Annotated in this window: 50 protein-coding genes, 2 tRNA genes and 1 other RNA gene (2 of these 53 cut by a window edge); 31 read left to right on the forward strand and 22 right to left on the reverse strand. The window is 56.4% G+C overall.

Translation table 11 applies throughout. The features are described 5' to 3' along the window. The 4 genes from HEQ60_RS07150 to HEQ60_RS07165 all read right to left on the reverse strand — a co-directional run. Positions 1 to 2086: the 5' portion of a type I restriction endonuclease subunit R gene (locus HEQ60_RS07150; RefSeq protein WP_168070986.1), read on the reverse strand. It extends 1061 nt beyond the left edge of the window; the window shows 2086 of its 3147 coding nt (coding positions 1-2086); the start codon lies at positions 2084 to 2086; its stop codon lies off the left edge, out of view. Next, positions 2083 to 3411, reverse strand: a complete 1329-nt coding sequence (locus HEQ60_RS07155; RefSeq protein ID WP_168070988.1) for a restriction endonuclease subunit S — start codon at positions 3409 to 3411, stop codon at positions 2083 to 2085. Before HEQ60_RS07155 ends, HEQ60_RS07150 begins: the two co-directional genes overlap by 4 nt. After that, positions 3408 to 4349: a GIY-YIG nuclease family protein gene (locus HEQ60_RS07160; RefSeq protein WP_168070990.1), complete on the reverse strand. Its 942-nt coding sequence runs from the start codon at positions 4347 to 4349 to the stop codon at positions 3408 to 3410. Before HEQ60_RS07160 ends, HEQ60_RS07155 begins: the two co-directional genes overlap by 4 nt. A 73-nt stretch (positions 4350 to 4422) precedes the next feature. Next, a complete protein-coding gene (locus HEQ60_RS07165) occupies positions 4423 to 6171 on the reverse strand; it encodes a type I restriction-modification system subunit M (RefSeq protein WP_245183821.1) in 1749 nt (582 codons plus the stop codon). A gap of 720 nt (positions 6172 to 6891) precedes the next feature. Here HEQ60_RS07165 and HEQ60_RS07170 point away from each other — a divergent pair. Both HEQ60_RS07170 and HEQ60_RS10805 read left to right on the forward strand, forming a co-directional pair. Continuing rightward, entirely contained in the window at positions 6892 to 7311 is a 420-nt protein-coding gene (locus HEQ60_RS07170; protein WP_168070993.1) for a hypothetical protein, read from the forward strand. 313 nt (positions 7312 to 7624) lie between these two features. Then, on the forward strand, positions 7625 to 7750 hold the full coding sequence (locus HEQ60_RS10805) for a hypothetical protein (RefSeq protein WP_280842054.1): 126 nt from the start codon (positions 7625 to 7627) through the stop codon (positions 7748 to 7750). Here HEQ60_RS10805 and HEQ60_RS07175 read toward each other — a convergent pair. Next, positions 7716 to 7789: transfer RNA gene (locus tag HEQ60_RS07175), tRNA-Gly, on the reverse strand. The genes HEQ60_RS10805 and HEQ60_RS07175 overlap by 35 nt on opposite strands. A gap of 295 nt (positions 7790 to 8084) precedes the next feature. Here HEQ60_RS07175 and folE point away from each other — a divergent pair. After that, a complete protein-coding gene (gene folE / locus HEQ60_RS07180; protein WP_168070995.1) occupies positions 8085 to 8747 on the forward strand; it encodes a GTP cyclohydrolase I FolE in 663 nt (220 codons plus the stop codon). 23 nt (positions 8748 to 8770) lie between these two features. On the opposite strand, the gene HEQ60_RS07185 is transcribed toward folE, so the two are convergent. The 3 genes from HEQ60_RS07185 to HEQ60_RS07195 form a co-directional block, all read right to left on the reverse strand. Further along, positions 8771 to 8847 (reverse strand) — tRNA-Arg (locus HEQ60_RS07185). A gap of 79 nt (positions 8848 to 8926) precedes the next feature. After that, positions 8927 to 9937 carry a prolyl aminopeptidase gene (gene pip, locus HEQ60_RS07190; protein WP_168070998.1) on the reverse strand — a complete coding sequence of 337 codons (1011 nt, stop codon included), beginning with the start codon at positions 9935 to 9937 and terminating at the stop codon, positions 8927 to 8929. A gap of 83 nt (positions 9938 to 10020) precedes the next feature. Further along, the gene (locus HEQ60_RS07195; RefSeq protein WP_168071000.1) at positions 10021 to 10749 is read right to left on the reverse strand and encodes a response regulator; all 729 of its coding nucleotides are present in this window, start codon (positions 10747 to 10749) and stop codon (positions 10021 to 10023) included. Positions 10750 to 10934: 185 nt separating this feature from the next. On the opposite strand from HEQ60_RS07195, the gene HEQ60_RS07200 reads away from it, so the two are divergent. The 6 genes from HEQ60_RS07200 (at position 10935) to HEQ60_RS07225 (ending at position 16705) form a co-directional block, all read left to right on the forward strand. Further along, on the forward strand, positions 10935 to 11618 hold the full coding sequence (locus HEQ60_RS07200; RefSeq protein ID WP_168071002.1) for a hypothetical protein: 684 nt from the start codon (positions 10935 to 10937) through the stop codon (positions 11616 to 11618). Between the two features lie 150 nt (positions 11619 to 11768). Continuing rightward, positions 11769 to 14351 carry a protein translocase subunit SecD gene (gene secD / locus HEQ60_RS07205; RefSeq protein WP_168071004.1) on the forward strand — a complete coding sequence of 861 codons (2583 nt, stop codon included), beginning with the start codon at positions 11769 to 11771 and terminating at the stop codon, positions 14349 to 14351. Between the two features lie 76 nt (positions 14352 to 14427). After that, complete coding sequence (locus HEQ60_RS07210) at positions 14428 to 14691, forward strand: Lrp/AsnC ligand binding domain-containing protein (RefSeq protein ID WP_168022731.1); 264 nt, start codon at positions 14428 to 14430, stop codon at positions 14689 to 14691. A gap of 108 nt (positions 14692 to 14799) precedes the next feature. Beyond that, on the forward strand, positions 14800 to 15510 hold the full coding sequence (gene queC, locus HEQ60_RS07215) for a 7-cyano-7-deazaguanine synthase QueC (protein WP_168071006.1): 711 nt from the start codon (positions 14800 to 14802) through the stop codon (positions 15508 to 15510). Beyond that, positions 15507 to 16148, forward strand: a complete 642-nt coding sequence (gene queE / locus HEQ60_RS07220; protein WP_168071008.1) for a 7-carboxy-7-deazaguanine synthase — start codon at positions 15507 to 15509, stop codon at positions 16146 to 16148. The genes queC and queE overlap by 4 nt, the downstream gene beginning before the upstream one ends. Further along, positions 16148 to 16705 carry a 6-carboxytetrahydropterin synthase gene (locus HEQ60_RS07225; RefSeq protein WP_168071010.1) on the forward strand — a complete coding sequence of 186 codons (558 nt, stop codon included), beginning with the start codon at positions 16148 to 16150 and terminating at the stop codon, positions 16703 to 16705. The genes queE and HEQ60_RS07225 overlap by 1 nt, the downstream gene beginning before the upstream one ends. 34 nt (positions 16706 to 16739) lie before the next feature. Here the strand turns inward: HEQ60_RS07225 and upp are convergent, their stop codons facing one another. The 3 genes from upp to HEQ60_RS07240 are packed head-to-tail and all read right to left on the reverse strand — an operon-like array spanning position 16740 to position 19769. After that, positions 16740 to 17390 carry a uracil phosphoribosyltransferase gene (gene upp, locus HEQ60_RS07230; protein ID WP_168071012.1) on the reverse strand — a complete coding sequence of 217 codons (651 nt, stop codon included), beginning with the start codon at positions 17388 to 17390 and terminating at the stop codon, positions 16740 to 16742. A 55-nt stretch (positions 17391 to 17445) separates the two neighbouring features. Continuing rightward, positions 17446 to 18612 (reverse strand): Acg family FMN-binding oxidoreductase, encoded by a 1167-nt coding sequence (locus HEQ60_RS07235; RefSeq protein ID WP_168071014.1) that lies wholly within the window; start codon positions 18610 to 18612, stop codon positions 17446 to 17448. Positions 18613 to 18653: 41 nt separating this feature from the next. After that, positions 18654 to 19769 carry a hypothetical protein gene (locus HEQ60_RS07240; protein WP_168071016.1) on the reverse strand — a complete coding sequence of 372 codons (1116 nt, stop codon included), beginning with the start codon at positions 19767 to 19769 and terminating at the stop codon, positions 18654 to 18656. Between the two features lie 294 nt (positions 19770 to 20063). On the opposite strand from HEQ60_RS07240, the gene HEQ60_RS07245 reads away from it, so the two are divergent. Continuing rightward, complete coding sequence (locus tag HEQ60_RS07245; RefSeq protein ID WP_168071018.1) at positions 20064 to 20894, forward strand: lipid-binding SYLF domain-containing protein; 831 nt, start codon at positions 20064 to 20066, stop codon at positions 20892 to 20894. Positions 20895 to 20919: 25 nt separating this feature from the next. Here the strand turns inward: HEQ60_RS07245 and HEQ60_RS07250 are convergent, their stop codons facing one another. Continuing rightward, positions 20920 to 21702: a substrate-binding periplasmic protein gene (locus HEQ60_RS07250; protein WP_168071020.1), complete on the reverse strand. Its 783-nt coding sequence runs from the start codon at positions 21700 to 21702 to the stop codon at positions 20920 to 20922. Between the two features lie 158 nt (positions 21703 to 21860). Here HEQ60_RS07250 and HEQ60_RS10885 point away from each other — a divergent pair, with 158 nt between their 5' ends. The 8 genes from HEQ60_RS10885 (at position 21861) to HEQ60_RS07290 (ending at position 30033) form a co-directional block, all read left to right on the forward strand. Beyond that, complete coding sequence (locus HEQ60_RS10885) at positions 21861 to 23261, forward strand: PAS domain-containing protein (RefSeq protein WP_168071022.1); 1401 nt, start codon at positions 21861 to 21863, stop codon at positions 23259 to 23261. Between the two features lie 110 nt (positions 23262 to 23371). Next, positions 23372 to 23471: signal recognition particle sRNA small type (gene ffs / locus HEQ60_RS07260), an RNA gene on the forward strand. Between the two features lie 50 nt (positions 23472 to 23521). Further along, positions 23522 to 25309, forward strand: a complete 1788-nt coding sequence (locus HEQ60_RS07265) for a DNA polymerase III subunit gamma/tau (RefSeq protein WP_168071024.1) — start codon at positions 23522 to 23524, stop codon at positions 25307 to 25309. Positions 25310 to 25324: 15 nt separating this feature from the next. Further along, the gene (locus HEQ60_RS07270; RefSeq protein WP_168071026.1) at positions 25325 to 25648 is read left to right on the forward strand and encodes a YbaB/EbfC family nucleoid-associated protein; all 324 of its coding nucleotides are present in this window, start codon (positions 25325 to 25327) and stop codon (positions 25646 to 25648) included. A 21-nt stretch (positions 25649 to 25669) separates the two neighbouring features. Further along, the gene (gene recR, locus HEQ60_RS07275; protein WP_322099310.1) at positions 25670 to 26263 is read left to right on the forward strand and encodes a recombination mediator RecR; all 594 of its coding nucleotides are present in this window, start codon (positions 25670 to 25672) and stop codon (positions 26261 to 26263) included. A 376-nt stretch (positions 26264 to 26639) separates the two neighbouring features. After that, positions 26640 to 27164, forward strand: coding sequence for a cold-shock protein (locus tag HEQ60_RS07280; protein ID WP_168071029.1), 525 nt, complete (start codon positions 26640 to 26642; stop codon positions 27162 to 27164). Between the two features lie 284 nt (positions 27165 to 27448). After that, positions 27449 to 28291, forward strand: coding sequence for an OmpA family protein (locus tag HEQ60_RS07285; RefSeq protein ID WP_168071031.1), 843 nt, complete (start codon positions 27449 to 27451; stop codon positions 28289 to 28291). A gap of 194 nt (positions 28292 to 28485) precedes the next feature. Next, positions 28486 to 30033, forward strand: a complete 1548-nt coding sequence (locus HEQ60_RS07290) for a YifB family Mg chelatase-like AAA ATPase (RefSeq protein ID WP_168071033.1) — start codon at positions 28486 to 28488, stop codon at positions 30031 to 30033. On the opposite strand, the gene HEQ60_RS07295 is transcribed toward HEQ60_RS07290, so the two are convergent. Next, positions 30006 to 30731: an SDR family NAD(P)-dependent oxidoreductase gene (locus tag HEQ60_RS07295; RefSeq protein WP_168071035.1), complete on the reverse strand. Its 726-nt coding sequence runs from the start codon at positions 30729 to 30731 to the stop codon at positions 30006 to 30008. The two genes, HEQ60_RS07290 and HEQ60_RS07295, sit on opposite strands and share 28 nt — an antisense overlap. Positions 30732 to 30775: 44 nt before the next feature. Continuing rightward, a complete protein-coding gene (locus HEQ60_RS07300) occupies positions 30776 to 32467 on the reverse strand; it encodes a BCCT family transporter (protein WP_168071038.1) in 1692 nt (563 codons plus the stop codon). 535 nt (positions 32468 to 33002) lie between these two features. Here HEQ60_RS07300 and thrC point away from each other — a divergent pair. After that, positions 33003 to 34409 (forward strand): threonine synthase, encoded by a 1407-nt coding sequence (thrC, locus tag HEQ60_RS07305; protein WP_168071041.1) that lies wholly within the window; start codon positions 33003 to 33005, stop codon positions 34407 to 34409. 36 nt (positions 34410 to 34445) lie between these two features. Continuing rightward, the gene (locus HEQ60_RS07310) at positions 34446 to 35708 is read left to right on the forward strand and encodes a M16 family metallopeptidase (RefSeq protein WP_168071044.1); all 1263 of its coding nucleotides are present in this window, start codon (positions 34446 to 34448) and stop codon (positions 35706 to 35708) included. 16 nt (positions 35709 to 35724) lie between these two features. On the opposite strand, the gene HEQ60_RS07315 is transcribed toward HEQ60_RS07310, so the two are convergent. The 3 genes from HEQ60_RS07315 to HEQ60_RS07325 form a co-directional block, all read right to left on the reverse strand. Then, positions 35725 to 36438 (reverse strand): response regulator transcription factor, encoded by a 714-nt coding sequence (locus tag HEQ60_RS07315; RefSeq protein ID WP_066132907.1) that lies wholly within the window; start codon positions 36436 to 36438, stop codon positions 35725 to 35727. 223 nt (positions 36439 to 36661) lie between these two features. Beyond that, the gene (locus HEQ60_RS07320; protein WP_066132910.1) at positions 36662 to 37426 is read right to left on the reverse strand and encodes a PhoH family protein; all 765 of its coding nucleotides are present in this window, start codon (positions 37424 to 37426) and stop codon (positions 36662 to 36664) included. 324 nt (positions 37427 to 37750) lie between these two features. Beyond that, entirely contained in the window at positions 37751 to 39349 is a 1599-nt protein-coding gene (locus HEQ60_RS07325) for a beta (1-6) glucans synthase (protein WP_168071046.1), read from the reverse strand. Between the two features lie 201 nt (positions 39350 to 39550). Here HEQ60_RS07325 and bioB point away from each other — a divergent pair, with 201 nt between their 5' ends. Beyond that, positions 39551 to 40585 carry a biotin synthase BioB gene (gene bioB / locus HEQ60_RS07330; RefSeq protein WP_168071049.1) on the forward strand — a complete coding sequence of 345 codons (1035 nt, stop codon included), beginning with the start codon at positions 39551 to 39553 and terminating at the stop codon, positions 40583 to 40585. Between the two features lie 30 nt (positions 40586 to 40615). On the opposite strand, the gene HEQ60_RS07335 is transcribed toward bioB, so the two are convergent. Beyond that, on the reverse strand, positions 40616 to 42403 hold the full coding sequence (locus HEQ60_RS07335) for an SLC13 family permease (RefSeq protein ID WP_168071052.1): 1788 nt from the start codon (positions 42401 to 42403) through the stop codon (positions 40616 to 40618). Positions 42404 to 42480: 77 nt separating this feature from the next. Then, on the reverse strand, positions 42481 to 42951 hold the full coding sequence (locus HEQ60_RS07340) for a hypothetical protein (RefSeq protein ID WP_168071055.1): 471 nt from the start codon (positions 42949 to 42951) through the stop codon (positions 42481 to 42483). Positions 42952 to 43142: 191 nt separating this feature from the next. Here HEQ60_RS07340 and HEQ60_RS07345 point away from each other — a divergent pair, with 191 nt between their 5' ends. The 6 genes from HEQ60_RS07345 (at position 43143) to HEQ60_RS07370 (ending at position 50372) form a co-directional block, all read left to right on the forward strand. Then, positions 43143 to 44321, forward strand: coding sequence for an ExeA family protein (locus HEQ60_RS07345; protein WP_168071058.1), 1179 nt, complete (start codon positions 43143 to 43145; stop codon positions 44319 to 44321). Further along, positions 44321 to 46162 carry an extracellular solute-binding protein gene (locus tag HEQ60_RS07350; RefSeq protein ID WP_168071061.1) on the forward strand — a complete coding sequence of 614 codons (1842 nt, stop codon included), beginning with the start codon at positions 44321 to 44323 and terminating at the stop codon, positions 46160 to 46162. The genes HEQ60_RS07345 and HEQ60_RS07350 overlap by 1 nt, the downstream gene beginning before the upstream one ends. A 14-nt stretch (positions 46163 to 46176) precedes the next feature. Continuing rightward, positions 46177 to 47232, forward strand: a complete 1056-nt coding sequence (gene yejB / locus HEQ60_RS07355; RefSeq protein WP_168071063.1) for a microcin C ABC transporter permease YejB — start codon at positions 46177 to 46179, stop codon at positions 47230 to 47232. Next, the gene (locus HEQ60_RS07360) at positions 47229 to 48272 is read left to right on the forward strand and encodes an ABC transporter permease (RefSeq protein WP_168071065.1); all 1044 of its coding nucleotides are present in this window, start codon (positions 47229 to 47231) and stop codon (positions 48270 to 48272) included. Before yejB ends, HEQ60_RS07360 begins: the two co-directional genes overlap by 4 nt. Further along, positions 48269 to 49954: an ABC transporter ATP-binding protein gene (locus HEQ60_RS07365; RefSeq protein WP_168071068.1), complete on the forward strand. Its 1686-nt coding sequence runs from the start codon at positions 48269 to 48271 to the stop codon at positions 49952 to 49954. Before HEQ60_RS07360 ends, HEQ60_RS07365 begins: the two co-directional genes overlap by 4 nt. 106 nt (positions 49955 to 50060) lie before the next feature. Next, positions 50061 to 50372 (forward strand): FliM/FliN family flagellar motor switch protein, encoded by a 312-nt coding sequence (locus tag HEQ60_RS07370; RefSeq protein WP_066132936.1) that lies wholly within the window; start codon positions 50061 to 50063, stop codon positions 50370 to 50372. 41 nt (positions 50373 to 50413) lie between these two features. Here the strand turns inward: HEQ60_RS07370 and HEQ60_RS07375 are convergent, their stop codons facing one another. The 3 genes from HEQ60_RS07375 to HEQ60_RS07385 all read right to left on the reverse strand — a co-directional run bounded on the left by HEQ60_RS07375 (position 50414) and on the right by HEQ60_RS07385 (position 53431). Next, complete coding sequence (locus HEQ60_RS07375; RefSeq protein ID WP_066132937.1) at positions 50414 to 50773, reverse strand: MarR family winged helix-turn-helix transcriptional regulator; 360 nt, start codon at positions 50771 to 50773, stop codon at positions 50414 to 50416. 172 nt (positions 50774 to 50945) lie between these two features. Beyond that, complete coding sequence (locus tag HEQ60_RS07380; RefSeq protein WP_168071070.1) at positions 50946 to 52319, reverse strand: leucyl aminopeptidase family protein; 1374 nt, start codon at positions 52317 to 52319, stop codon at positions 50946 to 50948. A 47-nt stretch (positions 52320 to 52366) separates the two neighbouring features. Then, on the reverse strand, positions 52367 to 53431 hold the full coding sequence (locus HEQ60_RS07385) for a TAXI family TRAP transporter solute-binding subunit (protein WP_168071072.1): 1065 nt from the start codon (positions 53429 to 53431) through the stop codon (positions 52367 to 52369). 343 nt (positions 53432 to 53774) lie between these two features. Between HEQ60_RS07385 and rpmI the strand changes: the two genes are divergently transcribed. The 4 genes from rpmI to pheT all read left to right on the forward strand — a co-directional run. Continuing rightward, complete coding sequence (gene rpmI / locus HEQ60_RS07390; protein ID WP_082811810.1) at positions 53775 to 53969, forward strand: 50S ribosomal protein L35; 195 nt, start codon at positions 53775 to 53777, stop codon at positions 53967 to 53969. A 37-nt stretch (positions 53970 to 54006) separates the two neighbouring features. Next, positions 54007 to 54363: a 50S ribosomal protein L20 gene (rplT, locus tag HEQ60_RS07395; RefSeq protein WP_066132948.1), complete on the forward strand. Its 357-nt coding sequence runs from the start codon at positions 54007 to 54009 to the stop codon at positions 54361 to 54363. A gap of 223 nt (positions 54364 to 54586) precedes the next feature. Further along, positions 54587 to 55663, forward strand: coding sequence for a phenylalanine--tRNA ligase subunit alpha (pheS, locus tag HEQ60_RS07400; protein ID WP_168071074.1), 1077 nt, complete (start codon positions 54587 to 54589; stop codon positions 55661 to 55663). Next, on the forward strand, positions 55660 to 57671 hold the 5' portion of the coding sequence (pheT, locus tag HEQ60_RS07405) for a phenylalanine--tRNA ligase subunit beta (protein ID WP_168071076.1). 391 nt of this gene lie beyond the right edge of the window; the window shows 2012 of its 2403 coding nt (coding positions 1-2012); it begins with the start codon at positions 55660 to 55662; its stop codon lies off the right edge, out of view. Before pheS ends, pheT begins: the two co-directional genes overlap by 4 nt.

A 57671-nucleotide genomic window follows, 5' to 3' on the forward strand; every position in this document is an offset into this window, starting at 1 on the left:
CTAGCTTCTTGTCCACATACATGCCGCACAGCAAGGGCTGGTCGAAGCCGGTCTGGAACTTGTTGGCCACCAGCAGGATCTGGAATTCGTCCGTCGCAAACGCTTTGCGTATGTCGCGCCCGGCCAGGGTGGGGTTCAGCGCCTTGCTGTTTTCGGTAAAGCCCTCCGGCCCCAGTTCCGAATCCTGCACCTCGCCCGAGAAGGCCACCAGAGTACCGATCTTATAGCCCTGTTCCTTGATGTACTTGTTGATGGCCAGTTGCCAGCGAACCACTTCCTGGCGGCTGGCGGTCACCACCATGGCCTTGGCCTTGCCACCCAGAAGCGGGGCAACGGTGGAACGGAAATGTTCCACCACCACCTTGACCTTCTGGCTGATGTTATAGGGATGCAGCCGCACCCAGCGCATGATGCCTTTCAGCGCCTCGGCCTTGTCCACCTGGGTTTCGTCCCATTCCTGGCCGCTGCTGGCCAGTTTGAAGGCCAACTTGTAGGAGGTGTAGTTCTTCAGCACATCCAGGATGAAACCTTCCTCGATGGCCTGGCGCATGGAATAGACATGGAACGGCACGGGCACGTTGTTCGGCCCGGCGGGCTGGAACGGATCGGGACGGCGCCCGAACAGCTCCACAGTCTTGGCCTTGGGGGTGGCGGTGAAGGCCACATAGGTGATCCCGGCTTGGTTGGCGCGCGCGGCCATCTGCGCGGCCAGAACATCCTCGGCGCTGATTTCGCCGCCGTCTTCCAGTTCCTGCAGGTCCTCGACCGACAGCACCTGCTTCAGGGTGGCGGCGGCGGTGCCGGTCTGGGATGAATGGGCCTCGTCGGCGATGACGGCGAAGCGTTTGCCCTGGGTTGCCGCCAGTTCCTGAACCTCGGCCAAGGCGAAGGGGAAGGTCTGGATGGTGCAGACCACGATCTTCTTGCCGTTGGCCAGAGCCTCGGCCAATTGGCCGCTTTTGCTGCCCTTTTCGCTGGTGATGGTGGCGACCACCCCCTTGGTGCGCTGGAACGAGAAGATGGCATCCTGCAACTGGTCGTCCAGCACCGTGCGATCACTGACCACCAGCACGGAATCAAACAGTTTGGCCTGGTCGGCATCGTGTAGATCGGCCAGGAAATGGGCGGTCCAGGCGATGGAGTTTGTCTTCCCCGACCCGGCGGAATGCTGGATCAGGTATTTCTGCCCCGGCCCCTCGGCCAGCACGGCGGCCACCAGGGCGCGGGTGGCATCCAACTGCTGATAGCGGGGAAAGATGATCTTGGTGATCTGCTTCTTCGCATCCCGCACCGCCACCACATAGCGGCCCAGGATTTCCAGCCAGGACTCCGGCGCCCACACCTGTTCCCACAAGTACGCGGTGGCGTGGCCCAAGGGATTGGGCGGATTGCCCGCCGCGCCCCCGTCGCCTTTATCAAAAGGCAGGAAGGTTGTTGTCGCCCCCTCCAACTTGGTGGTCATCCTGACCAAAGAGTTGCTGACGGCGAAATGCACCAGGGCGCCACGGGGAAAATCCAACAACGGCTCCGCCGATCCTTGGCCCTTGGGCTTGGGGTTGCGGTCGAAACGATACTGATCGACGGCGTCATCGACGTTTTGGGTGAAGTCGCTTTTCAGCTCCACCGTCGCCACCGGAATGCCATTCAGGAACAGCACCAGATCGATGCAGTTTTCATTATGCAGCGAGTACCGCACCTGCCGCACCACCCGCAGCCGGTTGGCGGCGTACTTGGCCATCAGTTCGGGATTCAGGCCCAAGGCGGGCTTGAACTGGGCCAGGGCCAGAGGCTGCTGCAGGCCCAGCAGTTCGACGCCAAAGCGGATTACGTCCAGGGTGCCCCGGTCATCCAACTGCTTGCGGATGCGGTCGAGCAGAATGGCCTCCGCTGCCGCGCCATGGCTTTTGGTCAGGGCCTCCCACGCCCGGGGCTGGGTCTGCTTCACCCAGTCCAGCACATCGGTGGGGAACAGGGCGCGGGCACGATCGTACCCGCCCGCATCGGCGGGATCATACAGCCAGCCTGCCGAGGCCAAGGCGGCGCAGATGTCATTCTCGAACTCGATTTCCTTATGCAGGGCGCTCATGCAACCTCCTGCAGCGCGACGCAATTGCGCACATCGATCTTGCCGGTCACAGCGGCAGAAATCAGGGCGGAGCGGTGTTCTTTCAGCAGCGCGATGGCGCGTTGGGCTTCGGCGATGAGAGTGTCGAACTTGGCGGTCTGCTCGTCGAGGAAAGCGGCAATGGCAGATTGTTCAGAGACAGACGGAAAACCTGTAGAGAAGTCACGGACGAAATCGTCTGGAACACGCTTCTGCCCACCCGATCCGTACATTGTGGCTTCTCCTCTTTTCCTAAATAGTACAGAGGCAAAAAGCCAATACAGGAAGTCGCTCGTTGCCTCTGCTTCCCCGGGGCGGGCAACAATCAGCTCGGTCGTGCCAAAGCCGATACCCCCAATAAGGTTACGCATCACAGCGCCCTTGCCGTTCTCGAAACAGGGCGTGATCTTAGCGATAGTGACGTCGCCTTCACGAAAGTAAGTGTAACCCGTCTCGACATCGCCAATTGTGCGGGTTCGCTCAAGATCAAGGGAACCATCGTATCCAATCGCCTCCATGGGCAAGAATGAGACCTCTTCTTCTCTATCTCTTCCCGCAACTTCAGACTTTGGTGGATTGATGGTCGCAACGAACCGCAGCCGTTTCACATCCCAATGAGCGGGCACCTTGCCCAGCCATTTGATGCCGCTGTCTTTCATGGGCGCGGAGGGATCAAGCCCCTTGGTGACGGCGTGGGAGATAACGGCCTGACGCTTTTCCTTCAGCAAGCCTATCAGCTTTTCCTGCTCGGCCACCAGCGCATCAATCTTCCCCGTCTCACGGTCAAGAAAGGCCGCAATAACGGATTGTTCTGCTTTCGGCGGAAGGAGGACCGGCAAGCGGGAATGATACTGCGGGTCCAAATCCCACTGGTTCACGCGGATTCCCTTGGAGACCATCCTGTAGGCCGCCGTATACTCCAACGACCGGAGAAGGTAATGCAGATACTCGGACGAACAGTCATGAAGTGGTTCGTAAATGAAGTACGCCGGGCTTACGATCCCGCGATATCTGGAAATGCCTACCGATCCCTGCCACGCCTTCATCTTGTTGATGGCCAAACATCTAGGCTCAACCAACTGATATGACGTCAGGTCTTCCGATGCATTGTTGAAATTGTCGTCCCTACTGGCTTTGGGCACCACGCCATAGTCCCGATAGACAGACAGCAATTCTTCGTCCGGGAAGCCCGTGCGCTTGGTTCTGCGGAACAAGGTCCACAGAGGGACTGCTTCCCAATGCTCCGGTACCTCGCCCAGCCATTTGATGCCGCTGTTTTTGTACGCGGGGTAACGGGGAAAACTCATGGCTCACCTCCCTGGTTGGTGGCAACAGCAACGATCCGGGCGTCCTGCCAGTCGGCATAGGTCTTTCGTGTGCCTGCCACACACCATTCCTTGCGCCCGTTGGAAGACCGGCCCAGAACGACGGCAGCCGCAGCACTGGGTTTGGTGAAGGCATAATCCCGGACAAAGCGCAGATGGCCAACATCATCGGGGACCAGAACGCCTTCGTCGTTCAAACGCTGATGCATGGACTGATACCCGGCCAGAGAAACACCGATCCAGGATGCTTGGGCCTGCGATCCGGCCAGGATCACAAACTCACCATCAATCTCGCGGGCCTCGGCCCTCAGGGTGTGCTTCTTGCTGATCAGCTCGAAGACAGGGGACACAGGCGGCTGGTCCGAACCGGACGACGGCATAGCGTTCTCTCCGGGCCGGGACGTGGCTGCCTCCTTCAACACATCCAGCCCCAGCACCGGCAAGACGACGCGAAGCTGTTCGATGAAGACTTCCATATCCGATCGATCCGCTTCGGGCAACAGAGGCAGGTCCGGGGCGGTGTTGTTGACCAGCCTGACCCGCCCGGATTCCGCCGCAATAGCGATCAAGCGGCTTTCCAGATAACGCACATGGGCCTTGGTCAGGTTTTGGTCCTTGCTGGTGACAACGCAGGTCCGGTCCCAGAATTCCTTGGCTTCGTCCTTGTTGTGCTGGGCCAGACGCTTGCCGACGCTGTCAGTCTCGCCCACATAGACCAGCGGCCTGTAACCGCCATCCGGGTCGGTGCCGGACAGGATGTAGATGCCGGTACGCCCGGCTTCAAGCCTCTGGATCAGATCGGCAAGGCGCGAACGTGGCGCGGTCATCACATGGCCGGTCCAGTTCATGATCTCGGCGGTAATGATGCCGCCCGGCGTCCCGTCAGCCAGGAACAGGCGGATGGATCGGCCCTTGGTCATGGCATCGCGCCCTGAGTATCCAGATGCAGCCGGATACAGACATCCACGGGGTCACAGAAAATGACCACGCCACTCATCCCGCGATCTCTTCCAGCATGGCCTGGATGCGGCCCACCACCTGTTTCAGGTCGGCGTCGATGGCTTCCAGCGGGCGTGGGGGCTGGAAGACGTAGAAGTGGCGGTTGAAGGGGATTTCATACCCCACCTTGGTCTTGTCGGGGTCGATCCAGGCGTCGGGCACATGGGGCAGCACCTCGCGCTTGAAGTACGCCTCGACATCCTCGGACAACGGCACGTTCTCGGTATCGCGCAGCTTGGGATCGGGCATCTTCTTGCCCTTGGCCTTGCCCTTCTGGCCGATCACCGGCTTGCCATCCTCCATCAGCGGGCGCTCTACGGTGATGGTGCGATATCCGAAATCGGCATTCTTGAAGATGCGGCTGATGGGCTTGTCGTCCGCCTCGGACTCCTTGAACTCGCCGAACAGGCGGGTGATCTCGGCGATGTGGTCGTCGGACAGTTCCTTGCGCTTGCTTCCTAAAGATTTGCGCATCTTCTGCCACATGCCCGAGGCGTCGATCAGCTGGACCTTGCCCTTGCGGTGTTCGGGCTTACGGTTGCTGACAATCCACACATAGGTGCTGATGCCGGTGTTGTAGAACATATCGGTGGGCAGGCCGATGATGGCTTCCAACAGGTCGTTCTCCAGCACATGGCGACGGATTTCGCTTTCGCCGCTTCCCGCACCGCCGGTGAACAGGGGCGAACCGTTCAGGACGATACCAAAGCGCGACCCTCCATCGGCAACAGGCCGCATCTTGCTGATCAGATGCAACAGGAACAGCATCGAGCCATCGGACACGCGGGGCAGGCCGGGACCGAAGCGCCCGTTATAGCCCAGAGTTTCGTGTTCCTTGCGGACCTCCTTCTCCACCTTCTTCCATTCGACGCCGAAAGGTGGATTGGACAGCATGTAGTCGAAGGTGGTAGCGGGATGGCCGTCCTCGGACAAGGTATTACCAAAGGCAATCTTGGACACGTCCTGGCCCTTGATCAGCATGTCGGCCTTACAGATGGCGTAGGATTCCGGGTTCAGCTCTTGCCCGAACACAGTCAGGCGGGCCTTGGGGTTGTGTTCCTCCAGATATTCACCGGCAATGGACAACATGCCGCCGGTTCCCGCTGTAGGGTCATAGATGGTCCGCACCACACCCGGCTTGGACAGAACGTCGTCATCCTCGATGAAGATCAAATTGACCATCAGGCGGATGACTTCGCGCGGCGTGAAATGCTCACCGGCGGTCTCGTTGGACAGTTCGGCGAACTTGCGGATCAGTTCCTCGAAGACCAAGCCCATCTGATGGTTGCTGACCCGATCGGGGTGCAAATCCACCTGAGTGAACCGCTCGGTCACTTGATAAAGCAACCCGGACTTGGCCAGACGCTCGATCTGGGCGTGGAACTCGAACCGCTCGAACACGTCGCGCACAGCGGGCGAAAAGCCGTTGATGTAACTGTAGAGATTCTGGCTGATGTGATCCTGATCGCCCATCAGCTTCTTCATGTCCAAGGGCGAGACGTTGAAGAAGCTTTGACCCGCTACCCGCAACACAAAGGGATCGGGGGTGATGCCCTGGGCCTGTTTGGCCTGATACTCGGCCAAGACGGCGGGCTTGGTGGCCTCCAGGACGCAATCCAGACGGCGGAACACGGTGAAAGGCAGGATCACACGCCCGTATTCAGATTGCTTGTAATCACCGCGAAGCAGATCGGCGACAGACCAGATGAAGGCCGACAGGGATTGCTGATTCATGGTGATCATGGCCTCGTGACATTGCGTGGTTGCGAATGAGGGGGACGTTAAGGCCAGCTACCATTACACGCAAGTCGTTCGAGTAAGAAAACCGTGTGACTTGCAAGCAATGTTGAAAGGCGCATGATTTTAGGCCCCGATGTTCGGGGCAAAATCTCGTCGGGTATCAAGGAGATGGATGGGAGCGAACGTCCCCCGGCAAGGGTGGTATCTCTGCTCTGCTGAGCTCCGCTCTCTTTCCGCCTTCCTCTTGGCTCTGGGCGGGGCTTACTGCCCCCTGAGAGGATGGACCCCCGATACATTACATTCCTGTCAACAATCATCTGGGGATGTAATACACTAGGGCAGAGACAAGCAAAGGAAATCGGGCCTTGGCCTAGAAGCCCAACAGCAAGCCGTCAGGGCATACCTGAAGGACGGGATTGGGAACTGGTGGGGAAGTTCAACAGGGTGGAGAACGGCAAGAATAATGATAGGCCCCAGCTTGCCATCCGCCTGTTGCGCCTAACTCCCACACCCTAATTCGTCGCGGTGGAGAGGGCGCACGCCCAAGAAGGTCTATGACCGGATCACCCGCCCGATCCGTTACTTTCTGTCTACCCGTATCAACACCACCCTTGGCCCCTCATTCTTCGCATGGAGCAAGAGGTGTCCATTGATGCCAAGTCGCGACCGCAAGAATGGCTGGCAGGCATTGATTACCCCTTTCAATCCCAAAGGAACCTATCCATGAGCGATTTTGCCGCCCCGTCGATCCAGACCCAGAGCAACAGCCCCACCTCCCCCGAACGTGCCTGCGTCAACCGGGTGGGCGGGGTGCAGATAACCGCTCAAGAAGACCACAATGCAGGCATGGAGCGGCTGGATGATGATACCCTGGAAACCAGCATCACCGAGGTTGCAACCAAGGCTTCCGCTTCGGACGTGGTCAGCATCATCAACGCCATTTCCAAGAACGAAGGCATCCCGGAAGCGGCCATCGGTCTCATTGCCTCTCAGATGGAGATGGAGCTGGAGCCTGGGGAAGCGATCGCACGGGCCAATATCGAGCTGGCCAAGCATGTGGAAGAGAAGGAGGCACGGTATCACGCCCTCCGCTTCATCAAACAGGGTAGAAAGCCCTTCAAACACAAGAAGACCCGCAGGTGAAGTAATCCCGTTCCGGTCACGTAACCAAGCTAAAGCTTGCGGTCTGGAGAAACCGCAACCCGGATTATCTTCATACCCCCGCACCCCGCGCCAAGACTGGCAGGCACCACCGAAATAGGGAAGGGATCCCATTTACAAGTTCCCCATCGAGCGCAGGAACTCCTGCCCCAGAGGCAGGGGGTTCCTGCTGTACCAGCTTCCGCCCGGTGTGACAGCACACAGGCCGGATTTCAAAACGGTGCTCCCCGGGGAAGGGCTTGTCAACCGCGTTTGCTTGGTGCCACCACTCGCATAGACATGATCGAGGAAGACAATGAGCAAACCTGAAACCATCATCACGGGGGATGATCGTCACGGCACTTTGCGGCTCGTCATCAAATTTTCTATTTTTAATGAAGAATTGCTGGAGCGGGTGAAGGGAATCGAACCCTCGTCGTAAGCTTGGGAAGCTTCTGCTCTACCATTGAGCTACACCCGCATGCCAAGGTACAGTGCCTGTTTGAGGACAGGATCTATACGGTCAGCCAACGTTCTTGGCAAGGCCATAAATAGAAAGATACGGTGAACAGACATCATTCAATATGGCACGAAGATCAATCGGCCCTGATTGGGACAAGAAAGCAGGGAATTCTCCAAGACACAGACTTAACGTGCAAGGCCGCTCTGACCATCAGACAAAAGCCTGCTTTTTGCTTGACACAACAAGCATGAACATGGTCCGACAGTCAGGAAAACAATGCCCCCTGACGCCCGCGCACAGCCCAGGTGAAACAATGACTGATCCCCGGAGAGAAACATTGCGCCCTACATCAACCAGCACACTATCCACGGTTCAATCATCCATCACACAGGGCGAAGCCATCGAACGCCCCTCTCGACAGGATGCCGAGGAAGCTGTGCGCACCCTGCTGCGGTGGGCCGGGGATGATCCCACGCGGGAAGGACTGCTTGAAACGCCCGCTCGCGTGGCCCGTGCGTGGGAAGAATGGTGCTCCGGTTATGGCAATGATCCCGAGGAATACCTGCGCCGCACCTTTGAAGAGGTCGAGGGGTATGACGAGATGGTTGTCCTGAAAGATATTACCTTCGAAAGCCATTGCGAACACCATCTTGCAGCCATTATTGGTCGGGCCCACGTTGCCTATCTGCCAGACAGGCGGGTGGTCGGCATCTCAAAGCTGGCCCGGATCGTGGATCTATATGCAAAGCGGTTACAAATTCAGGAAAAAATGACAGCCCAGATCGCCGGTGCGATACAGGATGTGCTGGAGCCAAAAGGCGTTGCTGTTGTCATAGAAGCCAGCCACCAATGCATGACAACCCGCGGCGTTCACAAAACAGGTGTCAACATGGTCACCAGCCGCATGCTGGGAGCCTTCCGGGAAGACAGCGCCACACGGCGAGAATTTCTGGCCGTGATCAGCTCAACCCGCTGAAATCATATAGGGAAGAAGGATGATGGTGTCCCCGGCGGGATTCGAACCCACGGCCCCAGGATTAGGAATCCTGTGCTCTATCCTGCTGAGCTACGGAGACATACCATACGCCCTGCCCGATACGGGCAAGAACCGCGTTCTTATAACAGCCTGATCCACTTCTTTTCCAGTTTTTCTTGTCAGCATTGCCCAAGCTGATTGGCAAACGTATTAACAGCGGCAACCAACGCACTACGCAAACTGGCTTCCATGGCGGCGTGGCCACTATCTGGAACTATGACCAATGCACTGCCCGGCCACGCCTGGTGCAAGGCATATGCCGCACGCGGCGGACAAATCACATCATGGCGCCCCTGTACGATATGACACGGCAGATGCCGTACGGTATCGAGACAATCCAGCAGCTGGTTCTCGGCCAGGAAACCCTTATGGATCATGTAGTGGGCCTCCAGTCTGGCAATGGCAAGACTGCAGCTTTGCCCATCTTCACGGACAATCGACGGGATAAAAGGCAGGGGCACCAAGCGGGCACAGGCATCTTCGTACCGAGCCCACGCATCTGCTGCAGGCCCGTGAATGGCTGGATCTGGATCACAAAGGCGACGATACATCGCCTCCAGAAGGACAGACCGCTCATCATCCGGAAGAAATTCATAAAAGCGGCGAGCTGCCTCGGGATAAAAATGCTGCATACCGTTCAGAAACCAGTCTACCTCTGCCCTTGTAAACAGGAATACACCGCGCAAGACAAACCCCAGCACGCGATCGGAGTAAGCCTGTCCATATGCCAAAGCCAGCGTGCTTCCCCACGACCCACCAAACAGCAGCCAGCGATCAATCCCGAGAAAGACCCGCAAAGCCTCCATGTCATCAATCAAATGCCCGGTTGTATTGGCATGGATACAGGCATAGGGAAGGGAACGCCCTGCCCCTCTCTGGTCGAACAAGATGATACGATACCGTGATGGATTGAAAAACGTACGGTGAACAGGCGCACACCCAGCACCCGGACCGCCATGAATATAAACGACAGGAATACCTTCCGGATTCCCGCACTCCTCCCAATAAAGCTGATGACCATCACCAACATCCAGCAAGCCGGATGCATAAGTATCGACCAGATCATATGGCTTTCCACGCTTTCTGATATCAACAGAATCAACGTGGTGCTGGGTAGGTTTTGCGCACATCTCTTGGAAAATCCCCGGACCTGAACAGACCAGAAGCAACACCGCAGGTCCTGCCATCACGGCATCATACCAGAAAGGAGGGCCTATTCGTCTGGTATCAGGCCAACTTTACGACCCAGATTGACAGCCGCAACCCGATTTCTGGTTCCGAGTTTCTCGAAAATATTGGCGACATGGTTCTTGACGGTGGGCAAGGCCGTATCCAGAAGGCGAGCAATTTCCTTGTTGCTCTTGCCTCGCGCAATCAGCGAAAGAACCTCGCGCTGGCGGGGGCTGAGGGAAATATTGCCGAGCTCGGGCGGTATCCCATCATCCGGAAGGGCATCCGCCGGAAAGAAGTTCTCACCGGCCAGAATCTTTTCCAGAGCAGCAAGTATCTTGTTGATTGGGAAGGACTTTGGGATATAGCCCGTAGCACCAGCAGCCATAGCCGCCCGCATATCATTCCGCCGCTCTGAAGCCGTCAACACAACAATGGCCAAGGCCGGATGGCTGGACCGGAGGTCTTTCAGGAGAGCCATACCCTCCATACCCGGCATGTTGAGATCCAGAACAGCAAGGTCAATATCCGGATGCGCCAGCATCGCCGCACGTGCAGAGTCCCCGTCAAAGGCTTCCAGCACAACACCGCAAAAAGCACGTGCTTCCATCAAAAGGCGCAACCCCTCACGGAAAACGGCATGGTCATCTGCAACCATGACCTTGCCGCAGACGGCACCTGTCCGGTCACCCTCGACCTCGGTACCGGTATCGCCATAACTTTTGCGCACTTGGTTGATGATCCCGACTCCCGAGCTGCCATGTTCGCTCACGTGGGAAGGATTGCAGGGTCCTTGATGCCACGCAAGGCTTCGGGTTAGGTCTGAAGGACTATTTTTCTGTACCGGAAAGAAACATCATGTTTTCGGGGTCTCTTCCCCAAGTCTTGTGCCTTCAGGTTGTTCTGTGCCTGATGTTACACATACCTGCACAGGCAGGCCCGAAAAGGTCGTGCGGAGTGTTCGAAGGCTTAGAAAGCCTGCGATCCATTACCCTTCAGGATGGCACAACCATCAAACTGGACGGCATAGATACCATCACAGACCCTGTCACGTTGCCTTACCTGAGAACCCTTCTGGATGGCGAGCATGTGTGCATATCAGCCTCCCCCCCCTTGCCGGACCGGCATGGCAGGCTCTCGGGGCCTGCCTACAGGGAGCGTGACGGTCTGTGGGTACAGGAACAACTGGTCCTGTCCGGCCTGGCCTTTGTTGTGCCAACACCGGGTGCTGGCGAATCGGCACGGAGACTTCTGGATCGCGAATCCGAAATCCGCATGAAAGACCGCAAACAGTGGCCACAGGCCAAGATCCTGAGACAAGCCGATGCAGTCGGGCAGGATGACCAGGGAACCTTCCGGATCGTAGAGGGTACAGTGCGTCGTACAACCCGCACAACCAAGGGAGCCTATCTGGATTTCGGAGCTGACTGGCGCACTGATTTCTCTGTCTTTCTGCCAATGGCAACAACCAGACGGCTGGAACGGGCGGGCGTGACCCTCGGTGAAATTTCCGGACGGAACGTGCAGATCCGGGGATATATTGAAAGGCACGCAGGCTATCGCGTCACCCTGACTGAACCAGATTTTCTGCAAATACTGCCGTCAGCAGGCTTGCCTTCACCGGCCCGGTCAGTAGACTGACGCGCACATTCTGGCATGGACATCACGACAAGCCAAACGCATGCATATTTTAAAGCCCTATATCACCCTGTCCGAACCGGCCGCAGGTTCATCCCGGCCTTACCGTACTCTGGCTGTCCGCCCCTGCCCCCTGACGGATACACACTGCTGATGCTCTATTTTTCAAAGATAAAAATAACACTGGTCATCACGATCTGCCTGGTCGGTATTCTGCTTGGCCTTCCCAACCTGATTCCGGAACAGGACATGCCATCATGGATGCCCGATACCCGGATCAATCTGGGCCTGGATCTGCGCGGCGGATCCTATCTTATGCTGAAAGTCGATCTGGACACGCTGTCACAGGAACGGGTCGAAGGCACCGTGGACAGCACACGGAACCTGCTGCGGGATGCACGGATACGCTATACAGGGCTGGGGGTTGATGGTGGAACCGTTCGCTTCGACCTGGTGGATGCAGGGCAGAAAACTGCTGCCCTCGATGCCTTGGGAAAACTGGATTCTGCCGTCAGTGTCGGGGGGACAGCCTACCGGGATTACGATATTGAAGCCGAAGGAACCCGTATTGTCCTGCGTCCCAATCCGGCAGCCATGCAAGAACGGGCAAGGCAGGCGGTAGGACAATCGATCGAGATTGTTCGGCGGCGTATCGATGAACTGGGCACGCGGGAACCCATGATTGCCCGGCAGGGTGAGGACCGTATTATCGTCCAGCTTCCCGGTGAGTCAGACCCCGGCCGGATCAAGGCCCTGCTGGGGCAAACCGCCAAGATGAGCTTTCACATGGTTGGTGACCAGACCCTGCGTCCTGGCACACCCGCTCCACCCGGTTTCCAATGGCTGCCCATGACAGATACCGGACGCGGACCATCGCACATTGTGATACGGCGGCAAGCCGAGGTTGACGGGTCTCACCTGACCGATGCCCGGCCAACTGTTGACCAGAGAACTGGCGAATGGCTTGTCACCTTTGCCTTCAACGACTTTGGCGGACGCCGCTTTGCTGATATCACCACACGGCATGTCGGCAAGCCCTTTGCGATCGTTCTGGACGGAAAGGTTATTTCTGCTCCGGTGATCCGGGAGCCCATTGTCGGGGGACGGGGGCAGATTTCCGGCTCTTTCAATGCGGCTTCCGCCAATGATCTGGCTGTCCTGCTGCGCGCCGGGGCCCTGCCTGCGCCGCTGACCGTTGTCGAGGAACGGACTGTGGGGCCGGATCTTGGCGCCGATGCAATCCGTGCCGGCATGATTTCCCTGACGGTCGGCTTTGGCTTGGTCATCACCTATATGGCTGCTGCGTATGGTCGCTTCGGTCTCTATGCCAATATGGCCTTGCTGGTCAACCTGGCCATGGCCATCGGGGCCCTGTCTGCCATGGGAGCCACCCTGACTCTTCCCGGAATCGCCGGCCTCCTGCTGTCTCTGGGCATGGCCGTTGATGCCAACATCCTGATCAATGAGCGTATCCGCGAGGAAACACGGCGGGGCAAAGTTCCGGCCGGAGCAATCGAAACCGGGTTCAGACGGGCCTATGCCACGATTGTCGATGCCAATGCGACCACCCTGATCAAGATGCTCTTGCTGTACGTGGTGGGCGTAGGAGCTGTTCGGGGTTTTGCGGTAACCATCAGTCTTGGCATCCTGATCTCGATGTTCACAGCCATCCTGCTGGTGCGGATGCTCATAGTCCGGTGGCTGAGATTACGCCAGCCGACCGAGCTGCATCCCGGACGCCGCCTGCGGTTTGTCCCTGATGATACCCGTATTGCCTTTATGAAAGGCCGCAACATTGGCCTGGGCCTGTCGGCAGCTCTCAGCCTTGCCTCTGTGGTGCTGTTTTTTACTCCGGGGCTGAACTACGGCGTAGATTTTGCCGGTGGAACGGTTGTGGAGATCCGGACCCCTGAACCGGCAGATTTCGGTACACTGAGAACCAACCTGGAGAAACTGGGCATAGGGCCGGTCAAACTTCAACATTTTGGCAGTGACACAGACATTCTGGTCCGCCTGGAGCGCCAGAGCGGCGGCGACAAGGCGCAGGCCGCTGTTGTGGAAACCGTACAGTCTGCCCTTCAGTCCGATATTCCGGGTACCATCATCCGGCGCGTGGAGAACATCGGTGCCTCAGTCAGCGAGGAGCTGTTCCGGGATGGTATGCTGGCACTGGGCTTAGCGGCCATTGCCATGCTGCTCTATATCTGGTTCCGGTTTGAATGGCCGTTTGGCGTTGGCGCCGTGGCAACCATGCTGCTGGATGTCACCAAGGTTGTCGGCTTTTTTGCCCTTACCGGCATCGAGTTCAACTTGCCCGCCATTGCCGCGATCCTGACCGTGATGGGCTTTTCCATCAATGACAAGGTCGTTGTCTATGACCGGGTCCGCGAGAACCTGCGTATCTACAAGGCGATGCCTCTCCGGGAGCTGATCGACCTCTCGATCAACGAGACCCTGAGCCGTACCGTTGCCACGTCCTTCTCCACCCTGCTGGCCATCCTGCCACTGGCACTGTTTGGGGGCGAATCCCTGCAACCATTCGCCTGGGTTCTGTTGTTCGGGATTATCCTGGCGACAAGCTCCTCGATCTTCATCGCCGCACCGATTCTTCTGTATCTCGGCGAGGAGCGGCTGCGACAGCCTCAAGATGGCGAGGACAATACATCCAAGAAGAGTACTGCGTACGATCTGGGGGGATTCGTACCGTCGGAAGAGCGGGAAACCACCAAAACCTGACCGGATGACAAGGCCATGCCGCCTGAATGGGGCAAGGGCGGCATGGCGACAGGATCCGGTATAATGGAGCCTTCATATGAAACCTGTTTTTGTCATGATCAAATGTAACCCCGGGCAGGCGTACCGGGTTGCGGGGCAAGCCGTGGAAAAAATTTCCAACATCTCCGAGATCTACTCCATATCAGGCGCTTATGATCTGATGGCAAAGTTTTATCTTGAGGATGAGACCGATACAGGCCGCTTTGTCACCGAGCAGGTACAAACCCTGTCCGGGGTTGCCGATACCTTTACAGTGATCACCTTCAATGCCTTTACCGTGCCGCAGCATGGGAAAAAGTAGGATCCTGATACAGCTGAACAGGTCGCCCGTACTATAGGGGCTTGCGGCGGACTGGCGGTGGGGTTACCTATGTGCCCCTCGGTTCCCTGAACACATCTGGTTTTATCCATGCTGGATCATGATGCAGCCTTGGTGCTGTTCTCCGGCGGTCAGGATTCGGCGACATGCCTTGCCTGGGCTCTGGAACGCTATACACGGGTGGAAACTGTCGGCTTTGACTACCGACAGCGCCATGCCATTGAACTGGAAGTGCGACACAGCTTCCGGGAATCTATTGCGTCCCTGCACAATCACTGGGGCAACCGGCTTGGCATGGATCACCACATCGACGCCCGTTCACTGGCGGATATTGGCCAAACGGCCATGACAGAGACCGTTGCCTTCCGCACAGGGTCCGACGGACTTCCCAATACATTCGTGCCAGGCCGCAATCTTTTATTTCTGACCTATGCCGCAGCCATTGCGTACAGGCGCGGAATACGCACCTTGGTCACCGGCGTTTGCGAAACAGATTTTTCAGGGTATCCCGATTGCCGTGACGATACCCTGAAAGCCATGCAGGTTGCCCTGAATCTTGGTATGGATTGCCGGTTTGTTGTCGAAACCCCGCTGATGTGGGTCAACAAGGCCGGTACGTGGGCAATGGCCCATGCTCTGGGTGGCGAGAAGCTTGTAGGTCTTATCCTTGAGAAAACCCACACCTGCTATGCCGGCGACCGCGATCATCGCCACCCGTGGGGCTATGGATGTGGTACTTGCCCGGCGTGCGAGCTTCGAGCACGAGGGTGGGATACATGGCAGCAGGCAGCCCTCCAATGACCTACAGCATCAAGGAGTTGTTTTACACCCTTCAGGGTGAAGGAGCCCAAAGTGGTCGGGCTGCTGTCTTTTGCCGCTTTTCCGGATGTAATTTGTGGAGCGGACGAGAACAGGATCGCAGCACGGCAACATGCTCTTTCTGTGATACCGACTTTGTTGGAACCAATGGAACCGGAGGAGGTAAATTCGCCTCTGCCCGTGCGTTGGCCCATGCGGTTCGCGCATGCTGGGATCAAAACGCCGGACAGGGCGGTACTCCCTATGTTGTCTGCACGGGAGGAGAGCCTCTCCTGCAACTGGACACACCCCTTGTCCAAGCCTTCCATGAAACCGGCATGGAGGTTGCCGTGGAAACAAACGGCACCCAAGCCCCCCCGCATGGAATAGACTGGATCTGCATCAGCCCCAAAGCCGGTTCAAATATGGTTCTGACGCAAGGCGACGAGCTGAAGGTAGTATGGCCTCAACAGGGGCTGGACCTCGTATATCTGGCGGGGCTGAAATTCCGGCATTTCTTTTTGCAGCCAATGGATGGTCATACGGCAACAGAATCGCTCGCAACCTGCATCAGGACATGCCAACAGTTCCCGCAGTGGCGCCTGAGCCTGCAAATACATAAACTGACTGGAATTCCGTAATGAGCGACGGCCACCGTTTTCTGATCACCCGTCGTATCGGCATTGATGCCGGCCACCGGATCATGCGACACGGATCAAAATGCAGGCATATCCACGGACACCGTTACGAGGTGGAAGCCATCTGCCATGCATCCTCTCTGCATCAGGGCGGAGAACAGGACAGTATGGTTCTGGACTTTGGCTTCCTGAAAGAAGAGATGATGGCTGTCATCGATGCATCTTGCGACCACGGCTTTATTGCCGAAATGTCGGATACGGATCTCCTGTCCATGTTCTGTCCTGCCGGAAAGGAACAGGGCGAATGGATGGCAGGGTTACAGAAGGCTGTTGCACGGGATGGCTTTGCCGTAACGACCAATACACACCTTGAAACCCGTCTGTACATCATCCCAGAGGCTCCAACAGCTGAAGCCTTGGCACGACACTGGTATCAACGCTTGCAGGACAGGGTGCAAATACGCAGCGAGGGGCTGGCTGTCCTGGAACGCATTGTTGTGTGGGAAACACCAAACTGCCGGGCTGAATACAGTGAACAAAAAACAGGAGTACAGCGTTAGCCGCACTCCCGTTCCGACTTACGGGGAAAGCGTGTTACTTGGTTCCAAACATGCGGTCACCGGCATCACCCAGCCCGGGCAGAATATAAGCCTGTTCATCAAGACGTTCGTCAAGGGCAGCAACATAGACACGCACACCGGCATGCTTCTTGTTGAAAGCGCGCATGCCTTCAGGCGCAGCGACCAGTGCAAGGAAAAGAATCTGGTCATCGGGAATACCGCGCCGGTTCAGGACATCAACAGCATGGGCTGCCGAGTTTCCCGTCGCCAACATGGGGTCAACCAGAATAAAGGTCCGCCCTTCACAGTCGGGAAGCTTGACAAGGTACTCAACCGGCATATGGGTATCATGATCACGGGCCAAGCCAATATGACCGACACGTGCGCCGGGAACCAGCTCAAGAAGGCCGTCAGCCATTCCGTTACCAGCTCTCAGGATTGGAACAACAGCCAGTTTCCGGCCTGCAATAACCGGCGCATCCATGGGTGTCATAGGCGTATTGATTCGCTCATAAGCCAGTGGCAGGTCACGCGTGACCTCGTAGCCCATCAACAAGGCTATTTCTCTTAACAACTGACGAAATGTCCGTGTAGATGTCTGAACGTCCCGCATATGGGTCAGCTTGTGCTGGATCAGCGGATGATCGCAGATGAAAAGGTTCGGGAACTCGTCCGAGCGCTTCATGAGGTCCTCTGTGTCGTGATAGCAAGGCTGGCGCTGCTTATAACACTTTCTCATTCTAAATCATCAATTCAACCACGCTGCGACGTGGGGTCGGGGATGCGCTATCTGCATAGCCAACACGGGCCAGCATCTGTATACGCCGTCCGGGGATCGACAAAAGCGCGTGGAGATCGTCACACACATCAGCCACACCAGCCCAGTCACCAAACGGAGCCGAGAATGGCTGCATGGCCAGACCCTGCGCAGCCGCGGCCAGATCAAGTCTGGCATAAACACGACCAGCTCTTATCTGATCATCCCGGCTGTCGCCATCTGTAGAAATCCAGACAAAGCTGTCTGCCTCTCCCACATAACTGACAGCATGCGAGAAAGCCCACCGGTTCAGCCATGACCCTGGTTCAGAAAAGGCGTGTCGCCCATAGAACAAACGAACCCCACTGCCCGGCAGGGGTGACGAAGGCACAACACCATCGCGGCATTTCGCAACTTCTTCCTTGGTCAAACGTAGAAAAGTCGATTTCTCCGCAACAAGATCCGCATTCATGCTTTCAAGGCGCATTGCTTCTATCACCAGCCCCTTCAGGCGCTCCAGCCCTGAACCGCGATCGATCCAGCCAACGGATACCCCGCGGGCTGCACCTGCACCGGACAGGAAGGTATCACGAGCCGAACGACTGATAGCCTGCCCCGTAAAGGCACCACGACACGTCCGGCGCTGACGGACTGCCGCAAAAAGGGGGGGCGGCAAGACAGCCGGATCACGGGACAGCTCAATCCGGGCAACCGGCTTCAGGCGCATGTCATCCCGTGTGGCATAAGGACCATCTGGGAACAAGGACAACGCGGGGCTCCATCCCTCGGCAGCAGCCGCCAGCACAAGAAGCTCCAGGAATGTACCCTGCCCCAATGTTACCTGTCGCAGGGCAGGATCCGTGTGTAAAGAGACACGATCTGCATCAGCCAGGAGCCAGAGAACATCGTCTCCTTCAAGAGCAATTTTCCAAGGCTGGAGATTATAGGAACTGGGTGCCAGAGAAGCCCAACCCGCCAAACGCACCCGGATATCGGGGACAGACGGCGGTCCACGCCAACCCAGGTACGCCGTACCCGCAGAATCGGATTCACACCCCGCTGATAACAGCAACGCAGGAACAGACGCCGCCAACCGCAACAACCGACGGCGGGATATGACATCACAAGCGGCTGTAGCACATGTATCCATTCCGGTATGGTGCCTGCCATACCGGAATGGGGCAAGAGGCATTACAGGCGTCGCTGAACACTCTGATTACCACGATCACGGGTGCACGCCATAAAGGCATCAACAGTGCCAAGCATACGGGCAGAATCCAAGGTCTTGCCATAACCGATCACATCACCTTCCACCGTACTCGCAAAGCACATAGCCTGCACAGATAGTCCGCCGTAGTCCCTGTCTTCGTTCAAGCCCAGAGAGACAAGCACAGGAGCTCCCGAAACTTTTCCATCAGAGCCGACAGGCACACGATAACGAGCTGTTCCAATGCAGCAGGCTGCACAGTCAGGAAGATCATCCAAACCCGTCAGGGTCTTGTCCATCGCCTGAAGCAAACCGACGGGCGTAATATTGACAGCGACAAGAATGCCGGAATGATCAACAATCGCCTTGTCAACACCGCCGTTACAGCGATCTCCACCCGCATAAAGCCTCTGAACACTCAGAATTTCATCGCCTGCTCCTGATTGCTCACGCCGGTCAAAAGCCCAGACTGACCCCAAAGCCCCGTTCCCACCGCCACTTTCATTCACAGCGACAACCCAACGGCCATCAGGCAGAAGCCCGGCATCAGACCAGGCAATCCAGGCCACGTCTCCATCTTTTGCAGCATCAGCACTGAGCCAGCCATGAACCTGGCTCTGAACCTCAATATGGGAATAGCCGCGATTACAAGCGGCAACAGGCAACGGTAAAAGGTGTCCCTTGTCGTAATCCTCAAGCAAAACCGAGATACACGACGGATGAATGAAGCCTCGCCCGGGTTCTCCTGTTTCCGGCCCGTCTACAGCGCCCGGTAACGGCGTGTTGATACCCAGGCGCTGACGGTATGCGCTGACCAGACATGGCACCATCGCCCAACGGGCACGCTCCTCAGGAGCACCGCCCTGACGCGGAATCCCACAGTTCTGCACGGTACTGTCAAGCCACGCCTTGTCATGGCGGCCCATACGACCATCCAACTCCAGAAGAACGGGGTCTGAACACACGAGATGCTGAAAAGGCGTACGCGCCTTATTGCAGGAAAACGACGCCATCGGCATAGCCGTTGCGTGTTCTGTTACAGCAACAGACAGGCATACCGTAAAAAGACAAGCTGGAAATAAAGATAAATCGCGAAACACGCTCTGGTTTCCTTCTGTAAGGAGCCCTACAAGGCGATCGAAATATGGCCATATTTCGTGCATATCCACACGTTACAATGCAGGCATCATGCATCCCGGACCATCCGAACGGAGCAATGTCTCGTGATCAATTACAGGAAAAGTGTGACATCAAGCGCAGGGTCCCACCAAAAATACAGGGGGCGGCAACGCAATCCAATTGCTCATGACGACCGAAACGCGTATCACACAGAGGCACTACAGCCTTTGTACCATAAGCTTTCCGACCTGATCTTGCTGGAGATTCCTTACGCTATGTTCCGCCTGATACGCTTGGCGCTGCTTGTCCCCGCCATCCTTCTGGTCCATGTTTCTACAGCCAGTGCCGGTGATGCAGCCGACGCCCGCGCTGTTCTGGCACAAGCCATTGCCGTTGTTGAACAAGTGCGGGCAGACGAGAATTTTCGCAAGGATATGGATCCTTATCTGGCCCGGGCCCGGGCGGTCATGATTATCCCGTCTTTCTACAAGGGCGGCTTTATTCTGGGCGGAGCGTATGGCTATGGCGTCCTGACCGTTCGTGACAGTGCAGGCACCTTCTCTCCCCCTGCTTTTTATTCCATGGCCGGGGGCAGCATCGGGCTGCAAATTGGCGGGCAACGCGTCCAGAGCATTTTGATGATCATGACAGAAAAGGGACTGGAATCCATTTTGTCAGACCAGTTCAAGCTTGGCGCCATGGCAGGAATCAGCGTCGCAACATTTGGTGCAAACATAGAAACAGCGACAACAACCAATTTACAGCAGGATATCATTGCGTATGCGCATTCACAGGGCGCATACGGCGGTGGCGCTATCGAAGGGGCCGCGATCTCTTCACGGGAAGACTGGAACGCTGCAATCTATGGCCCGGCCGCAAATGACAGGGATATCTTGTTCCAACGCCGCTGGCCCTTGCCTGAAGCCGAGCCCCTGTACCGCGCGCTTCATGTTGTTCCAACCACCGAAACATCGGGGAGCATGAACGCAACAGAGCCGGAGATCGTATCGCACAATCAGGATATGGACGAACCAACCGATCGGGAAACATCAACGGCGGATAAACCGATGCGCCTTGCCCCTGTCCAGAAACAGGATTTGAACTAGGTCACGCAGAATGGACCCGGCAACATCAACGGCGGGCAACGTCCCGGGATACACGCTTCCTGACAGGCACGTTCTCCGGATCGTCGCCTGCCAAGGCAGAGCGGACAAAGGTGTTGATGTGAGCCAACCATACAGCATCATCTGCGGGAACACCAAAAGCATATGGAAAAGTGGCCATCGGCTTCAACGGGCTGAGAGTGCGGGCCCACCCCGCTTCATGCATCATTCCGACCAAGGGTTCATCATCAACAATAAACGCATCGGCCCTCCCGGCTCGAACCTCATGGTCACCCCTGTGGCTGCTATCAATCTCCAGAATTCTGGCATGCGGCAGCGCCTCCCTAACCAAGGCAGGCAAACCATCGCCTGCCTGGACAAGAACAACACGATCTTGGCTGTCAAGGTCAGACCAGCTCCCGATTCCAGGATCAAGGGTTCTGGCAATGGCGTAAGCCTGACCAGTCCGATATGGGTTGGAAAGCTGAAAACCAGGCTCTCCCCCCGTCATCGCCACTCCAGCAGCGATATCGCAGCGACCACTGTGAACATCCTGCCTCAACGAAGAAAGCGAGCTGTCCACGTAGCGGAATTCCACGCCCAGATCGGCCGCAAGAGACCGGGACAAGGAAACATCACGATCAGGCCGTCCAGCTTGATGGTATGCAGGTACGCCACAAACGTAGAGAACGCCCTTGGCAAGAATCGTTTCGAGACGACTGCTGGCAGCCACCACGGAGGAGCCTCCGGCCAGCCAAATAAAAGCCAAGGCCAGCAGGCAGAGGATACGGTAAGGCCGAGATGCAGACACGCGAAAATTCCCCCGAAGGATGACTGCCCTGACCCAATAATGTCAAACCAGACCAACCTGATACAGTGGTCTTTGAGAACCATCCACCCCTGCCATACAGTCCAAAAGCATGCAAACGGCCTTTGCCTGCCGCCAAGCTTGAACTGGGTGAAAGCTCCGTGACCAGATCAACTTATGCGGGAATAACGGTCATCTGGATTGGCGGCATTACTGTCTTGCTGTCCTGTATGATCTCTGCATATGTCCTCTGGAACAGCCATTCCCAGAGTGAATCTTCAGCTCAGAGCACTCTAGAAACATCGGCTGTACTCCTTGAGCGATCCATTACCCACGCCGTCGGCTCCGTTGACGTCATACTTACATATGTACAGTCCGGTGCCAAGGAAGCCCTCTCTTCCTCCATACAAAATACATCTCCCTTACTGCATCGCCTTGTATCAGAAAGCCTTCGGTCATCCCCCCACATTCGACAGGTTCTGATCGTTGACGGTCGCAACACCATTTTGGCTGACTCGGCCAACCCGCTTTCAGCAGGACAGGCACTGTCTCCGAAAGCATATGGGCTGGAGCAAAGCGGGCCACTGAGCTTGGGGAGCCGCCTGAAAATCGGGCGGGCCAGCAGTGGCCGCTATATCAGCCCCGGCACGATTCCGGCTGATCCATCCACAACAAAAGCGGATGGCCCATGGGTCATTCCCGTCATGTTGGAAGATGAAGCTAATGCGTCGGATCCACGTCACATTATTGCAGCCATGAACCCAGGCTGGTTCTTGGAAATGCTTTCTGCCGCACGCCCCGGTCCCAATGGCGAGGCTATTATAGTCCGGCTGGACGGTCCGGTTCTGGCAGCTTTGCCCCTTTACCTTGAAAATGGAACACCGTCCCGCAGTGCGATTCTTGGGGGCATTCTGGACCAAGAATCGGGAGCTACAAGCCCAAGCATCACTGAAGAACCCTCCCTCTTGGGCCATAAATCTGGCCTGCACGTGAAGAGGCTTTCAGATGTTTATCCCCTGTCTTTTGTTCTGACAGCCGTACGGGAAGACATCCAGGCAGCATGGCTGCTCAATAACCACCTTTTGCTGGTTTCAATGGTTCTTACACCACTTGGAATAGGTATCCTATTCATTTTTCTGACACTGGATGTCAGAAACCAATACGCCCTTGGGGAACGCATTCGTCTGGTTGCCCAGGCTATGGAGCAAAGCCCTGCCGCCCTGATGATCACAAGCCCGGACGGAGCCATATTGTATGCAAATCAGTACTTTGCAGATATCTTTGAGTACACCTTGGCAAATGTAGAAGGACGCAACCCACGTTTTCTGAAAAGCGGAAAAGTAGCGGACCACGTCTATAAAAACATGTGGAATACCATTACTGCTGGCAAAATTTGGCATGGCGAATTGACCAACAGGACGCGGAGCGGAGAGGACCGTCGTGTTGATACAACCATTTCTGCCGTTCATGATGGCAGGGGAAGAATAGCCTGCTACGTGTGTATTCAGTTCCCTATTACGGATCAAGATGCAGACGACGCCTCTTTGATTACGTCCGACTGAATTAGCAGCCACCACCATGTCTCAAGCAACCGCCTTCCAAACAGGAAGAAAACAGGGACTGCAAAATAGATGCTTGCGTTGCAGCCCCTTTCCACTGATATAGTGCGCACGGAAGGCTGGCGGCGGACGAGCCCCTCGCCAACCGGGTCAGGTCCGGAAGGAAGCAGCCCCAACGAGTTTCCGGTTCGGGTCGTTGTCCAGTCTTCCACCTTATTCCTGTTCCCTGTTTCCCAGGCATAATCGAGAGCGAGTTCCGGCGGATGACCGATGTATCCTGTCCAGATCCGGGTCCGGCACAAACCACCGGGACCGCGCAGGAATACAAGGTTCTGGCACGCAAGTACCGACCGACTGATTTCTCGGGTCTGATTGGGCAGGATGTGCTGGTCAAAACCCTGTCCAATGCCATTGCAAGCAACCGCTTGGCACAGGCTTGGATGCTGACGGGCGTGCGCGGTGTCGGAAAAACAACAACAGCACGGATCATTGCACGGGCTCTGAACTGCATAGGACCGGATGGAAATACCGGACCAACCCTCACTCCTTGCGGCCTATGCACGCACTGTCAGGCCATTGCAGCCGATCGCCATGTTGACGTCACGGAAATGGATGCCGCAAGCCGGACCGGCGTTGGAGACATGCGGGATATACTGGACGGGGTCCGCTATCGCCCCGCCAGTGCACGCTACAGAATCTATATCATTGACGAAGTGCACATGCTGTCTGGGGCAGCGTTCAATGCCCTGCTGAAAACCCTTGAAGAGCCCCCTGCCCACGTCAAGTTCATCTTTGCCACGACGGAAATCCGCAAGGTCCCGGTAACGGTTCTGTCACGTTGCCAACGGTTTGACCTAAGACGGATTGACACTGAGACACTTTCCGCACATTTCCAGCGTATTGCCAGCCTTGAAGGTGTCACCGTGGATGACGAAGCCTTGGCTCTCATTGCCCGGGCCGCGGATGGCAGCGTGCGGGACGGCCTGTCCCTGCTGGACAGGGCTATCGCCCACTGCGGCTCCAGTATCCATGCCAGACAGGTCCGCGACATGCTGGGCCTCGCAGACCGCGGGCAAACCCTGGACCTTCTGGAAATCGTACTGGGGGGGAATCTGCCACATGCACTGGAAACCATACAGGCGTACTATGCGGCAGGGGCAGACCCTACCGTCATGCTGGAAGACATGCAGGGGTTGACGCACTGGTTGACACGCCTGAAAGCAACGCCCAACGCACTGACTGACCATACTGTCCCAGCGGACATGGCCAAGCGCGGAACCGATATGGCGTCACGCCTGTCAATGGCGGTGTTGACCCGCACATGGCAAATGCTGTTGAAAATCCACGCTGAGGTCCGAACAGCAGCACAACCACTTCAGGCACTGGAAATGGGGATCATCCGTATGGCTTATGCGGCTGACTTACCTGCACCGGCCGATGTCATTGCCAAACTACAATCCACACCAGACAAGGCACCCAGCCACGTTCAGGCTCCCCCAACCGCACCCTCCCCACGACAGCCGGCACCGGAACCCTTGAGAAGCACAGGGGATCAAACTAGGCCGACACCTCATGCCCCGTATAGTGCACAGACCGCGCTAAAGGCAGATCCTGTGCAGGAAGACTATACGCCTGTTGCCAGCGTAAAATCTGTAGCTGTGACCGCTCCTCAAACATTTGAGAAGATGGCCGCCTTGGTTGTTGCAAAGCGTGAGGCTATACTGGGATATCACCTTGAGCACACGGTGCACCCCGTGTTTTACGAACCCGGGCGCCTGGAATTCCGACCGGAAGATGAAACGCCTTCAGATTTGGCAGGAAAACTGGCCCATTGCTTGGAAGAATGGACGGGCATGCGGTGGATCGTCAGCATCTCGAGGGAGGCCGGTGAACCAACGCTGTTTGAGAAAACCATGACCGGCGTTCGTGCGGATCCATTGGTTCGGGCAGCCTTGGAAGCATTTCCAACGGCCAGCATTGGCGCAGTCCGTGACCTTCCTGTCGCGCCAACAGCCGATGACACCGAGAATCTGGCACAACCGGAATCCTGAAACGGAGTAATAGTTATGAAAAATCTTGGCGGCTTGATGAAACAGGCCCAGATGATGCAGCAGAAAATGGCCGAAGTACAAGCCAAACTGGAAGAGATGGAAGTCACGGGCGTCTCTGGCGGGGGCATGGTCCAACTGACCCTGAACGGCAAAGGTGACATGCGCCGCATTGTGATTGACCCTGCTGCAATTGACCCCGATGACAAGGGCGTTCTGGAAGATTTAGTACTGGCTGCACATAATGATGCCCGCCAGAAGGTTGAGCAGACCATGCGCGAGGAAATGCAGAAAGTAACCGGGGGCCTCAATCTGCCTGCTGGCATGAAGCTGCCGTTCTGAGACAGAACAGGATATCTGCCAATTGTGAGCAACCCCATTGAACGCCTGACACGACTTGTGGCCCGCCTTCCCGGCCTTGGGCCAAGGTCAGCGCGACGTGTAGTTTTGCACCTTCTACGGCGCCGGGAGACAGTCCTGACGCCCCTCATCGCAGCATTGGAAGAGGTGGAGTGCGCCGTACGCGTGTGCCCCGAATGCGGTAATCTGGACATGCAGGCCCCCTGTTCGCTGTGCGAAGACCACAGGCGTGACCCATCTGTTATTTGCGTGGTGGAGCACGTAGACGACCTGTGGGCGCTGGAACGATCCGGGGCCTTTTCTGGGCATTATCACGTTCTGGGGGGGCTTCTGTCCGCTGTAAACGGGACTGGTCCAGAAGACTTGAGGCTGAGCGGACTGACTGAGCGAATCCAGAGAAAAGAAGTACAGGAAGTTATCCTGGCACTTCCAGCGACACTGGATGGGCAAACAACAGCACACTATATCGCCGATACGCTGCGCCCCCTTCCGATTGCAACATCTGGCTTGGCACGCGGCGTACCTGTAGGCGGAGAGCTGAACTGGCTGGATGACGGTACTTTGGTACAGGCGTTAAAGGCACGCCGCCCAATGTAAAACTCGTGCCATCCGAAAACCCCCTCTCCCATGACTTTACTCCTGCTCACTTCAGGGCAAGATCCCTCCAGCAAGCTTGGAAAGAAGAGATCAGGCAGCACAAGGAAACAGGGCGCATGACGCGTTACAGGGAAGAGTACAGATACGGGGTAATCGAGTAATTATTTGATAGAAATAACCATTATTATTCCATACACAATGTTTTTATGTTGGTATGGTTACGCTTATTCTGTTTTTTATCATCGTACCCCACCCACAAATATGTCCCGACGCAAAAAAAAAGATGTGTTTCCCGATTCATTAAGCTTGGAGAGAGAAGAAAAATAAGGTATCTATTACCTTGGTTATTACCCTTCTCAAAGGTTTTCTGTTCGCTATGAATACCCGGTCCTTCCGGCCGTCCAACCCGCTGCAGTCGGGAATTACGGCTACTGTCAAGTGGTTCAATGCATCCAAGGGCTTTGGCTTTGTTGCGCCCCAGGATGGCTCATCGGACGCCTTCCTTCACATCTCTGTTCTCCAGCGGGCCGGGCTTGGCGCCATCGATCAAGGTGCCGAGATTGTCTGTGACCTGGAACAAGGACCAAAGGGTCCCCAAGTCTCACAGATCCTGAAAGTTGACACGACCAACGCCGTTCTGTCCAACGACGGTTACGGCGGCGGCGATGGCGGCTACTCCGACGGAGCTGAGGAAACAATCGAAGGCATCGTCAAGTTCTTCAGCGCAGAAAAAGGGTTTGGCTTTGTCACCCCTGATTCCGGTGGGAAGGATGTATTCATTGGCATCGGCTCCCTGAGCCGTTCCAGGCTGCAGAATCTGGAAAGTGGGCAGCGGGTTCGCTTGAACATTCGCATGGGCAAGAAAGGCCCGATGGCAGAAGACGTCGAGCTTATTCAGTAACCCATCCGGTTATGCTGAGAAAGACGCGGCTGCAAAAGCCGCGTTTTTTTTAGCAACTCCAGTACAATCGTACAGTCTTGTCTTATGAAAGATCTGTTGTGATTGCTTGAAAACCGATACTGTAGAAATCGATACCCGGCTGCGTTTTCCGGTCTACATGCTGGCACATCAGTCCGGGGGCTGGAGCAACAAGAATACAAAAACGGGTCAATACCTTTGTGACTGTCCATGGCGCGGCTTGATGCTCTGGTGTGTTTCATAATGCCGATGAGGAATCCCGGACAATGTTCAAGAAGTTGATGTTGGTGGTTTCGGCTGTTGCTCTCTTGGGTGCGTGTGCAGACCAGTGGGATGTGGAGGGGACAAAAACCCTTCCTCTACAGGGGAATGCCTTTACGCGTGTCCTCCACACCGAATATATCGAGCTGGCAGCAGCAGAAAAAGCAGAATACGATTGGACAGATACAGCCTACTTCCTGCGACGGGCAGAAGCCGCAGCCAGAGGAGAAAACATCCTTCCCCAGGCGATCGAAGAGCGTGACCTGACACCAGCAGCTGCTAATGAATTACGGGCAGCACGCAACGCGTTGATAGCCATCCTGGATGCAGGGGCACGTGATACCATGCCGGTGAAGGCTGCACGAGCCCAGGCAGCGGGCTTTGATTGCTGGATGCAGGAACAGGAAGAAGGGCATCAGCCAGATGATATCGCAGCCTGTCGAAAAGTGTTTGAAGACACGATGGCTGAACTGCGCAGGGGATCATCTTTGAAACCGGCCCGACAGGCACAGGATGCATTCGTAGTTCACTTTATCACCAGCTCAACACACCTGGACGCACAAGCCATGAAAGTGCTTCAGGATGTTGCAGCCACTTGGAAAGCCCGCAAATCATCAACCCTGATGATTGCAGGCCATACCGACGCCACGGGCAAGGAACATAGCAATATGGAACTGTCCCAGAAGCGGGCAGAGCGCGTTGCCAATACCCTGTCCCACTTGGGGGTCAATCCATCAGCCATGATCCTGGAAGCTTATGGCGAGGAACGGCCCATGATCCAGACCGCCGGCGACGTATCAGAAGCCCGGAACAGGCGGGTTGAGATTCGCATAAAGGCAAGCCCATAACGGCCAAGGTTTTCTGGGGGTGGGGCCGCCTGTTCTCTTCGGAGATGTAAGCGATACGGCCAAGCCAGAATGACCGTGTCATGTATTTCAGGCAGCGCCCGTTGACAAGACGGGCGCTGTTCATTTTTTTCTTTCACAAGGACCGGGTTTCTGTATTCTCCGAAGGACATTACACGGAAAATAATCAACCCAAGATGATATCGCGCGTTTACACGGTAGCCTTCCAGGGCATCGAAACAGTTCCAATTGAAGTGCAGGTATCCATCGCCAGCGGCCTTCCCGCCTTCACCATTGTCGGACTTCCCGACAAAGCGGTAGGCGAGAGTCGGGAACGGGTGCGTTCTGCCTTGGGGGCTATAGGATTGGCTCTGCCTCCCAAACGTATAACTGTCAATCTGGCTCCAGCAGACATGACAAAAGAAGGAAGCCACTTCGATCTTCCTGTTGCATGCGCGGTTTTGACTGCTATGGGAATCCTGCCCCTAGAAGACTTGGAACATTTCGTTGTGCTTGGCGAGCTGGGACTGGATGGATCCGTAGCGCCTGTTTCCGGCGTTCTGCCGGCAGCCTTCTTTGCCTGTGGTACCGAACGCGGGCTTATTTGCCCCGCAGCACAAGGCGGTGAGGCTGCCTGGGCCGGAGCACGCCGGGATATTCTGGCCGCCCCTTCCCTGCTGGCGCTGATCAACCATTTCCGCGGGGATGTGATCCTGACCCCACCAGAACCAAAATCTGCCACACAAACTGCGTACCCACATGACATGGCCGACGTCAGGGGGCAGGAAAGCGCACGCCGCGCTCTGGAAGTCGCTGCCGCTGGTGGGCACAACCTGCTGATGAGCGGTCCACCTGGTTCCGGGAAATCCATGTTGGCGCGACGCCTGCCGGGATTACTGCCTCCTTTGTCTGCACAGGAGGCCCTAGAAGTCAGCATGATTCACTCCATTGCCGGCACTCTGCCAGAAGGTGCCTTGATAACCACACGCCCGTATCGCGATCCCCACCATTCTGCCAGTGTGGCTGCCCTGATTGGAGGGGGATTGCGGGCACGTCCCGGTGACATCAGCCTCGCGCACAATGGTATCCTGTTTCTGGATGAACTCCCTGAATTTCCACGCGCAACACTGGAAGCCCTGCGCCAACCCCTGGAAACCGGGCACGCTGTTATAAGCCGGGCCAACAACCACGTGTCCTACCCCGCCCGTGTACAGCTTGTTTCTGCCATGAACCCATGCCGCTGCGGCTACTTGACAGAACCATCCATGGCCTGCTCGAAAGCACCACGCTGTGGAGACGATTATCGGAACAAGTTGTCTGGCCCCCTGATGGACCGCATTGACCTACACGTCGATGTTCCGTCCGTACCCCCCGCAGATCTGGCACGAACACCAGAAGGGGAAACGTCAGCCTGTGTTGCAGAACGTGTTGCCGCGGCCCGGACCTTGCAGGAGAAACGGTACAGGAGCCTATGCCCGGACCAGCACATTCGCACAAACGCACAAGCCGATGGCCGAATTCTGGAATCCGTTGCGCAACCGGATGATGCTGGCCGCGCCCTGCTGGAAAAAGCCGCGAACCAACTGCACCTGTCAGCACGAGGCTGGAACCGTATTCTCAGAGTATCAAGAACCTTGGCCGACCTTGATGGCGGCGGCCCGGTAAGGGCGGTTCACATTGCCGAGGCCCTGTCTTGGCGGTCCATGCGCACAACAACCTACCACGGCAAGGGACAACCACGATAATCCAAGAACTGCCCCGAATCTGATGCATTCAGTGAAGAGACGACGTTGACAAGACGGGCCGCAGCCTCGTCCGGGGAAACAACATCCAGTCCGTCCTTGCGGAAAGGATCAGACAGACGGCTGGCAACAGTTCCCGGGTGGAGGGCAACACATATGGCATCAGGATGCGTTCGCGCCAACTCGATCGAAGCAGTTCTGACCAGCTGGTTCAGCGCCGCCTTGGACGCACGATAGCTGTACCATCCCCCCAGCTTGTTGTCGCCGATACTGCCAACCTTGGCTGACAAGGTTGCAAAAACGGAACGACCGCGTCGGGGCAAACGCGGTAGAAAATGCTTCATCAAAAGAGCCGGACCGATGGCGTTGATGGCAAAGGCATGCGCCATAGCCATCGGCTTCAGATCGCGCCACGTTTTCTCTGGATTGACTCCATCACCGTGCAGAAATCCGGTGGCATCAAATATCAAGCGCAATGCCTTCCCTGACTTGGCAATCTGTTCAGCAGAATGCGCAATACTGTCTTCAGACAACAGATCAAGGGAATCAGGACCGGAGCGCGAAAGCTCAATGACAGACTCAAAAACCCCCGTGGCTGACAAGTGTCCGGACACAGCATGACCGATAGTTCCCGATGCACCAACCACAACGGCAATGCCGGTATGATCTGCACTGCAATCATAATCCCGGGCAGAGACCACTGGAACAACACCTCCTGCACAGGGGAAAAGCAGTCCCCAGCCGGTCAATCACCTTGCGAAGCACCGACCCTACGCTCATTCACCAGACCCAGTACAATAGAGTAACAGGCCACCATCAAGACAAAAGCAAACGGCAACCCCGTGCACAGGACCATGGCTTGCAAGGCAGCCAAGCCCCCGCCCAAAGACAAGGCAATAGCAACTAGTCCGCTAAACAACGCCCAGAAGACTCTTTGAACAATCGGTGCGTTGACCTTACCACCGGCAGCGATCGTATCAACCACCAAACTTCCGGAATCTGACGATGTAATGAAAAACAGGATGATCAGGACAACACCAACCGCAGAAGCCAGACCAGACAGGGGCAACTGACCAAGCATTTCAAACAGCTTGATTTCAAGCACCGCATCCTGCGCCCCTGTAAAGTCGTTGTGCACCACCTGGGCTATGGCTGTATCTCCCAGAGCCGTCATCCAGAGAACGGACAGCAGGGTCGGAATAAGCAGAACCGCAACCAGGAACTCCCGCACTGTGCGGCCACGGCTGATCCGGGCAATAAACATTCCTACAAAAGGCGACCAGCTGATCCACCATGCCCAGTATGGAGCCGTCCAGGATGCGACAAACCCGGTATCCTCACGCCCGAACGGAACGGACAGGGGCAGAATATACTGCCCATATGCCAAAACGTTCTGCACAAAGCCCGACATCAGATCCGTCGTTGGACCGGCGACGACAATAAACAGCATGAAGATAACAGCCAGAAGCATACTATACTCGGATGCCCTGCGAATGCCCCCGTCCAGCCCTTTGACGATCGACCAGACAGAAATCATGGTAATGGCAATAACCAGCAGGACAAGCATCACATTGGATGTTCCAACACCCATGAGAAAATCAAGACCGGCCGCGATTTGCTGTGCCCCGACACCCAAAGTCACGGCCAACCCGGAGACCGTCGAGAAAATAGCCAGAATATCGACAAGATGCCCTGGCCACCCCCAAACTCTCTCTCCAATCAGGGGATAGAAAATAGAACGCAGTGTCAGGGGAAGCCCCTTGTTATAGGAAAACAGGGCCAGCGCCAGTGCAGCAACAGCATAAATGGACCATGGGTGCAGACCCCAGTGGAAAATTGTCGCCGCCATGGCCAAGGACCGCGCCAAGGCCTCATCTCCAGAGGCCCCGCCCAACGGGGCGGTATCAATTCTTGCTCCACCATCTTCCAGCCCGACACCAGCCAAGGACGCCGAGAAGTGTGTCATCGGTTCGGCAACACCAAAGAAAATCAGGCCAACGCCCATACCCGCAGCAAAGAGCATGGCAAACCAGCCGATATAGCCATAATCCGGCGTTGCGTCCGGCCCTCCCAGCCGCACCTTCCCAAGCGGAGACACAACAAGCACCAGGCAGAGCACAACCAGAATATTGCCCGAAAACAGGAAGAACGGCCCAAGACGGGACGTCATCGCATCTCGTATTGCAACGAAAACAGGCTCTATGTCATTCTGAAGAGCCAGAGTAATGAAGGTAAAAAACACAACGGACAAAGCCGATACCGTGAATACAATATGGTGGAAATCAAATTCAAGGGTCCATTGGCGGGCTATATTATCCTGCCCCACCGTATAATCTGTCTCGATAATTTCTGTTTCACCCTCTGGATCAGGGATTGATTCGACAGTCTCCGTGATCTGGTCATCACGGTCTGTCAGGTCAATCTTTTCGTGCCGCATACACCGTATTCCTCTTGTTCAGTTGTCATTTCTGCGTAAAGACGAATGCAGGGACAGAAACCCCTACACGGTACCAAAAGGCACCGACGCCATGACCGACCAAGCCGGACGTTTGATACGGATCCCAGTGCGCCAACAAGGCACAAAAGAGGAAGGTCAAGCCAATATACAATTAGACCCAAGGATCCATAGAAGGCTGGATAAAAGCCTCCAGTAAGATCTTCTTTCGAAAGAAGATACAGCCATAATTAACATAGAAGAGCGTAAAATATCCACATAAACATGGATTTTTATTCAGATTGGCCACTCACCTCGATAGAACCATGAACTTATGAAATAGACCTTGAGCACAGCATATACATGCAAATGTCCCGATTCGATTACTGATAGGGCGACAAGAATATTATCATTCCGACTGGAGGCCCCATATAAATCAGTAAACACTCGATCCCCCTCTCTGCCCCATTGCCGACAGGCCCATCCGGCGCTAGTCTCTGCCCCCCTGCATCCGGTACACCAGTGTGGAGACAATCCGGTGAAATATGTCAGTACACGGGGCCAAGCTCCGGTCCTTGGATTTGACGACGTTCTGCTGTCCGGCCTTGCCGAAGATGGAGGGCTTTATGTACCGGAAACGTGGCCCACCCTATCCCCGACCGACATCCGCGCCATGCGCGGCCTGTCGTGGGAGGATCTCGCGGTTCACATTCTGTCGCTCTTCACCACAGGCAGCCTGACTGAAGCGGATCTGCGTCCCTTGGTCCGTGCCGCATACGCACCATTCACTCATCAAGCCATTGCTCCACTGAAACAGCTGGATACCGATCTGTGGCTCCTGGAATTGTTCCACGGGCCAACGCTTGCATTCAAGGATCATGCCCTGCAAATGCTGGGGCACCTGTTTGACACCGTTCTGGGCAAGCGTGGACAAACCATCACCGTCGTTGGCGCGACATCGGGTGATACAGGATCCGCCGCCATAGAGGCATGCCGGGACCGGGACAGCATCGAGATCTTCATCCTGTTCCCGGATGGTCGTGTTTCTGACGTCCAGCGCTGCCAGATGACGACCGTAACAAGCCGCAATGTTCACTGCCTGGCTGTCGATGGTACGTTCGATGACTGTCAGGATATTGTGAAAGCCTTGTTTGCTTCGCCTTCCTTCCGTCAAGACGTTGGCCTGGCTGCCGTGAACTCCATCAACTGGGCACGAATCATGGCGCAGGTGGTCTATTATTTCTGGGCTGCCCTGCGATTGGCAGCACCGGACAGAGCGGTTGTCTTCAGCGTACCGACCGGGAATTTTGGCAACGTCTTTGCCGGTTACGTTGCCCAACGTATGGGCCTACCAATCGAACGGCTTGTTATTGGCTCAAACCGCAATGATATCCTGACCCGCTTTGTCGACACCGGCGTCCTCTCCATTCAGGGTGTTGTCCCGACCATAAGCCCCTCGATGGATATCCAGATTTCATCAAACCTGGAACGGCTCCTGTTTGATCTCTGCGACCGCGACGCCGGTACGGTCAGAACGTTGATGCAACAGTTCCGCGAACAAGGCGCATGCTCGCCCCCATCCCATACCGTTGAACGGGTACGGGCACTGTTTGAGGCCACACGCCTTGATGATAAGGAAACCATGGGGGTTATGCGCAGCATCCACACCCTGACCGGAGAGCTCCTTGACCCACATACCGCGATTGGCGTTGCCGCTGGACAGAAAGCATCGCGCACGCACGGCGGCACCCCGGTTGTTTGCCTTGGCACGGCCCACCCAGCCAAATTCCCTGATGCTGTAAGATCAGCCTGCGGTGTAGAACCAGTCCTGCCCCATCACCTGAAAGACTTGCTCCAGCGGCCCGAACGCATGGAGCGGATAAGCCGTCAGACCGATGCCGTAGAGGCCTATGTACGCGCGGCGCGGTCGCGCATCCATGCCTGACAACACCACACAAACCCTCTTGTTCCCGGAGTTTCCATGACCGTCACCATCACGACCTTGCCCAGCGGCCTGCGGGTATTGACCGACCGGATGGACACCGTACAGACCGTCACCCTAGGGGCTTGGGTGGATGCCGGGGCACGTCATGAGCCGGCCCCCCTGAACGGCATTTCCCACCTGCTGGAACATATGGCATTCAAGGGGACGGCCCGCCGTTCCGCCCGCGCTATTGCCGAAGAGATCGAAGATGTCGGTGGTATTCTCAATGCGTGGACCTCACGCGAGAATACAGCCTATTACGCCAAGGTCCTGAAGGACGACGTCGCACTGGCCACCGATATCATCGCCGACATCCTGCAACATTCTGTTTTCGACCCGGAAGAGCTGAAGCGGGAACAGTCCGTCATTGTGCAGGAAATCAATCAGGCCGAGGACACCCCGGACGATATTGTTTTTGACCACTTCCAGGCAACAGCATACCCGGATCAGGCCATGGGACGGGCTGTACTGGGAACGCCCGAGACAGTACGCAGCATCGATCGCGAAACACTGAGGAGGTACATGAGCAGTACCTATTCGACACACTCGACTGTTATTGCTGCGGCCGGTCACATTGATCATGATTCTTTTGTCCATCTGGTCGAAAAAACCTTCACAAGCCTGCCGACTTTCCCGTCTGTTACCCCCGAAAAGGCGCTCTATAAAGGTGGAGAAAGCCGGCAGGACAAGAATCTGGAGCAGGTGCACCTTGTGCTCGGCTTTGATGGCGTGGCGTATGACCATCCGCACTTCTACGCCACCGCTGTGCTCTCGACACTTCTGGGCGGAGGCATGTCTTCCCGGCTGTTCCAGGAAATTCGTGAAAAACGGGGACTGGTTTACTCCATCTACAGCTACACCAATTCAACAACCGATGGCGGGCTGTTCAGCATCTATGCCGGCACCGGTGATGACGAAGCTGCCGAACTGGTGCCTGTCCTGTGTACGGAACTCCGGAAAATTGTCGATACAATCGCGCAGAACGATGAACTGATGAGGGCACGGGCCCAAATCAAGGCCGGACTCCTGATGGGGCTGGAAAGCAGCTCAAACCGCGCAGAAACGGCGGCTCGACAGTTGTTCACACATGGGCGGATCGTGGATACGGATGAACTGGTTTCCATGGTCGAGGCCGTCGATGCCACTGCTGTCCGTGATGCCGCTGCCCTGATCTTTGCATCAGAACCAACGCTGGCCGTGCTGGGTCCAAGCCGGAATGTCCCGAGCTTGGACGCTATCAAGGGCATGATTGCGGGCTAAAAAGCGCGGGCCGGCATCAACCGGCCTGAACGTCAACAGCAAAGCGATAACCGTGTCCGTGGCAGGTCTCGACCATCCTCTGGCCGCCACGGGCATCACCCAGTTTACGACGGATGCGGCTGATCAAGGTATCAATCGAGCGATCGTTGACCTCACGGCCGGGGGCCCCTGTCGCTTCCAAAAGCTGATCTCGTGTCAGTGGCTGACCGGCCCGGGCAACCAGAACGGCGAGCAAATCAAATTCCGTCGCTGTCATTGAAATCGGGTCACCGTCCGGACTGGTCAGCTTGCGCCACAGAAGATCCATTTCCCAACCAGCAAACTTGTACACAACACCGCCGGGAGCTTCCTTGTTCCCGTTCAAACGACCAAGGACGTTACGAACACGGGCCACCAGCTCCCTGGGGTGGAAGGGCTTGGTCACGTAGTCATCTGCGCCCAGCTCCAGCCCCGTAATGCGATCCCGCGGCTGGGCCCTCGCTGTCACCATAATGATCGGAACCCGTGACTGTTTGCGCACAGAGTGGGCAAGCTGGATACCATCGCCATCCGGTAAATTCAGGTCAAGGAGGATCAAGTCCACCGTTGCCCTGGCCATGGCCTGACGCATGGCCTCGGCCGTGGATGCACCACTTACAGAATACCCTGCCTCTCGCAGAAACGCAGACAGGAGTGCCTGTGTCGCCGGATCATCTTCGACCAGAAGAATGTGGGCCTGCTCTTTTGTCATGGTTTTCGCCCCCTGATTAAGCGATCCGGACACCGCGCAGCATAATGTGACTCTGTTCAGGAGATATGAAATTTCCGGGGCACTGACAACTGGAAAGTATAATGTCCAGCCAAGAGCAAATATCTATGCGTTTAATATCTTGTGGAAAATCTTCTCCTGGTTTTTTTAGGGGGTTTTGGCACAGCCATTAGTCATTATTGACCGCGCCAATAACTCCCCTGGATTATATCACCGTCAGCATGGAGGCTACCAATGGATGTCTTACAATATCGGATTCGCGTAACCTGATAACCGATACATCTTCAAGGCTTTCCAACCTGGAGGCAATATCTCGCAGCCCTGAAAGGCCCGGAAGAAGATCCGTCTGATCCGGATCGCCGGTCAGAACCATGGTTGAGTTCCAGCCCAGACGGGTCAGCATCATCTTGATCTGGCCGTAGGTGCAGTTTTGCGCCTCATCAATAACGATAAAGGAGTTATTCAGGGTGCGCCCCCGCATGTAGGCAACCGGCGCAATTTCTATCGTGCCATCTGCCAGCATTTGCCGCAGCTTCTTCGCGCCAAGACGATCGTTGAGGGCATCGTAAAGCGGGCGCAGATAGGGCGCCAGCTTGTCTTCCATGGCGCCAGGCAGAAACCCGAGACTTTCACCGGCCTCTACAGCCGGGCGGGATAAAATAATACGACCGACCGAACCACTCTCCAATGCTTCAACGGCTTTTGAAACCGCAATATATGTTTTTCCCGTTCCGGCCGGCCCCAGTGCAAGAACAAGATTCCGGGTCTCAACAGCATCCATAAGAAGCGACTGATTCTCGCTGTGGGGGCGAATCCGACGGATATAACTTCTGTCACGGCGCTGATCATCCACATCACGCCCACAAGACGGAGCGGTACCACCCAACGGATCCCAAACCATAGCCTCGGGCATCAAAGCCCGAACACGGGAGTTTTCGACCTGTGCAGAACGATGGGTGCGCTTGGCCATAGGCAGAACCTCTCCTGAAAGAGAAAAGGGAGACAGGCAGTGTCCTCGTGCCGGAGCAATGCCAACAAAAAAGCCCCGTCCAGAAAGTACGGGGCAAGACACGAGTGGAAGCAGGGACAAAAAAGAAGGCATCAGTACGGACTGGAAGGGTCCCTTCCGCCGACGAAGAAAACGCAGGCGGTAAACCCCACAAAACCGGCAGCAAAGTCACGCTGCAACGAAAGAGATGGTCCAAACCGGAGATCCTCCGACAGGGGCCGTGACACACTGAATGGTACTTCACAACGCCCGGCAACAACAGGAGCGATCAAGCAGAAAAAACTGTCAACCGGCCCTGTCTACCAGACCGGCAGCCCCGGAAGGCCTGTAAAATGAGGGTTTATGGCAATAAACAGCCCGGAAAATCGCCGGAGAAACCAAGGCAATAACCGTTGCTCCCCATACAAGAGCATCATCATTACGCCATGTCTCAACGGAGCACGCAAACAAGACGGCAGGGACGGTTGTCCCGGCCAACCAGACGTCTTCTGGCTTCCCGGGCAGTGCAAACAAGGCACGGGTGTCACGAATCCACAGCAGCACCAATGCCACAGCCACAATCAGAACCATACTGGCCGGAAAGTCCCGATAGCGTCCCCCAAATGCAAGACCAAAAGCGCTGGTGGCGGCAACAGCCAAGGTCATCCGGTACAAGAGACCATGCCATACATCCAGTCTGAGGTCCTTGCTCTGCAAAACAGACAGGAAAGCAACGGCAGAAACAACGGCCAGCAAACCAACGCCCCCATTCACTCCCCACTCCAGCCAAGAGCGGCTGGACAGCGCAGAATGACGAGCCAGAAGGGCAATAACTCCCCCCGCAGCCAGGGCCCCGACAACAGAGATGGCAAACCCGACACGATCGATACGTTTACTAACAATAATAATGGCCACGAAAATAAAAACACCGCTGCCCAGGGCCACCAAAACCCACCGCAGCCAATCCGGATCCTCAACAACCGGTCCCTTCAGCAGAATTTTCGGTTTTCCTCCGGTCTGCTGAAGCCCCCAGTACCCACCGACTGTTCCTTCCTGGTCCCGCTTCCACATCTGGTCAAAGGCCTCGATCAGGTTGACACGCCAGCCATTACTGTCTGCCATATCCAGAACGCCACGAATAAAGCGCGTGGCATTAACAAGGCCGGGCTCGGCACCCTCCCGCTGCCTTCCACGGGTTGGCCACCCTGTTTCGCCAATCAAGATATCTTGGCCAGTAAAAAGACGTCCCACGGACTCACGGACATCGCGCACATGCCGCAGGGCGGTATCAATATCAGCCGGCTCATCCTCCCAGTACGGCAGAATGTGCACCGTCACAAAATCAACTTCGTTTTTCAGAACCGCCGCATGCCTGGTCCAAAACTCCCACACATCGGCATAGGTCACAGGCTGGGACACACGGGACCGCACCTCGCGGAGAAACGCGACCATCCCTTCAGGAGCCTGCTCGCGCCGTAACAGGACTTCATTGCCAACAATCACAGCCCGAACCGTTTGCGGATGCGCATTGGCTATGGTCACAGCCCGCTCGATCTCGCTCCGGTTATCAACCGGGCTACCCCCAATCCAGATCCCGAGAAGAACATGCATACCCAGCTTCTCAGCCTCGGCAGCCAGCTGATCCAAGCCATTGGATGATGCATAGGTGCGCACACAAGAGGTCAAGGACTTAAGATGGGCCAGATCTTCGGCCAGACGTTCCCGGGTCACATGGAACATCTGGTCGAACGGACTCTCGCCATCGCGGAACGGGGCGTAGGAAACGCACGGAACCCGGCTCATGGAGGAATCCGGAACATCAACCGGTATACCGGGGCGGACAAGCACACCGGCAAGAACCAGAACAGCAATAACCAACCCCGCCAGAACGCGACCACGCCCCATGATTCTTGCACCCGGAAGACAGAAAGACAGACCATGCTTGGTAAACAAGTTTCACGCCCCGGAAAAGGAAAAATAACGCCACGCCCATTCCCGTTATTCCGTAGGCCTGACGCAGACACACGACAAAACGGCCGGGTTGCCGACAGAAAATTGGTGTGATACAGGCTTGCAGCCAATTATCCGGGTCCGGAGCATTTTGTCATGACCGTTACACCAATCCCTCTGCCAATGCCATCCTTGCCGGCACAGTTTCAGGGACGGGACTGGAGCATACCCAGAACAGACTGGACACGACACGATGTTGGAACCCTGTTTGACATGCCGTTCATTGATCTGGTCAGCTTGGCGCAGAGCGTACATCGCAGCTGGTTTGATCCCAATACGATCCAGCGATCGACCCTTGTCAACATAAAGACCGGGGCCTGCCCCGAGGACTGCAAGTACTGCTCCCAGTCAAGAACGGCCAAAGCCAAGCTGAAGGTTGAACCCTTGATGGGAGTTGAGGAGGTTCGTACCGCAGCCCGCAAGGCCCGCGAGAACGGCGCAACACGCCTGTGCATGGGGGCAGCCTGGCGCCAGCTTCGTGAACGGGATCTTCCAACCATTGTCGAGATGATTGGCGCGGTAAAAGAAGAAGGTCTGCAGACCTGCATGACCCTTGGCATGCTGAAACCGGAACTGGCCAATGCGTTGGCCGAGGCAGGTCTGGACTACTATAATCATAACGTCGATACTTCACCCGAATACTACAAAAGCATCATTTCGTCCCGTACCTACGAGAATCGTCTTGATACGCTGAAGGCCGTGCGGGAAGCCGGTATACGGGTTTGCTCCGGTGGGATTGTCGGTCTTGGAGAAAGCCGGGCTGATCGGGCCGGCATGCTGCATACGCTGGCAACGCTGGAAACACACCCCAACAGCGTGCCCATCAACATGCTGGTTGAAATCAAGGGAACTGCCTTGGCTGAAGAAGGAAAAGGGGGGAATGTCGACCCTCTGGAGTTTGTCCGCACCATCGCCGTTGCACGTATCCTGATGCCACGTTCGGTTGTTCGCCTCTCGGCAGGCCGCCATGCCATGGATGACAGCACACAGGCTCTTACCTTCATGGCTGGTGCCAACTCCATTTTCTACGGCGAAGAATTACTGACAACGGAAAATAGCCCAACCGCACGGGACAATGACCTGTTGACCCGACTGGGGATCACCCCCATGGCACAAAACCCCAATGACTGAGACCAAGAACCCGGGAATCTGAATCCCGGGTTAGAAGGGCCAGAAGAAGGGAATGATCAGAACCGAGACCAAGCCAATAATCGCGTTCAACGGGGCACCGATCTTCAGAAAATCGGTAAAACGATAACCGCCTGCCGTATAAACCATGGTGTTGGTCTGATAACCGATCGGCGTTGCAAAGCTTGCGGATGCCCCGAACATCACGGCAACGACAAGGGGCCGTGGGTCAATGCCGAGCTCAACACCCAGATTATAGGCAATCGGTGTCATCAGAACAGCCACCGCATTGTTGGTGATAATCTCGGTCATGAGTGATACAATGACGTATATAACAATCAGCAAGATCCATGGCGAATGCCCATGTAAATAAGGTGCCATTGCGCCAACAACCACCTTTATGGCTCCTGTCTTCTCCAACGTCAGACCAACAGCCAGCATCCCGAAAATAAGAACCAGTATGCGCCAGTCTACCGCTTGGTAGGCTTCATCCACATCAACACAGCGCGTCAAAAGAACAAGAGCCACCGCAATAAGGGCCAAAGCTGAAATCTCTGCCACACCAAGCGCAGACAGCGCAATGACAGCCAACATGATGAGGACAACAAAAGGCGCCTTGGTCCTGCGGAAAGGACGGTCCTTGGGTTCAGACAGGTTAATCAGCCCCTGATCAGTGGACAAACGCTCCAGATCCTCGGCAGACCCTTCCATCAGGACTGTGTCACCAACCTGAAGAACAACAGAATCAAGATCCCGGGATACATTTTCCCCGGCACGATGAACAGCCAGGGGATAAACCCCATAACGCCGACGAAGACGCAGATTGCCAACAGGATGCCCCGCCATTGGCGACCCCGGCCCAACCAGTCCCTCTGCAATGGTTGCCTGACGCGCAATCAGGGGCTCAAGCGCATGCGCACCGGGAAACTCAACCTTACTGTCCTCGCGCAGGGATATGACCTCACCAGCCCGCGTTTTCAGGATCACGCGATCTCCCGCCTCAAGAACCACGCGATCAAGGTCCCGACGCAGAGATTCCTCACCACGAACCACATCAATCAGGCGTCCATCCGCACGACGAAACAGATTGACCTCAACAGCAAGACTACCGATCAGCGGGGAGTCATAGGGAACAACAACCTCGGTAATGAAGCGCGGACCGGACCGGTTACCAACAAGCGTACTAAGGCTCTGCCGGTCAGGAAGAAGACGGGGAGCGACCAGAACAACATAAATCATACCGGCAATGGCCATCAGGACACCGGCACCACTGATCTCGAAGATCCCGAATGGCTCCATCCCAAGCCCCTGGGCCACACCATCCACCAGCAGGTTGGTTGATGTTCCGATCATGGTACAGGTGCCGCCCATGATCGTGGCGTAGGACAAGGGAATCAGAAACTTTGACGGCGACTGCTGAAGAGAAACCGCCAAACCGATCACAACCGGAATCATAACAATCACAACCGGCGTGTTGTTGACGAAGGCCGACATCAACATCGTACCTCCCATCAACAGGCTGATTGCTACGGTTGGTCGCGAACGGGCAATACGATGGATAACACCGCCAAAGGCTTCAATAGCACCGGTACGTACAAGGGCACCGGACAGGATAAACATGGCCGCAATAGTTGCCGGAGCACTGTTGGAAAAAACGGAAAAAACTTCCTTGATGTTCAGCAAATCAAGGATCAAGAGCAAAGCAACAGCCGCAACAGCAACAACGTCGGGCGGCCATTTCTCCCACACAAAGGCTGCAAGCAGAACCACCAGGAAGCCAAGAGCCACATAGGGAGCAAGGGCTTCAAACCCGTATAACATGCCCTTAAGCCCCCGACAGTCATGATACCCAGGGCAGGAATGCTATCAAAGAGTGAGCTGCTGGAGCAATAAAACTGTTAGCGCGAAGACCTGTCGGAAACAACAGGCCTTACCGCCATTGCAGAGCCATCGAGATCCTGGCCTGAATGGCTTGCTCCCTCACCCTGAGGCTTGGTAGCGACGGACACACAACAAGGGGAACGCGCAACAGCAACAACCATGATGGTTGCCGCCACCGCACCATAGTCCGCATTGTAAAACACCAGCGCCATCAGAGTCAGTGCCAAAGCAGGAACCATGACAACAGGACGCCGGAACCAGAGCGCCAACCCGGCCGCCGGGATCGACACGATACCCAGCACCTTGGTGTACATCAGGATGCCCAGACTGGACCGCAGGGAACACTGGAATGACACGGCGCCAAGAGCACAAGCGTGGGACATGGCCCCATCCTGCAACCAGAAATAACGCGCCGAAAGCAGCAAGATCAGGAGAAAAAAGAAAGCTAGGACAACAGGCATCCGGGCCGGATGTAACAATGCCTTCACAAGATCTTTCCACAACATGCGAAACCTGCCACTGTATCAATATAATACAAGCCGAACATGGACAAAACACTGATGCCAGCCCGGTCTCTTGCCACAGTTCAGGGACAAACCCGACAGCCCGGACGCGTGATACACGCGAGAAGGGTTATCGCGGTTTTACGCTGCCATGTCAAAAGACAAAGCAGGGCAGCATGAGCCTCATGCACCGGTTTGGCCTGTCCGGATCTCCCTTTCCTCTGTTCCCGGATCCACAGCGGTGGTTTCCCTTGCGATCGTCTGTAGCGACACTGGAACATCTGCAGGCCCGCTTGCATGACGGGGACAGGCTCCTGACCCTGACAGGGCCGGAAGGTATCGGCAAAAGCACACTGTGTGCCAAGCTGCTGCGTGAAATACCCTCACCCCTCTCGGCCCTCTGCATAACCATTCCCGGCGACAACAACAGCAAAAGCCTGGAACGCCTCCTTCTGGGCGCCCTGTCACACGGTGTACACCCGGAAGGCGAAGGCGAAGAACATGACATGATTATAAGGCTTCTGCTCGGCCGACGTCCTGGCCGGACACCGTGCTTGGTCATTATTGACGATGCCCATTATCTGCCATCCCGTGCCTTGCTGTTTCTGCACAGCCTTCTGGCTATGCACCGGGAAGGAGGCCCCATCCTGAGAGTTGTTTTGTGTGGTGCGGATGACCTCCTTCCACGATTGACCCACCCCCTCTTCCGCGCACTGTCCTCACTCCCGACACACTTTCTCAGCCTGCAGCCCATGAATGCAGGAGAAACCATTGCCTATATTGACCACCACCTGAACCTGGCTGTCTTGCCGGATCATCCACCGGCACGCCCTTTTTCTCCCGAAGCCCTGGGCATCCTGGTTGTGGACAGTCAGGGGCTACCCGGACGCGTCAACCAGCTGTGTGACAAAGCGTTGCATGCTGCGGCACAACGCGGCGATATTCTCGTCCGACCTGAAGATCTGGGATACCAATCCGCCTTCACATCCACCCATGTTCAGAAGAAACAGGTGGACATAACCCACGCCTCAATTGTTGCAGGATTTGGCGGTATGATTGCCGGAGCTTTAATCGCGGCACTCTTCACGGGAATAATCCCCGTGCTGGACAGCAACAGTGAGCTGGAACCAATAGTCTTGGACACAGATAGTGCCTCCCTGCTGACAGGGACCCGGGCACACCCGCCTCTGTCGATTGTACTGACCGAGAAACCAGATCCCACGGCACCACCGCCGCAGCTTGACAGTCATCAGGACGAGGCTGGATCCAGCACAGCCTGCCGCGATCAGAAAGGCCGCGGGTTATGGTCATCAACAGCTTGCTCCAACAACCCCGATTCAGCAGTGAAACCCTGATGTACGCAGCTATCTGTTCATGCCTGCTCCTGCTTGCCCTTGTTACCGGGATTGCCGCACCATCCGGTGCCACAGAGCACACAAGCGCCCGAAAGGCCTCCCCGACACATGCTCTTGCCATGCACGGGGATCCCAGGTATCCGGAACATTTCCGGCATTTTGACTACGTCAACCCGGATGCGCCAAAAGGCGGCATCCTGCGCATGACCCATTCCTATGCCTTCAACAGCCTGAACCCCTTCATCATGAAAGGAATAGCCGCACCGGGGCTTGCACCGCTTGGAAGCAGCTATCTCTACGCATCCCTTATGGTCCAGAGCAAGGATGAACCCTTTACTGAATACGGATATCTGGCAGAAAGCATCGAACTTCCCGACAATCGCAGCTGGGTTGCCTTCAACCTGCGGCCACAAGCCACGTTTCACGATGGGACACCCGTTCTGGCCGATGACGTGGTCTTCAGCTTCAATACCCTGCGCGAGAAGGGAAGGCCCTTGTATCGTTCCTACTGGGGCAACATAACACGTGTGGAAGCGACCGGACCAAGGCGTGTCCTGTTCACCTTTGATGGCACAAAGAACCGCGAGCTTCCCCTGATTCTGGGGCAACTTCCCGTCTTCTCCAGGGCAGACTGGGAGGGGCACGACTTTGAACGCAGCAGCCTGCGCATTCCGCTCGGGAACGGGCCCTATCGCATTGCCTCGGTTGAGAGCGGGCGACGCATTGTGTGGGAGCGTGTTGAGAACTGGTGGGGGAACAATGTCCCGGCACTGCGCGGCCACTATAACTTTGATACAATCCGGGTGGATATTTATCAGGATGACACGGTTGCCAAGGAAGCCCTGAAGGCTGGAAAAGTTGATATCCGTATTATTCGCAGTGCTCGGGAATGGGCGCGGGACTATCCGGAAACCGGGAAAGCAGACAGCCAACTGACCCGGATTGCTATCAAGAACCATAGCCCATCCGGTATGCAAGGTTTCGTCTTCAACACACGGCGCCCACCATTTGCTGATCCCAGGGTACGCGAAGCCCTGATCCAGGCCTTTGATTTCGAATGGACCAACGCCAACCTGTCTTTCGGACTGTACAAACGGACCCGAAGCTACTTTGGGAACTCCGACCTGGAAGCAACAGGGGAGCCGGGTCCGGAAGAACGAGTTCTACTGGAACCCTGGCGGAACCAGATTCCGGAACGTGTCTTTGGACCAGTCTGGGAACCTCCCCGCACAGACACCCCGGGTGGGCTGCGCGCCAATCTGAAGCGGGCCCTGACCCTGCTGGACGAGGCCGGGTACGGGGTGCATAACAACGTTATGGTATCCCGCGAAACCGGACAACCGCTGACCTTTGAAATTCTCCTTCACCATCCCGCCTGGGAGAGGGTAACGCGCCCCCTGCTCCAGAACCTGTCACGGCTGGGCATCCATGCCACCATGCGCACCATCGACCCTGCACAACACCTGACCAGACGAAACCAATATGATTACGACATGATTATTGATGCCTGGTTCCAGAGCCTGTCACCTGGCAACGAACAACATGATTTTTTTGGCAGTCACGGAGTGGACAATCCTGGAGGACGCAACTTGGCAGGAATAAGGAATCCGGCCGTCGATGCCATGATCGAGAAAATAGTACAGGCCGATACCCGCGCCGAGCTTGTAACCGCAAGCCGGGCCCTGGACCGGATTCTGCGCTGGAGCTTCCTGTGTATCCCACAATGGTACAGCGATGAAACGCGTTATGTAGCCACCCGGCAGATCCGGACACCCGAGATAAATGTCCTGCACCCCGTCACCGACCCGGATATTTTCTGGTACGTCCCGCAATCCCCCTGACGGAGCCAAGCACCATGGGATCCTATGTTCTGCGCCGTCTGCTGCTTATACCACTGACCCTGCTGGGAATCATGACGGTCAACTTCTTTGTCATCCAGACCGCACCCGGGGGGCCGGTCGAGCAGACGCTGCTGATGATGACCGAAGCAACCGGTGGCCTGGCCTCTGAATCCGGGGCGGGAGAAACAACCCTGTACCGCGGGAAACAGGGGCTGGACGATGAACACATTGAACACATCCGCAAGCAATTCGGCTTTGACCGCCCGCTCCACGAACGCTACCTGATGATGCTGGCTGACTATGCCCGTTTCGAGCTGGGTGAGAGCTTTTATCAGTCCAAACCGGTCACCGAGATGGTGATCGATGCTCTTCCGGTTTCGATTTCCCTTGGGGTGCTGTCGACCCTGATCATCTATATCATCTCCATTCCCCTGGGCATCCTGAAAGCCATTCGCAGCGGTAGCCGCCTTGATGGTATCAGCAGCTGGATTGTCGTTGTCGGTTATGCCGTTCCATCATTCATGTTTGCTATCCTGTTTATTATCTTTCTGGCCGGCGGCCGCTTTCTGGACTGGTTCCCAATGCGGGGGCTCGCTTCGGATGACTTTCATACATTGTCATGGGCAGGGCAGGTACTGGACTGGCTGTGGCATATGACCCTGCCGGTCACGGCCATGGTTATGGGCGGCTTTGCCAGTCTGACTCTTCTGACCCGCAACTCTTTTCTGGAAGAAATCAGCAAGCAGTACGTCATCACAGCCCGGGCCAAGGGCTTGACTGAACGGCGTGTTCTGTACGGGCATGTCTTCCGCAATGCCATGCTGATTGTGATCGCTGGTTTCCCGGCCACGCTGATTGCCATGTTCCTGACCGGGAGTATCCTGATCGAGAGCATTTTCTCGCTCAATGGCCTTGGTCTTCTCGGGTTTGAAGCTGTTGTCCGGCGCGACTACCCGGTTGTTTTTGGCACCCTGTATATTTTTGGCCTGATCGGCCTTGTCATGAATCTGGCCAGCGACATCGCCCTGCACTTGGTTGACCCACGAATTACATTCGAGTCTGCCCCATGAGCACCACCCATCAAACACCCTGGCAAAAACGACGGGACGCCTTCCGGGCACAACGGCGCAGCCTGTGGAGCCTGCGCATTCTGGGCATCCTGTTTCTGCTCAGTCTGTGTGCCGAATTCCTGGCCAATGACCGTCCGCTGCTGATTGTTTACGACGGCAAGCTCTACGTACCGGTTATCGCCGATTACCCTGAAACAACATTTGGTGGTTTCTTTCCCACCTACACGGACTATCACGACCCGGAGGTCGGGGCCCTGATCGATGCCAAAGGGTTTGCCCTGTGGCCTCCCCTGCGTTTTTCCTACAACACCATAGACACCCGTACGCATGAACCCCCACCGGTCCCCCCCAACGGACTTCACCCACTGGGTACCGATGGGCAGGGGCAGGATATTCTGGCCCAGATACTGTACGGTTTCCGCAGCTCCATGCTTTTCAGCCTGACCCTGACCACCCTGTCGGTTGGCATCGCCATTATGATCGGAGCCCTGCAGGGTTTCTATGGCGGTCACATTGATCTTTTCGGCCAGCGCGCCCTGGAAATATGGAGCGGGCTTCCGCAACTGTTCATCCTGATTATCCTGGCAAGCCTGATTGCTCCCTCATTCTGGAGCATCCTTCTGGCTCTGGCCCTGTTTTCCTGGACCAGTCTGGTCGGTCTGGTCCGGGCCGAGGTTCTGAAAGTGCGGGCACAGGACTACGTGCGTGCAGCGCGCGCCCTTGGAGCCGGCAATACCCGTATTCTATGGCGTCACATCCTGCCCAACGCCCTGACAGCATCCCTGACCATGGCTCCGTTCCTTCTGGCCGGCAGTATTGTGACACTTGCCGCACTGGATCTGATTGGTTACGGGCTTCCCTCGACATCAGCCTCTCTCGGAGCGCTGCTGAAGCAGGGAAAAGAGAGCCTGGATGCCCCTTGGGTTGGCATCAGCGGCTTTATCACCCTGGCTGGCTGTCTGACCATGCTGGTGTTTGTCGGGGAAGGCGTTCGCGATGCCCTTGATCCACGCCGGAATCCCGGACGGGGTGAAGCATGAGCACGCTGCAGAATACCCATCCAGACAGACAGCCGGTCCTGTCCATACGGGATCTCCATATTTGTACGCACGGACGGGACAACCCTGTTGACCTCGTCAGGGGACTATCACTGGACATCGCACACGGCGAGACCCTGGCCCTGGTCGGGGAATCCGGGTGCGGAAAGTCTATGACCGCCTTGTCGGTCCTGAATCTCCTGCCACCGGGTGTCCGGATCCGCTCCGGGTCAATCCACCTCAAGGGACAGGATCTTGCCGCAGCAAACGACGCAAGGCTACGCGCGATCCGCGGCAACCGGGTCGGCATGGTTTTCCAGGAACCGATGAACAGCCTGAATCCGCTGCATACCATCGGACGCCAGATTGCCGAGTCCCTGCATACCCACCAGACCATAAAGCGGAATGCACTCCGGTCTCGGGTTATCGAACTGCTGGACATGGTGGGACTGCCAAACCCGGCATCACGTCTGCGGGCTTTTCCGCACGAACTGTCAGGGGGACAGCGCCAAAGAGTCATGATCGCCATGGCACTGGCCAATACACCGGATCTTCTGATCGCCGATGAACCCACCACAGCACTGGATGTCACAATTCAGGCGCAGATCCTGTCTCTTCTGAAAGACATGCAGAAGCAGATGGGAATGGCGATCCTGTTTATCACGCATGATCTGGGAATTGTGCGGCGGATTGCCGATCGGGCTTGCGTCATGAAGGATGGCCAACTGGTCGAGGAACGTCCAACACCAGATCTGTTCTCCAGTCCACAGCACCCCTTCACCCGCCATCTTTTATCCTCTGGCCCATCCGGACACAAAGATCCAGTTGCTCCAGATGCACCGGTTGTCCTGGACGTACAGAACATACAGGTCCGCTTTCCGGTACGGCGCGGTCTTTTTGGCTTGGCCCGGTACTGGAACCCAGTCGTCAATGATGTTTCCCTGACCCTGCGTCAGGGACAGACCCTGGGGATTGTCGGTGAGTCCGGATCGGGGAAAACAACATTGGCCATGGCCATACTACGGCTGGTCAAGGCGCAGGGGCGCATCGTCTTCCTGGGTCATGCACTGGATGGACTACCAGAGAAAACCCTGCGTCCGTTCCGACGCTCGATGCAAATCGTGTTTCAGGATCCATGGGGATCACTCAGCCCTCGCATGACCGTACGCGATATCATAGGCGAAGGTCTTGATATTCACTGCCCCGGCAACAAACAGGATTGTGAGGCCGCCATTCAGGTCATCCTGGACGAGGTTGGCCTGACACCGGACCATGCAGACCGTTACCCCCATGAATTTTCCGGCGGGCAACGTCAAAGGATCGGCATTGCGCGTGCCTTGGTACTCAAACCCAGACTTCTGGTTCTGGATGAACCCACCAGCGCCCTGGACGTCTCTATCCAGGCACAGATTATCGCCCTTCTGCGTAATCTCCAGCAACGCCATCACCTTTCCTGCCTGTTCATAAGCCATGATTTACGGGTCGTTCGCGCCTTGGCAGACACCATTATGGTCATGAAGAACGGACAGGCAGTGGAATACGGCACAACCAGTACTGTGCTGAAAGATCCACAGCACCCCTATACGCAAACCCTTCTGGCGGCTGCTTTCCTCGATCAGACACCTGAATACGGAAAAAACGACATCCATTTTCCGGAACCTGACAATATTATAGGAGAGTCTTAACTTTCGCGGGCGATACTCGCATACTGTGCTGGATTGTATGGCAGGCCCTGTCAACCGGTACCGGTATTGACGGGCATGTCTGCTCACCTTGGCTGCGGAAAACCGGATGACCGAGCAGTTTCGCCTGAAAGATGACCCGACGCTGCAGACCGTGGGCGGTCTGCGCCCGATTACCAATGACGCTGCATTTACAGTGCAGGTAGAGATTTCGGTTATGCTGGGCAAGTCGATGCTGCGGGTGCACCAGCTGCTGAAACTGGGCCGCGGTGCCGTGGTCGAGCTGGATCAGAAGACCGATGAGCCGGTGGAAATTTATGCCAACGGCATACTGGTAGCCCGTGGCGAGGTGGTGATTACCGAAGGGGACAAGATCGGCGTGACCCTGACAGAGCTTGTCCACTCTGTCTACGCGACCTGACACACTGTCTGTAGAGAATCAACGGCAGAAATGCAGGGTGATCAAGCATTAAGCCCTTCTGCTTCCGTCGCCGCAGCGCCGATAATATCGCCGAACTCACTTAGAAACACCGACCCCTTGACCGTACGCAAAATAAGAACGCTGCGGCGGTCATGGTCGTCCATCTTGCGCTTGAGCAAGCCATAGTCAGCAAGCCGATCCACAGCCCTGGTAATGGCGGGCTTGGAAACATTCAGTTCTGCCGCAAGCCCCCGTACGGTATGAGGAGGAGGCGTCAGATAAACCGTCAGCAACAGGGCCATCTGGCGGGCAGACAAGTCCGGTGCCTCCCGCCGAACACTCTCGACAATCGCGCCGCGCCACAGATCAAGCGCTTCTACAGCTGAAATCTTGATATCCATTTCCCACCCGACGTTACCAAGAAACCCGACCCCATAGCCTTGTGTCTATTTTGCATGCAACGAGCACATCGGCCAACGCCCGAAAAAAGAACAGAAACATTCAGCATCCGGAACGACTGCCTTACCAAGGCCCAACAGAATGGAGAAAAAAGACAAACATAATTGCATGCAGCTAAACACGCTGCATAAAGCGGTCCTGCAGCACGGAAAAGATTGCTTTCAGCGTCATGGCTTCTCCACCAACCGGACGACCAGGACGCGCCTTCTGATTCCAGGCAAACAGGTCTATATGAGCCCACGGTGTGGAATCCGACACAAAAGACTGCAAAAACAGGGCTGCCGTAATGGCACCGGCCATCCCACCTTCCGGTGCATTGTCCAGATCGGCAATACGGCTCTCGATCATGGAGCGGTAACCATCCCACAACGGCATATGCCACAAGGGATCCTGCTCGCGCTGCCCCGCTGCAACAAGGTCAGCGACCAGCGTATCCTGGTTGGAAAAAAGCGCCGGAAGTTCCGGCCCTAGGGCAACACGTGCCGCACCGGTCAAGGTAGCAAAGTCAATCATCAGGTCCGGCGTCTCTCTGTCCCCTTCAGCAAGAGCATCAGCAAGGATCAGCCGGCCTTCCGCATCTGTATTGGATATTTCAACGGTCAGCCCTTTGCGGGTTCTTAGAATATCACCCGGACGCATGGCATTGCCTGCTACGGCATTGTCCACAGCCGGTACCAGAACCCTGAGTCGAACCGGCAACCGGGCATCCATCACCAAGCCGGCCAACGCCAGGGCATGAGCAGCTCCCCCCATATCCTTCTTCATCAGGCGCATGCCGGAAGAAGGCTTGAGATCAAGACCGCCCGTATCAAAGCACACCCCCTTGCCAACCAAGGTCAGCTTGGGCGCGGAGGGATCACCCCACCGTATGTCAATCAGACGCGGAGCACGCGGCGAGGCACGCCCAACCATATAAATGGCCGGATAGTTGCGATCTGACAGAGCCTCCCCCACAATAACCTCGAGAGCGGCCCCATAGCGTTGGGCAAGACCAAAGGCGGCTTCCTCCAGCTCGGACGGCCCCATATCTTCCGCCGGTGTATTAACGAGGTCACGAACCCACTCAATAGCCCCAACCCAGCGACCTACAGCCGCACGATCAACGCCTGCGGGCCAGACCATACGGGCAGCTACCCGCTCCTCCTGACGGCGATAGCGATCAAAACGATAAGCTCCCAAGGCCCATGCCAGACAGGACTGTACGGCATCATCTGGATCCCGCACACCATCAAGAGACCAGATTCCAGGCGGAAGAGCCAAAGGAAGATCAGACAGGGCCCACGGATCAAGGCCATCGCCAAGACCTACCAAGGCACCGGATACAGAGCCATCCCCGGACGGCAAGAGACACATCTCGCCCACTCCGGCAGTAAATCCCGATGCTGCGGCAAAAGGAGGGAGATCGTCCCCCGCCCGGACCAAACGAACCGAACGAACCACAGAAGTCGTGTCTATTTCTGTTGGACTGACAAAAACCGAAAGAGGCATTTTTATCCTGTCTGTTTAGCGTACTTCAAAAGCAACAAGACTCGCACTCAATCGCCTTTGCCCATGTCAGCGTAAGCCTTGCGGGCCCCATCATGAAGAGGAATACCAAGCCCATCCCGGGCCGTATCCGGGGACATAGAAGCTGCCCGCGGGTGCCCCTTGCTGTAAAGGATCAAATGATTTGGATGCCACATAGACCGGGTAATGGCCTCAACAAAATCTGCAGGCGTACGTGTGGTCGTAACCATAAGCGCGCCAACTGTAACCGTGTGTATCGGCTTTCCACTCATACCAGCATAAACATCTGCCGGTATTTCCCCTGTTGAAAAGAATGGATAACGTCCGACCAAGCGTTCCACAGCCGGTCCCTCAATTGGAACAAGGCGTGCGGATCCACTGTCCAGCAAGCGCACGATCAGCTGCGTCGGAGCCCCGGAAACAAAAAACATAGCGTCCAAGGAACCGGCGATAAGATCATCCGCATCCTCTCCGGGTTTTTTATAGATTGGCTTGATGTCACCCATACTGATCCCGAAGGCTTCAAGGATAATGTGAGAGCCCACCAAGGTACCAGATCCCTCTTCCCCGACACCGATGCGCTTGCCTTTCAGGCCAGCCACCGATGTTATGCCCGAATCCTTACGTACAGCCAGATGAACGGCTTCTGGATACAGACGGGCAATCGCCCTGAGTTCAGTGACAGCCCCCTTTCCCTTGTAAAGCCCGCTGCCACTCTGGGCCCAGAATGCAACATCCGCCTGCACAAGGGCAAAATCAAGGTCCCCGCGCGCCAATCCTTCCACATTTTCAACGGATCCATTTGTCGACTGCGCAACCGCAATCAGACCGGGGACCCCGCAACTCCCGCCTCGGTCGCAGGGGCGCGAGCCCGGTGGGTTGGATAGTGCGTTTGCAATCAATCCCCCAACAGGAAAGTATGTTCCACCGGTTGGACCCGTACCAATACGAACAAAACGGACATCTGCGCTTCCCTTGGCCTTGCTGTCAGACTCGCTGGCACAAGCAGGATAGGTCAAAGCCATGGCGCAAGCGAGAATCACACCAGCAACCGCCGGTCCCCGCCATCCGGAAAACGCAGACACAACAAACACGATCAACCTCCGGAAGGAAAAAACGACCGGGACCAAGCATCAGGGCGAGGAGACACCCTGAAAAAACAATGACGAAACAGATAGTAATACAAACATGAGCCCATCAAAACGGCCATAGACATTTTTGGTCCACCGGGACCAGAGAATTCCCGTAAAAGTAGCCCCTCTTTGAGGGATTGTCTTTCCCCTGACAATCCTGTATAGGGATCGGCTCTGTTTGCGAGCGGCGAGGCTGTGCATCGGGCTGCGTGGCAGCCAAGGTGCCGGGCATGCCCACCCGCAGCAACAGAAGCCCGGCCCACATGTGGAACCGGGCAGGACCAGAACTGTCAAGGACTGAAAAATGCCCAAGATGAAAACCAAAAGCGCTGTCAAGAAGCGCTTCCGCCTGACCGGTACCGGCAAAGTCCGTGCCAACGTTGCCTACAAGCGTCACATGCTGCGCAACAAGCCCCAGCAGATGAAGCGTCAGGCTCGCGGCACCATGATCCTGTGCGACAGTGACGCCCGGATCGTCAAGCTGTACATGCACGGCTGACGCCGTCATTCACCGTTCAGGATAAGGAAATCATACCATGTCTCGTGTGAAACGCGGCGTTACCTCCCATGCCCGTCACAAAAAAGTCCTGAAGCTCGCCAAGGGCTATCGGGGCCGCAACTCCACCAATTTCCGGATTGCGATTGAAAAGGTCGAAAAGGGCCTCCAGTACGCCTACCGTGATCGTCGCAACAAGAAGCGCGATTTCCGTGGCCTGTGGATCCAGCGCATCAACGCCGGTGTTCGTGAACTGGGTCTGACCTACTCCCGCTTTATCGATGGCCTGCACAAAGCTGGTATCGAGCTTGACCGCAAGGTTCTGGCTGATCTCGCCGTGAGAGAGCCGGAAGCCTTTGGCCAGCTGGTCGAAAAAGCCCGGGCTGCTCTTGGCTGATCAGGGGGCACCCATGGTGCCCTGACATGCCGGACAGTCGTCTGCCAGGTTCATACTGTGCAGACGGCTTTTCGGTGTAGTGCCTGAGAAGGGTTGCTCGCTACAGGGCAGCCCTTTTTCTTTGCCTTTGCTGAAAACTATCCGGAAAAGCACAGCACTCCGGTAGCCCGTTCGGGGCCCCTGCCCCTGTCCCCCCTGACTGTTCCGGGAAGGTTCTGGATCCATGGATACTCTGGATACCCTGCGTAACGAGCTTCTGGAAGCGGTCCAATCCGCCCCTGATGCCGACACTCTTGAAGCCGTGCGCGTTACTGCGCTGGGCAAGAAAGGGCGCATTACCGATCTGATGAAAACACTCGGCCACATGACCCCCGAGGAGAGACGCAGCTTTGGCCAGGCGATCAACGCCGTCAAGGACGAGGTTGCAGCCCTGCTGGAAAGCCGTAAAGCCGCTTTTGCCGAGGCCGCCTTGGAAGCACGCCTGACCTCTGAGCGGGTTGACATAACCCTGCCTGTGCGTCCTGAAACATCTGGCACCCTGCACCCGATCAGCCAGACCTGGGATGAAGTGGTCGCCATTTTCGGCCAGATGGGCTTTACCGTTGCTGAAGGTCCGGACATCGAGGATGACTTCCACAACTTCACGGCCCTGAACTTCCCGCCGGGGCATCCTGCCCGCGAGATGCATGACACGTTCTTCCTCTCCGAACAGGAAGACGGAACACGGAATTTGCTGCGCACCCATACCAGCCCGGTACAAATCCGCACCATGCTGGCACAAAAGCCACCCATCCGGGTAATCATTCCCGGACGGACCTACCGGTGTGACTCCGATATGACCCACACCCCGATGTTTCATCAGATCGAGGGCTTGGTCATCGACAAGGCCGTGCACATGGGGCATCTGAAAGGATGCCTGAAGGAATTTGTAGAGGCTTACTTCGAATTACCCGATGTTCCAGTCCGTTTCCGCCCCTCCTTCTTCCCGTTCACGGAACCATCTGCCGAGGTGGATATCGGATGCTCCCGCAAGGGGGGTGAGCTGAAAATTGGTGAAGGCAATGACTGGCTGGAAATTCTGGGCTGCGGCATGGTGCATCCCAATGTGCTGAAGGCCTGCGGGCTGGATCAGGAAGAGTATCAGGGCTTTGCTTTTGGAATGGGGCTGGAGCGGATTGCCATGCTGAAGTACGGCATTCCCGACTTGCGAACCTTTTTTGAATCTGACGCACGCTGGCTGAAGCACTACGGCTTTGCCCCACACGACGTACCAAGCCTGACCGGAGGGCTGACCCGATGAAATTCACCCTGTCCTGGCTGAAAGATCACTTGGAAACCGATGCCTCCCTGGATGAGATCGGAAAAACCCTGACCTCGATCGGGTTGGAAGTTGAAAGCATCACAGACCCGGCCGCAACCTTGGAAGGTTTTATAACGGGTCATGTCAAGACAGCAGAAAAGCATCCCGATGCGGATCGACTGCGCCTGTGTACCGTTGATGTCGGGGACAAAACGCTTCAGATCGTGTGCGGCGCCCCCAATGCCCGTGCAGGGATCAAGGTTGCAGTAGCAGTTCCCGGCTGCATTGTCCCGGCAACCGGCGATGTCCTGAAAAAAGGGACCGTACGGGGCCAAGAAAGCCAAGGGATGATGTGCTCCTCCCGCGAGCTGTGCCTGGGCGAAGACCACGATGGCATTATTGAACTGCCAGATGACACCGCTGTCGGAATCCCGCTTGCCACTGCCCTGGACCTAGACCCTGTCCTTGACATCTCGGTAACCCCGAACCGGGCTGACTGCCTGGGTATCAGGGGCATCGCACGGGACTTGGCCGCAGCAGGACTGGGAACGCTGAAGGCTGACACGCCAGCTGTTACCGCTGTACCCGCCGCGTTTACGAGTGGCCTGTCCATCATACGTGACCTGCCTGAGGAGACCAGCACCGCCTGTCCTTATTTTGCCGGACGCCTGATCCGCGGCGTGCGCAATGGTGAAAGCCCGGCGTGGCTGAAAAACCGCCTGCAAGCTATCGGATTGCGCCCGATTTCAGCCTTGGTTGACGTCACCAATTATCTCACATTCGGCTGGAATCGCCCCCTGCACGTGTTTGATGCCGGGCGTGTATCCGGACCACTGACCGTGCGCATGGCCAAGGACGGAGAAACCCTTCTGGCCCTGAACAACCGCATGTGCAATTTGGACACCTCGATGGTCGTTATTGCAGATGCAAAGGGCGTGCAGTCTGTCGGGGGTGTCATTGGCGGCATGGAAAGCGGCTGCACGGCAAACACAACAGACGTGATCATAGAAGCAGCCCTTTTTGATCCCGCACGCATTGCAGCGACCGGACGGCGCCTGAACATTGTATCCGATGCCCGCTATCGCTTTGAACGCGGGATTGATCCTGCCTCGGTCATGGAAGGCATGGAACGGGCTACCCGCTTGATCATGGACCTGTGCGGCGGAGAACCCGGTGATGTCGTCACAGTTGGCACAGTACCTTCATGGCAGAAATCCATCACCCTGCGTCCGGAGCGGGTTGAAAAGCTGGTGGGCATGACTGTTGGCATTGACCGGATGCTCACCCTGCTCGACCGTCTGGGATGCACACCAGAACTGGAAAACGGGGTTATTCGTGCCACACCGCCGTCCTGGCGGGTTGACCTGGAGGCAGAGCATGATCTTGTAGAGGAAATCGCACGCCTGCATGGCTATGACAGCCTTGAGGCCATTCCTCTTCCACGAAAAAGCATGCCGGTTCGTATCCTGAGCCCACGCCAGAAAATCACACGTCTTGTGGCCCGGACACTGGCATCACGTGGCCTGCATGAAACTGTAACCTGGTCCTTCATGTCGTCTGATCACGCGCCTGCTTTCGGTGGGAGCCAGGATGGCGTGCGCCTTGCTAATCCTATCTCTGCTGATCTGGATGTCATGCGTCCTTCAATCTTGCCGAACCTGATCGCAGCCGCAAGCCGTAACGCTGCACGTGGCATAGCCGATCTCGGGCTGTTCGAAACAGGACCCCAATTCCAGGGTGACATGCCGGGGCAACAAAAGTTGATGGCAACGGGCCTGCGTACCGGCAAGACAGGTCCGCGTCACTGGGACGCACGCCCACGCACAGTGGATGTCTTCGATGCACGAGCCGATGCCTTGGCCGTTCTGGAAGCCGCCGGCGTTGCAACGGTAAACCTGCAGATCACGGCCGATGCTCCGGCATGGTATCACCCGGGTCGTTCGGGATCCTTGCGCCTGGGCCCAACCATTGTCGCGACATTCGGGGAGATACACCCACGCGTCCAACG

The organism is Haematospirillum sp. H1815, from assembly GCF_012102705.1.
Classification (GTDB): Bacteria; Pseudomonadota; Alphaproteobacteria; order Rhodospirillales; family Rhodospirillaceae; genus Haematospirillum.

What these genes read in the sequence shown, in the direction of transcription:
- HEQ60_RS07155 (WP_168070988.1), bottom strand. Translation starts at nt 3,411, where the DNA reads ATGAGTTTTCCCCGTTACCCCGCGTACAAAAACAGCGGCATCAAATGG.
- HEQ60_RS07160 (WP_168070990.1), bottom strand. Translation starts at nt 4,349, where the DNA reads ATGACCAAGGGCCGATCCATCCGCCTGTTCCTGGCTGACGGGACGCCG.
- HEQ60_RS07165 (WP_245183821.1), bottom strand. Translation starts at nt 6,171, where the DNA reads ATGATCACCATGAATCAGCAATCCCTGTCGGCCTTCATCTGGTCTGTC.
- HEQ60_RS07170 (WP_168070993.1), top strand. Translation starts at nt 6,892, where the DNA reads ATGAGCGATTTTGCCGCCCCGTCGATCCAGACCCAGAGCAACAGCCCC.
- HEQ60_RS10805 (WP_280842054.1), top strand. Translation starts at nt 7,625, where the DNA reads ATGAGCAAACCTGAAACCATCATCACGGGGGATGATCGTCACGGCACT.
- folE (WP_168070995.1), top strand. Translation starts at nt 8,085, where the DNA reads ATGACTGATCCCCGGAGAGAAACATTGCGCCCTACATCAACCAGCACA.
- pip (WP_168070998.1), bottom strand. Translation starts at nt 9,937, where the DNA reads ATGTGCGCAAAACCTACCCAGCACCACGTTGATTCTGTTGATATCAGA.
- secD (WP_168071004.1), top strand. Translation starts at nt 11,769, where the DNA reads ATGCTCTATTTTTCAAAGATAAAAATAACACTGGTCATCACGATCTGC.
- HEQ60_RS07210 (WP_168022731.1), top strand. Translation starts at nt 14,428, where the DNA reads ATGAAACCTGTTTTTGTCATGATCAAATGTAACCCCGGGCAGGCGTAC.
- queC (WP_168071006.1), top strand. Translation starts at nt 14,800, where the DNA reads ATGCTGGATCATGATGCAGCCTTGGTGCTGTTCTCCGGCGGTCAGGAT.
- queE (WP_168071008.1), top strand. Translation starts at nt 15,507, where the DNA reads ATGACCTACAGCATCAAGGAGTTGTTTTACACCCTTCAGGGTGAAGGA.
- HEQ60_RS07225 (WP_168071010.1), top strand. Translation starts at nt 16,148, where the DNA reads ATGAGCGACGGCCACCGTTTTCTGATCACCCGTCGTATCGGCATTGAT.
- upp (WP_168071012.1), bottom strand. Translation starts at nt 17,390, where the DNA reads ATGAAGCGCTCGGACGAGTTCCCGAACCTTTTCATCTGCGATCATCCG.
- HEQ60_RS07235 (WP_168071014.1), bottom strand. Translation starts at nt 18,612, where the DNA reads ATGGATACATGTGCTACAGCCGCTTGTGATGTCATATCCCGCCGTCGG.
- HEQ60_RS07245 (WP_168071018.1), top strand. Translation starts at nt 20,064, where the DNA reads ATGTTCCGCCTGATACGCTTGGCGCTGCTTGTCCCCGCCATCCTTCTG.
- HEQ60_RS07265 (WP_168071024.1), top strand. Translation starts at nt 23,522, where the DNA reads ATGACCGATGTATCCTGTCCAGATCCGGGTCCGGCACAAACCACCGGG.
- HEQ60_RS07270 (WP_168071026.1), top strand. Translation starts at nt 25,325, where the DNA reads ATGAAAAATCTTGGCGGCTTGATGAAACAGGCCCAGATGATGCAGCAG.
- HEQ60_RS07280 (WP_168071029.1), top strand. Translation starts at nt 26,640, where the DNA reads ATGAATACCCGGTCCTTCCGGCCGTCCAACCCGCTGCAGTCGGGAATT.
- HEQ60_RS07285 (WP_168071031.1), top strand. Translation starts at nt 27,449, where the DNA reads ATGTTCAAGAAGTTGATGTTGGTGGTTTCGGCTGTTGCTCTCTTGGGT.
- HEQ60_RS07290 (WP_168071033.1), top strand. Translation starts at nt 28,486, where the DNA reads ATGATATCGCGCGTTTACACGGTAGCCTTCCAGGGCATCGAAACAGTT.
- HEQ60_RS07300 (WP_168071038.1), bottom strand. Translation starts at nt 32,467, where the DNA reads ATGCGGCACGAAAAGATTGACCTGACAGACCGTGATGACCAGATCACG.
- HEQ60_RS07310 (WP_168071044.1), top strand. Translation starts at nt 34,446, where the DNA reads ATGACCGTCACCATCACGACCTTGCCCAGCGGCCTGCGGGTATTGACC.
- HEQ60_RS07315 (WP_066132907.1), bottom strand. Translation starts at nt 36,438, where the DNA reads ATGACAAAAGAGCAGGCCCACATTCTTCTGGTCGAAGATGATCCGGCG.
- HEQ60_RS07320 (WP_066132910.1), bottom strand. Translation starts at nt 37,426, where the DNA reads ATGGCCAAGCGCACCCATCGTTCTGCACAGGTCGAAAACTCCCGTGTT.
- HEQ60_RS07325 (WP_168071046.1), bottom strand. Translation starts at nt 39,349, where the DNA reads ATGGGGCGTGGTCGCGTTCTGGCGGGGTTGGTTATTGCTGTTCTGGTT.
- bioB (WP_168071049.1), top strand. Translation starts at nt 39,551, where the DNA reads ATGACCGTTACACCAATCCCTCTGCCAATGCCATCCTTGCCGGCACAG.
- HEQ60_RS07335 (WP_168071052.1), bottom strand. Translation starts at nt 42,403, where the DNA reads ATGTTATACGGGTTTGAAGCCCTTGCTCCCTATGTGGCTCTTGGCTTC.
- HEQ60_RS07345 (WP_168071058.1), top strand. Translation starts at nt 43,143, where the DNA reads ATGAGCCTCATGCACCGGTTTGGCCTGTCCGGATCTCCCTTTCCTCTG.
- HEQ60_RS07350 (WP_168071061.1), top strand. Translation starts at nt 44,321, where the DNA reads ATGTACGCAGCTATCTGTTCATGCCTGCTCCTGCTTGCCCTTGTTACC.
- yejB (WP_168071063.1), top strand. Translation starts at nt 46,177, where the DNA reads ATGGGATCCTATGTTCTGCGCCGTCTGCTGCTTATACCACTGACCCTG.
- HEQ60_RS07360 (WP_168071065.1), top strand. Translation starts at nt 47,229, where the DNA reads ATGAGCACCACCCATCAAACACCCTGGCAAAAACGACGGGACGCCTTC.
- HEQ60_RS07365 (WP_168071068.1), top strand. Translation starts at nt 48,269, where the DNA reads ATGAGCACGCTGCAGAATACCCATCCAGACAGACAGCCGGTCCTGTCC.
- HEQ60_RS07370 (WP_066132936.1), top strand. Translation starts at nt 50,061, where the DNA reads ATGACCGAGCAGTTTCGCCTGAAAGATGACCCGACGCTGCAGACCGTG.
- HEQ60_RS07375 (WP_066132937.1), bottom strand. Translation starts at nt 50,773, where the DNA reads ATGGATATCAAGATTTCAGCTGTAGAAGCGCTTGATCTGTGGCGCGGC.
- HEQ60_RS07380 (WP_168071070.1), bottom strand. Translation starts at nt 52,319, where the DNA reads ATGCCTCTTTCGGTTTTTGTCAGTCCAACAGAAATAGACACGACTTCT.
- rpmI (WP_082811810.1), top strand. Translation starts at nt 53,775, where the DNA reads ATGCCCAAGATGAAAACCAAAAGCGCTGTCAAGAAGCGCTTCCGCCTG.
- rplT (WP_066132948.1), top strand. Translation starts at nt 54,007, where the DNA reads ATGTCTCGTGTGAAACGCGGCGTTACCTCCCATGCCCGTCACAAAAAA.
- pheS (WP_168071074.1), top strand. Translation starts at nt 54,587, where the DNA reads ATGGATACTCTGGATACCCTGCGTAACGAGCTTCTGGAAGCGGTCCAA.